Origin of the sequence: Kribbella turkmenica (genome assembly GCF_004348725.1) — a bacterium.
GTDB lineage: Bacteria > Actinomycetota > Actinomycetes > Propionibacteriales > Kribbellaceae > Kribbella > Kribbella turkmenica.
The window spans coordinates 1-51,046 of sequence record NZ_SMKR01000031.1; the positions used below are offsets into that span (position 1 = coordinate 1).

General features: G+C 69.5%; 55 protein-coding genes, 2 tRNA genes and 1 other RNA gene. 34 read left to right on the forward strand and 24 right to left on the reverse strand.

Annotated features, from left to right (window positions below):
• Positions 1-1,916 (reverse strand): Xaa-Pro dipeptidyl-peptidase (locus tag E1218_RS09595; protein ID WP_132318436.1); only part of this gene is annotated, 1,916 nt, incomplete at its 3' end.
• Between the two features lie 178 nt (positions 1,917-2,094).
• On the opposite strand from E1218_RS09595, the gene E1218_RS09600 reads away from it, so the two are divergent.
• The 3 genes from E1218_RS09600 to E1218_RS09610 all read left to right on the forward strand — a co-directional run bounded on the left by E1218_RS09600 (position 2,095) and on the right by E1218_RS09610 (position 5,049).
• Positions 2,095-3,075 (forward strand): LacI family DNA-binding transcriptional regulator, encoded by a 981-nt coding sequence (locus E1218_RS09600; RefSeq protein WP_233712119.1) that lies wholly within the window; start codon positions 2,095-2,097, stop codon positions 3,073-3,075.
• A 3-nt stretch (positions 3,076-3,078) separates the two neighbouring features.
• Positions 3,079-4,005: a 1,4-dihydroxy-2-naphthoyl-CoA synthase gene (locus E1218_RS09605; protein ID WP_132318440.1), complete on the forward strand. Its 927-nt coding sequence runs from the start codon at positions 3,079-3,081 to the stop codon at positions 4,003-4,005.
• Between the two features lie 78 nt (positions 4,006-4,083).
• Positions 4,084-5,049, forward strand: coding sequence for a phage baseplate protein (locus tag E1218_RS09610; protein WP_132318442.1), 966 nt, complete (start codon positions 4,084-4,086; stop codon positions 5,047-5,049).
• A gap of 73 nt (positions 5,050-5,122) precedes the next feature.
• Here the strand turns inward: E1218_RS09610 and upp are convergent, their stop codons facing one another.
• Positions 5,123-5,764, reverse strand: a complete 642-nt coding sequence (gene upp / locus E1218_RS09615; RefSeq protein ID WP_132318444.1) for a uracil phosphoribosyltransferase — start codon at positions 5,762-5,764, stop codon at positions 5,123-5,125.
• Between the two features lie 105 nt (positions 5,765-5,869).
• Here upp and E1218_RS35960 point away from each other — a divergent pair, with 105 nt between their 5' ends.
• The 5 genes from E1218_RS35960 to E1218_RS09635 all read left to right on the forward strand — a co-directional run bounded on the left by E1218_RS35960 (position 5,870) and on the right by E1218_RS09635 (position 8,875).
• Positions 5,870-6,031 carry a hypothetical protein gene (locus E1218_RS35960; RefSeq protein ID WP_165949207.1) on the forward strand — a complete coding sequence of 54 codons (162 nt, stop codon included), beginning with the start codon at positions 5,870-5,872 and terminating at the stop codon, positions 6,029-6,031.
• 74 nt (positions 6,032-6,105) lie between these two features.
• Positions 6,106-6,603: a tRNA adenosine deaminase-associated protein gene (locus E1218_RS09620; protein WP_325052823.1), complete on the forward strand. Its 498-nt coding sequence runs from the start codon at positions 6,106-6,108 to the stop codon at positions 6,601-6,603.
• 31 nt (positions 6,604-6,634) lie between these two features.
• Complete coding sequence (locus E1218_RS09625) at positions 6,635-7,063, forward strand: nucleoside deaminase (RefSeq protein WP_132318446.1); 429 nt, start codon at positions 6,635-6,637, stop codon at positions 7,061-7,063.
• Between the two features lie 13 nt (positions 7,064-7,076).
• A tRNA-Ser gene (locus E1218_RS09630) sits at positions 7,077-7,167 on the forward strand.
• Positions 7,168-7,363: 196 nt separating this feature from the next.
• Positions 7,364-8,875, forward strand: coding sequence for a potassium/proton antiporter (locus E1218_RS09635; RefSeq protein WP_132318448.1), 1,512 nt, complete (start codon positions 7,364-7,366; stop codon positions 8,873-8,875).
• Positions 8,876-9,011: 136 nt separating this feature from the next.
• Here E1218_RS09635 and E1218_RS09640 read toward each other — a convergent pair whose 3' ends face one another.
• A complete protein-coding gene (locus E1218_RS09640; protein ID WP_132318450.1) occupies positions 9,012-9,575 on the reverse strand; it encodes a LytR C-terminal domain-containing protein in 564 nt (187 codons plus the stop codon).
• A gap of 30 nt (positions 9,576-9,605) precedes the next feature.
• Entirely contained in the window at positions 9,606-9,899 is a 294-nt protein-coding gene (locus E1218_RS09645) for a type II toxin-antitoxin system VapB family antitoxin (RefSeq protein WP_132149481.1), read from the reverse strand.
• 158 nt (positions 9,900-10,057) lie between these two features.
• On the opposite strand from E1218_RS09645, the gene E1218_RS09650 reads away from it, so the two are divergent.
• The 3 genes from E1218_RS09650 (at position 10,058) to E1218_RS09660 (ending at position 13,964) form a co-directional block, all read left to right on the forward strand.
• Entirely contained in the window at positions 10,058-10,762 is a 705-nt protein-coding gene (locus E1218_RS09650) for a L,D-transpeptidase family protein (RefSeq protein ID WP_132318452.1), read from the forward strand.
• 101 nt (positions 10,763-10,863) lie between these two features.
• Positions 10,864-12,411 carry a helicase HerA-like domain-containing protein gene (locus E1218_RS09655; protein WP_132318454.1) on the forward strand — a complete coding sequence of 516 codons (1,548 nt, stop codon included), beginning with the start codon at positions 10,864-10,866 and terminating at the stop codon, positions 12,409-12,411.
• Positions 12,412-12,557: 146 nt separating this feature from the next.
• Entirely contained in the window at positions 12,558-13,964 is a 1,407-nt protein-coding gene (locus E1218_RS09660) for a GGDEF domain-containing protein (protein WP_132318456.1), read from the forward strand.
• Between the two features lie 107 nt (positions 13,965-14,071).
• On the opposite strand, the gene E1218_RS09665 is transcribed toward E1218_RS09660, so the two are convergent.
• Positions 14,072-15,271 (reverse strand): hypothetical protein, encoded by a 1,200-nt coding sequence (locus E1218_RS09665; protein ID WP_132318458.1) that lies wholly within the window; start codon positions 15,269-15,271, stop codon positions 14,072-14,074.
• A 175-nt stretch (positions 15,272-15,446) separates the two neighbouring features.
• On the opposite strand from E1218_RS09665, the gene E1218_RS09670 reads away from it, so the two are divergent.
• Together E1218_RS09670 and E1218_RS09675 are read left to right on the forward strand one after the other, a co-directional pair.
• On the forward strand, positions 15,447-15,962 hold the full coding sequence (locus E1218_RS09670) for a SigE family RNA polymerase sigma factor (protein ID WP_132318460.1): 516 nt from the start codon (positions 15,447-15,449) through the stop codon (positions 15,960-15,962).
• Entirely contained in the window at positions 15,962-16,891 is a 930-nt protein-coding gene (locus tag E1218_RS09675) for a hypothetical protein (protein ID WP_132318462.1), read from the forward strand. The genes E1218_RS09670 and E1218_RS09675 overlap by 1 nt, the downstream gene beginning before the upstream one ends.
• 39 nt (positions 16,892-16,930) lie before the next feature.
• Here E1218_RS09675 and E1218_RS09680 read toward each other — a convergent pair whose 3' ends face one another.
• Both E1218_RS09680 and E1218_RS09685 read right to left on the reverse strand, forming a co-directional pair.
• A complete protein-coding gene (locus E1218_RS09680; protein ID WP_132318464.1) occupies positions 16,931-17,437 on the reverse strand; it encodes a DinB family protein in 507 nt (168 codons plus the stop codon).
• The gene (locus E1218_RS09685; RefSeq protein ID WP_132318466.1) at positions 17,434-18,228 is read right to left on the reverse strand and encodes a helix-turn-helix domain-containing protein; all 795 of its coding nucleotides are present in this window, start codon (positions 18,226-18,228) and stop codon (positions 17,434-17,436) included. Before E1218_RS09685 ends, E1218_RS09680 begins: the two co-directional genes overlap by 4 nt.
• 110 nt (positions 18,229-18,338) lie before the next feature.
• Here E1218_RS09685 and E1218_RS09690 point away from each other — a divergent pair, with 110 nt between their 5' ends.
• Positions 18,339-18,698 (forward strand): nuclear transport factor 2 family protein, encoded by a 360-nt coding sequence (locus tag E1218_RS09690; protein ID WP_132318468.1) that lies wholly within the window; start codon positions 18,339-18,341, stop codon positions 18,696-18,698.
• A gap of 9 nt (positions 18,699-18,707) precedes the next feature.
• Here the strand turns inward: E1218_RS09690 and E1218_RS09695 are convergent, their stop codons facing one another.
• Positions 18,708-19,553 carry an aminoglycoside phosphotransferase family protein gene (locus tag E1218_RS09695; RefSeq protein ID WP_132318470.1) on the reverse strand — a complete coding sequence of 282 codons (846 nt, stop codon included), beginning with the start codon at positions 19,551-19,553 and terminating at the stop codon, positions 18,708-18,710.
• Between the two features lie 136 nt (positions 19,554-19,689).
• Between E1218_RS09695 and E1218_RS09700 the strand changes: the two genes are divergently transcribed.
• Both E1218_RS09700 and E1218_RS09705 read left to right on the forward strand, forming a co-directional pair.
• Positions 19,690-20,424 carry a methyltransferase domain-containing protein gene (locus E1218_RS09700; protein ID WP_233712120.1) on the forward strand — a complete coding sequence of 245 codons (735 nt, stop codon included), beginning with the start codon at positions 19,690-19,692 and terminating at the stop codon, positions 20,422-20,424.
• Between the two features lie 428 nt (positions 20,425-20,852).
• Positions 20,853-21,371 (forward strand): hypothetical protein, encoded by a 519-nt coding sequence (locus E1218_RS09705; protein WP_233712121.1) that lies wholly within the window; start codon positions 20,853-20,855, stop codon positions 21,369-21,371.
• 198 nt (positions 21,372-21,569) lie between these two features.
• On the opposite strand, the gene E1218_RS09710 is transcribed toward E1218_RS09705, so the two are convergent.
• From E1218_RS09710 to E1218_RS09720, 3 genes are all read right to left on the reverse strand, one after another.
• Positions 21,570-21,884 carry a hypothetical protein gene (locus E1218_RS09710; protein ID WP_132318474.1) on the reverse strand — a complete coding sequence of 105 codons (315 nt, stop codon included), beginning with the start codon at positions 21,882-21,884 and terminating at the stop codon, positions 21,570-21,572.
• A complete protein-coding gene (locus tag E1218_RS09715; protein WP_132318476.1) occupies positions 21,881-22,087 on the reverse strand; it encodes a hypothetical protein in 207 nt (68 codons plus the stop codon). The genes E1218_RS09710 and E1218_RS09715 overlap by 4 nt, the downstream gene beginning before the upstream one ends.
• Positions 22,088-22,366: 279 nt before the next feature.
• Positions 22,367-23,758 (reverse strand): MFS transporter, encoded by a 1,392-nt coding sequence (locus tag E1218_RS09720; RefSeq protein ID WP_202865886.1) that lies wholly within the window; start codon positions 23,756-23,758, stop codon positions 22,367-22,369.
• A 111-nt stretch (positions 23,759-23,869) separates the two neighbouring features.
• Between E1218_RS09720 and E1218_RS09725 the strand changes: the two genes are divergently transcribed.
• From E1218_RS09725 to E1218_RS09730, 3 genes are all read left to right on the forward strand, one after another.
• Complete coding sequence (locus E1218_RS09725; protein WP_233712122.1) at positions 23,870-24,235, forward strand: winged helix-turn-helix transcriptional regulator; 366 nt, start codon at positions 23,870-23,872, stop codon at positions 24,233-24,235.
• Between the two features lie 69 nt (positions 24,236-24,304).
• Complete coding sequence (locus E1218_RS36600; protein WP_202865887.1) at positions 24,305-24,709, forward strand: sigma factor-like helix-turn-helix DNA-binding protein; 405 nt, start codon at positions 24,305-24,307, stop codon at positions 24,707-24,709.
• Positions 24,664-25,401, forward strand: a complete 738-nt coding sequence (locus E1218_RS09730; protein WP_202865888.1) for a DUF6596 domain-containing protein — start codon at positions 24,664-24,666, stop codon at positions 25,399-25,401. The genes E1218_RS36600 and E1218_RS09730 overlap by 46 nt, the downstream gene beginning before the upstream one ends.
• A gap of 228 nt (positions 25,402-25,629) precedes the next feature.
• On the opposite strand, the gene E1218_RS09735 is transcribed toward E1218_RS09730, so the two are convergent.
• A complete protein-coding gene (locus tag E1218_RS09735) occupies positions 25,630-28,113 on the reverse strand; it encodes a Tex family protein (protein ID WP_202865889.1) in 2,484 nt (827 codons plus the stop codon).
• A gap of 152 nt (positions 28,114-28,265) precedes the next feature.
• Here E1218_RS09735 and E1218_RS09740 point away from each other — a divergent pair, with 152 nt between their 5' ends.
• Positions 28,266-28,835, forward strand: coding sequence for a hypothetical protein (locus E1218_RS09740; RefSeq protein ID WP_132318482.1), 570 nt, complete (start codon positions 28,266-28,268; stop codon positions 28,833-28,835).
• A 45-nt stretch (positions 28,836-28,880) separates the two neighbouring features.
• Here the strand turns inward: E1218_RS09740 and E1218_RS09745 are convergent, their stop codons facing one another.
• Positions 28,881-30,371: a DHA2 family efflux MFS transporter permease subunit gene (locus tag E1218_RS09745; protein ID WP_132318484.1), complete on the reverse strand. Its 1,491-nt coding sequence runs from the start codon at positions 30,369-30,371 to the stop codon at positions 28,881-28,883.
• Between the two features lie 58 nt (positions 30,372-30,429).
• Complete coding sequence (locus E1218_RS09750) at positions 30,430-31,062, reverse strand: YesL family protein (RefSeq protein ID WP_233712123.1); 633 nt, start codon at positions 31,060-31,062, stop codon at positions 30,430-30,432.
• 74 nt (positions 31,063-31,136) lie between these two features.
• Here E1218_RS09750 and E1218_RS09755 point away from each other — a divergent pair, with 74 nt between their 5' ends.
• The 6 genes from E1218_RS09755 (at position 31,137) to E1218_RS09780 (ending at position 37,554) form a co-directional block, all read left to right on the forward strand.
• Positions 31,137-32,225 (forward strand): substrate-binding domain-containing protein, encoded by a 1,089-nt coding sequence (locus E1218_RS09755; protein ID WP_132318486.1) that lies wholly within the window; start codon positions 31,137-31,139, stop codon positions 32,223-32,225.
• Between the two features lie 120 nt (positions 32,226-32,345).
• Positions 32,346-33,620 (forward strand): extracellular solute-binding protein, encoded by a 1,275-nt coding sequence (locus E1218_RS09760; protein ID WP_132318488.1) that lies wholly within the window; start codon positions 32,346-32,348, stop codon positions 33,618-33,620.
• Positions 33,617-34,555 (forward strand): carbohydrate ABC transporter permease, encoded by a 939-nt coding sequence (locus E1218_RS09765; protein WP_132318489.1) that lies wholly within the window; start codon positions 33,617-33,619, stop codon positions 34,553-34,555. Before E1218_RS09760 ends, E1218_RS09765 begins: the two co-directional genes overlap by 4 nt.
• A complete protein-coding gene (locus tag E1218_RS09770; protein WP_132318491.1) occupies positions 34,548-35,456 on the forward strand; it encodes a carbohydrate ABC transporter permease in 909 nt (302 codons plus the stop codon). The genes E1218_RS09765 and E1218_RS09770 overlap by 8 nt, the downstream gene beginning before the upstream one ends.
• Positions 35,457-35,716: 260 nt before the next feature.
• Positions 35,717-36,559 carry an endonuclease/exonuclease/phosphatase family protein gene (locus E1218_RS09775; RefSeq protein ID WP_233712124.1) on the forward strand — a complete coding sequence of 281 codons (843 nt, stop codon included), beginning with the start codon at positions 35,717-35,719 and terminating at the stop codon, positions 36,557-36,559.
• Between the two features lie 182 nt (positions 36,560-36,741).
• Entirely contained in the window at positions 36,742-37,554 is an 813-nt protein-coding gene (locus E1218_RS09780; protein WP_233712127.1) for a nitroreductase/quinone reductase family protein, read from the forward strand.
• Here E1218_RS09780 and E1218_RS09785 read toward each other — a convergent pair.
• Positions 37,527-38,279: a class I SAM-dependent methyltransferase gene (locus E1218_RS09785; protein ID WP_132318495.1), complete on the reverse strand. Its 753-nt coding sequence runs from the start codon at positions 38,277-38,279 to the stop codon at positions 37,527-37,529. The genes E1218_RS09780 and E1218_RS09785 overlap by 28 nt on opposite strands.
• A gap of 32 nt (positions 38,280-38,311) precedes the next feature.
• Positions 38,312-39,565, reverse strand: coding sequence for a nucleotidyltransferase domain-containing protein (locus E1218_RS09790; protein ID WP_165949208.1), 1,254 nt, complete (start codon positions 39,563-39,565; stop codon positions 38,312-38,314).
• Positions 39,566-39,692: 127 nt separating this feature from the next.
• On the opposite strand from E1218_RS09790, the gene E1218_RS09795 reads away from it, so the two are divergent.
• Positions 39,693-40,565: a class I SAM-dependent methyltransferase gene (locus tag E1218_RS09795; RefSeq protein ID WP_165949209.1), complete on the forward strand. Its 873-nt coding sequence runs from the start codon at positions 39,693-39,695 to the stop codon at positions 40,563-40,565.
• 78 nt (positions 40,566-40,643) lie between these two features.
• On the opposite strand, the gene E1218_RS09800 is transcribed toward E1218_RS09795, so the two are convergent.
• The gene (locus tag E1218_RS09800) at positions 40,644-41,003 is read right to left on the reverse strand and encodes a YciI family protein (protein ID WP_132318501.1); all 360 of its coding nucleotides are present in this window, start codon (positions 41,001-41,003) and stop codon (positions 40,644-40,646) included.
• 216 nt (positions 41,004-41,219) lie between these two features.
• Positions 41,220-41,307: transfer RNA gene (locus E1218_RS09805), tRNA-Ser, on the reverse strand.
• Between the two features lie 81 nt (positions 41,308-41,388).
• Here E1218_RS09805 and E1218_RS09810 point away from each other — a divergent pair.
• The 3 genes from E1218_RS09810 (at position 41,389) to E1218_RS37740 (ending at position 42,626) form a co-directional block, all read left to right on the forward strand.
• Positions 41,389-41,820, forward strand: coding sequence for an RNA polymerase sigma factor (locus tag E1218_RS09810; RefSeq protein WP_132318503.1), 432 nt, complete (start codon positions 41,389-41,391; stop codon positions 41,818-41,820).
• Positions 41,817-42,194 (forward strand): hypothetical protein, encoded by a 378-nt coding sequence (locus tag E1218_RS09815; RefSeq protein WP_132318505.1) that lies wholly within the window; start codon positions 41,817-41,819, stop codon positions 42,192-42,194. The genes E1218_RS09810 and E1218_RS09815 overlap by 4 nt, the downstream gene beginning before the upstream one ends.
• A gap of 303 nt (positions 42,195-42,497) precedes the next feature.
• Positions 42,498-42,626 (forward strand): hypothetical protein, encoded by a 129-nt coding sequence (locus tag E1218_RS37740; protein WP_267900285.1) that lies wholly within the window; start codon positions 42,498-42,500, stop codon positions 42,624-42,626.
• On the opposite strand, the gene E1218_RS09825 is transcribed toward E1218_RS37740, so the two are convergent.
• The gene (locus E1218_RS09825; RefSeq protein ID WP_132318507.1) at positions 42,603-43,418 is read right to left on the reverse strand and encodes a TIGR03620 family F420-dependent LLM class oxidoreductase; all 816 of its coding nucleotides are present in this window, start codon (positions 43,416-43,418) and stop codon (positions 42,603-42,605) included. The genes E1218_RS37740 and E1218_RS09825 overlap by 24 nt on opposite strands.
• 47 nt (positions 43,419-43,465) lie before the next feature.
• The gene (locus E1218_RS09830) at positions 43,466-43,807 is read right to left on the reverse strand and encodes a DUF3140 domain-containing protein (RefSeq protein ID WP_132318509.1); all 342 of its coding nucleotides are present in this window, start codon (positions 43,805-43,807) and stop codon (positions 43,466-43,468) included.
• Positions 43,808-43,925: 118 nt separating this feature from the next.
• On the opposite strand from E1218_RS09830, the gene ffs reads away from it, so the two are divergent.
• An RNA gene (ffs, locus tag E1218_RS09835) (signal recognition particle sRNA small type) lies at positions 43,926-44,022 on the forward strand.
• A gap of 52 nt (positions 44,023-44,074) precedes the next feature.
• Positions 44,075-44,890 (forward strand): ammonia-dependent NAD(+) synthetase, encoded by an 816-nt coding sequence (nadE, locus tag E1218_RS09840; RefSeq protein ID WP_132318510.1) that lies wholly within the window; start codon positions 44,075-44,077, stop codon positions 44,888-44,890.
• A 24-nt stretch (positions 44,891-44,914) separates the two neighbouring features.
• Here the strand turns inward: nadE and E1218_RS09845 are convergent, their stop codons facing one another.
• Both E1218_RS09845 and E1218_RS09850 read right to left on the reverse strand, forming a co-directional pair.
• Positions 44,915-45,313 carry an SRPBCC family protein gene (locus E1218_RS09845; RefSeq protein WP_132318512.1) on the reverse strand — a complete coding sequence of 133 codons (399 nt, stop codon included), beginning with the start codon at positions 45,311-45,313 and terminating at the stop codon, positions 44,915-44,917.
• A gap of 2 nt (positions 45,314-45,315) precedes the next feature.
• Positions 45,316-45,801, reverse strand: a complete 486-nt coding sequence (locus E1218_RS09850; RefSeq protein WP_132318514.1) for a MarR family winged helix-turn-helix transcriptional regulator — start codon at positions 45,799-45,801, stop codon at positions 45,316-45,318.
• 164 nt (positions 45,802-45,965) lie between these two features.
• On the opposite strand from E1218_RS09850, the gene E1218_RS09855 reads away from it, so the two are divergent.
• A complete protein-coding gene (locus tag E1218_RS09855; protein ID WP_165949210.1) occupies positions 45,966-47,591 on the forward strand; it encodes a long-chain fatty acid--CoA ligase in 1,626 nt (541 codons plus the stop codon).
• A 61-nt stretch (positions 47,592-47,652) separates the two neighbouring features.
• Here the strand turns inward: E1218_RS09855 and E1218_RS35965 are convergent, their stop codons facing one another.
• Positions 47,653-47,805 carry a hypothetical protein gene (locus E1218_RS35965; protein ID WP_165949211.1) on the reverse strand — a complete coding sequence of 51 codons (153 nt, stop codon included), beginning with the start codon at positions 47,803-47,805 and terminating at the stop codon, positions 47,653-47,655.
• A 242-nt stretch (positions 47,806-48,047) separates the two neighbouring features.
• Entirely contained in the window at positions 48,048-48,863 is an 816-nt protein-coding gene (locus E1218_RS09860; protein WP_233712125.1) for a nucleotidyltransferase domain-containing protein, read from the reverse strand.
• Positions 48,864-48,917: 54 nt separating this feature from the next.
• On the opposite strand from E1218_RS09860, the gene E1218_RS09865 reads away from it, so the two are divergent.
• The coding region (locus E1218_RS09865; RefSeq protein WP_456073420.1) for a DNA polymerase III subunit gamma and tau at positions 48,918-51,046 on the forward strand (2,129 nt) is incomplete at its 3' end.

Sequence of the window (51,046 nt, forward strand, 5' to 3'; positions counted from 1 at the left end):
GTGATGTCTACGTCGATGGGAGTCACCTTGGTGGGGGCGGTGGGGACTGCGCCGGAGGTGACGGGGAGGTTGAGTTTGCTGCCGCCGAGGTCGATGTCGATGGTGGCGCCGGTGTCGTTGGGGCTGGTCCACTCGGTGTCGCTCAAGGTGACGGCGAGACCGAGGACGCGGCCCTTGGGGATGACCTGGTCCTGGGCGCGGAGTGGGACGGTGACGGTGGACCACTTGCCGGGGGTGAGCGGCTTGGGGTTGCTCAGGGAGTTGCTGTGGGCCGCGTCGATCCAGCCGCGGCTGACGACGCCGTGGTCGCTCTGGGCGGTGAGTTTCTCGACCGTGTAGTAGCAGGCGTCGTCGTACCCGGTGCTCTCGCCTTCGCAGGTGGAGTCGTCGGTACGGCGGATGCCGGAGTACCGCTGTGCGTCGCCGTACTCGATCAGCCGGGCGGTGACCGGGGTCGTGGTCGAGTCGGCCTTGATCCTGAGCGTCACCGACGGGGTGCCGCTGATCCGGATCGGCACGGGGAGCGGCGCGGACAGGAACATCTGCCGGCCGGCGATCACCTCGGACGGCGTGGCGACGATGTCGTCCTCGGTGAGCTCCGGGTCGTCCGTGATCGTGACAGTTCCCTTGCCCAAGGCACCTAGTTTGCCGGCGGACAGCGGTACCGGGACGGAGCGGTTCACGGCCGGCCAGGTCTTGTAGTCGCGCCAGACGTCGGGCGCCGTCTCGACGGACGCCATCGGCTTCTTCATCACGCCGTTCTGCAGGTCCTGCAGCCAGTAGTCGAACCACTCGTGCAACTCGTCCACCCAGGCCTGGCGGCGGAACTCGAACGGGTCGACGTGGTCCTCGAGACCGAGCCAGAGCTTGCGCGGCACCTTGTTCTCGGCGAGTGCGCTCCACCACTGCGAGAAGTGGTTGGTCTGGACGTTGTAGTCGCTGAGGCCGTGGGTGATGAAGACCGACGCCTTCACCTTCGACGCGGTCTCCAGGTAGTCCCGCTCGGCCCAGAAGTCGGTGTAGTCACCGGTCTCGTCGTCGTCGTTGTCGCCGAGGCCGGCCCGTACGGCGTCGCACGCCGGGGTGTCGTGGCCGACGTACCCGCCGAGCCAGGGCATGTAGTCGTCGGAGTACGGCACGCCGCCGGAACGGGTGTAGTCGTACCAGGACGAGATCGCGGAGATCGGCACGATCGTCTTCAGGCCTTCGACGCCGGTCGCGGCGACACCGTTGGCCAGCGTGCCGTCGTACGACTTGCCGATCATGCCGACCGCGCCGCTGGACCAGGTCGCGTCGATCTCGTGGCCGTCGGCGGTGTGCGCGGTGTTGCGGCCGTTCAACCAGTCGATCACGGCGACGACGGAGTCGATCTCGTCCTTGCCGCCGACGTCACCGCAGCCGCTGGACCGGCCGGTGCCGACGATGTCGACGCCGACGACGGCGTACCCGCGGGGGACGAAGTAGTTGTCGTAGAACAACGGCATCTTCTGGATGACGCCGTTCTCGTCGTACGTCTTCTTCTCGCTCTCGTTGCCGCGGCCGCAGCAGGAGTAGTACGGCGACGCGTCCATGATCACCGGGATCCGCAGCCCGGTCAGGTCGGTCTCGCGCGGACGGACGATGTCGACGGCGACGACGTCGTTCGTGCCGTCGGAGTCGGTGTCCAGGTCGGTGTCGACGTACACGGACTCGCGGAGCGCGTCGGCGTAGTCGTAGATCGGCTGCGTCTTCTTCGTCGCCGCGTCGACGTACGGCGGGGTCCCGGGGCGATCCGACGACGCGGACACGGCCGGCGCGGAGACCGGCGGGCGGGGGTCGTCCGGCAACCCGACAGCCGACGCGGTACCCGTGACGGTTCCCAGGCTGAGCACGGTGGACGAGACCAGGATCGTCATCCTGGCGCGGACGGGCGTCATGGCTGGGAAGGCTAGTCACTCGGCGGGCCTAATGCCAGGTTCTGCCGAGATTGGCAGCCACTTCCCACGCACGGAGCGTAATGATGGACTGGTTCCGATAGGGTGACCGCCACCGCCCAGGGGGAGCGTACGGAAGGGTAGGCCAGTGAATCTGCGAGCGCCGGTGACATTGCTGGACGTGGCACAGCGCGCGGGTGTGTCGGTCGCGACCGCTTCTCGCGTGCTCAACGGCGGGGACCGGGTTCCCCGTCCTGAGCTGCAGGAACGGGTCAAAGCCGCCGCGGACGAGCTCGGGTACACGCCGAACGCGCAGGCGCAGGCGCTGGCGAAGTCGTCCACGAACGTGGTCGGCATCCTGGTGCACGACATCGAGGACCCGTATTTCGCGGCGATCGCGAACGGCGTGATGCGGGCCGCCGACGAGCGCAACCTCCTGGTGATGATGGCCAGCACGTTCCGTGACTCCGATCGTGAGATTGCCTACCTGTCCTCGCTGCGCGCGCAGCGCGCGCGGGCCGCGGTGATGATCGGCAGCCGCCGGACCGACGCCGAGACCCTGGCCCGGACGGCGACCGAGGTCGAGACCTTCCTGAACTCCGGCGCCGGCCTGGCACTGGTCAGCCAGTCCGGGATGCCGGCGCACACGATCGAGCCGGACAACCGGTCCGGTGCGGCCGAGCTGGCCCGTTCGCTGGTCGGGCTCGGCTGGCGGAAGTTCGCCGTCCTCGGTGGACCGGACACGCTGGCGACCGCGCGGGACCGCCGGGACGGTTTCGTCGCCGGGCTGGCCGAGGCAGGCCTGCAACCGGTCGCGCTCGAGGCCGGCGAGTTCACCCGCGACGGCGGGTACGCCGCTGCCGAGGCGCTGCTGGATCGCAAGTCCGACCTGGACTGTGTGTTCGCGGTGAACGACGTGATGGCGGTCGGCGCGATGTCCGCGCTGCGGTCTCGCGGCGTCGACGTACCTCGGGAGCTGGGGGTCGCCGGGTTCGACGACATCGCCACGCTGCGGGACGTGTGGCCGGGGCTGACCACGGTCCGGCTGCCGTTGGAGCAGATGGGCCGCCGCGCGCTCGAGCTGGCGATCGAGGGCGGCGAGGCCATCACCGAGACCTTCAAGGCCGAGGTCGTCCTGCGGGAGAGCACCTCCCGCCGCTGAAATATGCTCGGCTGCGTGACCGATGCCGCGCACGTCTCCGAGATCTTCGACCCGTCGGCCTGGAAGCAGGTTGACGGGTTCGACCTGACCGACATCACCTACCACCGGGCGGTCGACGCCGGCGTGGTGCGGATCGCGTTCAACCGGCCGGAGGTCCGCAACGCGTTCCGGCCGCACACCGTGGACGAGTTGTACCGGGTGCTCGACCACGCGCGGATGTCGACCGATGTCGGTTGTGTGCTGCTCACCGGCAACGGACCGTCGCCGCGGGACGGCGGGTGGGCGTTCTGCTCGGGTGGAGACCAGCGGGTCCGGGGTAAGGACGGTTACAAGTACGCCGAGGGGACCACGGCCGAGACCATCGACCCGGCGAAGGCGGGCCGGCTGCACATCCTCGAGGTGCAACGGCTGATCCGCTTCATGTCGAAGGTCGTCATCTGCGTCGTCCCGGGCTGGGCCGCGGGTGGTGGGCACAGCCTGCACGTGGTCGCCGATCTGACCCTCGCGTCCGCGGAGCATGCGCGGTTCAAGCAGACGGACGCGGACGTGGCGTCGTTCGACGGTGGTTTCGGGTCGGCGTACCTGGCCCGGCAGGTCGGGCAGAAGTTCGCCCGGGAGATCTTCTTCCTCGGTGACGAGTACTCCGCCGAGGACGCCTACCGGATGGGGATGGTCAACAAGGTCGTCCCGCACGCCGAGCTCGAGGCGACCGCGCTGGAGTGGGGCCGGAGAATCTGCGCGAAGTCGCCGACCGCGCAGCGGATGCTGAAGTACGCGTTCAACCTGATCGACGACGGCCTGGTCGGCCAGCAACTCTTCGCCGGTGAGGCCACCCGGCTCGCCTACGGCACGGACGAGGCCGCCGAGGGCCGCGACTCGTTCCTGGAGAAGCGCCCGGCGGACTGGTCGCCGTTCCCGTACGCGTTCTAACACTCATTGCTGAGTAGTTCACAGAAATGATCGTGCGAAGTACTGACAGTTCGCGGTAAGTCGCTTACCGTCCTGCGTATGGACAACCTCTCCCGCCGCAGCCTGCTCGCCGGGACGGGGGCGATCCTCGCGGCTGGTGCCGCCGGGACGCCGGCCGTCGCCCGCTCCTTCGGCCTACCCGCCACCCGGCGTTTCGCGCTCGCCGGGCCGGGCGGCGAGCTGTTCCGGGGCAAGCCGCTGGCCGATGTCACCGTCATGCAGTCGATCGCCTTCGACAGCCCGAACCGGCGGCTGTTCACCGGTCAGCTGCGGTCAGGTCGCCCGGGTAGCACCGGCGATCTCACGCTGACCAGGCTGAGCCTGGCCGGTGACGTCCTCGGGCACATGTACCTGACCGGGTTCGGCCACGCGGTGTCGATCGGCGCCGAGACTGTCGGGCGTACGACGTACCTGTGGACCGAGACCGACGTGGACACGGCCAACGGGCGTGGCCGGCAGATCGCGCGCTTCCGGTGGCGAGACGGGGCGACGCTGACCAAGGACTCGCCCGGACTGCGGAAGTGGAAGCCGGTCGCGGCGGGGAGCGTGTTCACTCCCTCGGTGGACCAGCAGCACGGCCGGCTCGGTGTGCGGTACTCGATGCCCGACGGAATGCACCTCAACGTCTACTCGCTGAGCGCCGCCCGGGCGGGTGACTTCTCGGCCCCGTTGGTGTCGTTCAAGCAGCCCACGGTGACCGCGGGGATCGACTTCCAGGGATGGGCTCTGCATGGCTCGTACGCGTACTTCTGGGAGGGTGAGGCGCACGCCGGTGTCTTCGATCCGGCGCTGGTGACGTCGAAGCTGTGGTGCTTCGACATGAACAACGGCCAGGTCGTCGAGTCGGCCCGCGTCCTCGACGGGCCTGACCTGACACACCGTGAAGCCGAGGGACTCGCCGTCCACGTCGGACCGCGTGGACAGGCACAGCTGTGCTTCGGTTTCGCCTCCGGCGTCACCGGCGACCGCCGCGCCAACCTCTTCTACCGCAACACCCTCGTCTGACCCTCATCGTGCCCCGCCGTACTCGCCGATCCCGTCGGGGCCAGCTCACTTGGGTTGTCGAGCCCAAGCTGAGCTACTGGGCGACGCCGTACAGGCGGTCGCCGGCGTCGCCCAGGCCTGGGACGATGTAGCCCTTGTCGTTCAGGTGGGAGTCCATGCCGGCGATCACCAGGTTGCAGGGGACGCGCAGGTTCGTCAGCTCGCGCTCGACCCGTTCCACGCCCTCGGGGGCGGCGAGCAGGCAGATCGCGGTGATGTGGTCGGCGCCGCGGTCCACCAGGAACTGGATCGCCGCGGCCAGCGTGCCGCCGGTCGCCAGCATCGGGTCGAGCACATAGCACTGCCGCCCGGACAGGTCCTCCGGCAGCCGTTCGGCGTACGTCGACGCGGTCAGCGTCTCCTCGTTCCGGATCATGCCGAGGAAGCCGACCTCGGCGGTCGGCAGCAGCCGGCTCATGCCTTCGAGCATGCCGAGCCCGGCCCGCAGGATCGGGACGACCAGCGGCTTGGGAGCGGTCAGCTTGACGCCCTCGGCCTCGGCGACCGGGGTCTGCACGGTGACCGGACCGGTCCGGACGTCCCGGGTCGCCTCGTAGGCGAGCAGCGTGACGAGCTCCTCGGTCAGCCGCCGGAAGGTCGGCGAGTCCGTGCGCTCGTCCCGCAGCGCGGTGAGCTTGTGGGCGACGAGCGGGTGGTCCACGACGAGGATCTGCATAAGCCGGAACGGTACCGTCGGCGATTCGCGGCGGGAAAGCGCGCTCGCTGTCAGACTTGAAACTGCGCCAGAGGTCGCCCTGCTCGCCCCACAGGGAGTACGCCGATGACGGAGAAGTCGCCCGAACAACTCGATCGCCTCCGTCGGCGCGCTGCCTTCCTGCGCGAGCTGGAGGAGGCCCGCGCCCTCCGTGACCGGATCGCCCCCCGCCGGGCCCGGGTCCGGCAACTCCGCGAGGCCATGCGCCGGGCGACGTACCATCACTGAGCGTTGGTGTACTGATACCGCGTCGAGACCGCGAACACCTCCCGTGACCGGCGGGAGTCTGCGACGATGAACCGGTGTCTGATGCCACGGCTGGGCCGATGACCACCGACCTCGACTTCGCGGTCGCTGCGTACACCGAGGACGGGGTCTGGACCGTCACCCCGCTCGTGCTGCGCGGCGAGCCGGACCTGTCCGCCCTGGTGTCCGCGCTCCGGCGGTACCCCGGCGAGGCCGGCGTACTGGGGATGATCTCGGTCGACGAGGACTTCTTCATCCTGCTCCGGGTGATCGGCGGCCGGGCCCGGCTGCTGATCTCCGACGTCACCGCCGCGACCGAGTGGCCGCTGGCCCGGCAGGTGGTCGACGAGCTCGACATCCCGCTGGCCGATGACGACGACGAGCAGGTCCCGGCCGGCGACCTGGCGATCATCGCCGATCTCGGGATGAGCGCGATGGACCTGGGCGCGCTGTGCGACGACGTCGACCTCTACCCGGAGGAAATGCTCGAGGAGATCGCCGAGACGCTGGGCTTCGGCAACCAGTTCCACGAGGCGATCGAGGCTCTTGGTTAGCCCGGCGGTCCGGCGCGAGTGGTCCCGGCTGATGACGATCGCGCTGGCGGAAGGTGAGAAGGCGCTGCCCGACGTTCCGATCGGGGCGGTTGTGGTGGACGCGGACGGCGAGGTGATCGGCCGCGGCCACAACGAGCGCGAGACCACCGGTGACCCGACCGCGCACGCCGAGGTGGTCGCGATCCGGGAGGCGGCGCGGCACGTCGGCGAATGGCGGCTCACCGGCTGCACCCTGGTGGTTACGCTGGAGCCGTGCACGATGTGCGCCGGCGCCATCGTGCTGTCCCGGCTGGACCGGCTGATTTTCGCGGCGTACGACGAGAAGGCCGGTGCGGTCGGGTCGCTGTGGGACGTCGTTCGGGACCGCCGGCTGAACCACCGGCCCGAGGTGGTCGGCGGGGTGATGGCCGACGAGGCGGGCGCCCGGCTGCGCGATTTCTTCATCGGGCACAGACCTTGATAGTGTCCTCGGCGGTGGCGTGTCCGAGCGGCCGAAGGAGCGCGCCTCGAAAGCGCGTGACGGGCAACCCCCGTCCGAGGGTTCAAATCCCTCCGCCACCGCCATGTGAAGGGTGGTTCCGCACGAAGTGTGGGACCATCCGACGCAGATCAAGTGCTGTGGGATGTGGGAGGAGCCTGCGACGGTTCCCTCCGCCACCGCCAACCGTCCCCCGGGGCGGAGTAGGACCGGAGACCCTGATGCTGTGTGATGCGTCAGGGTTTTCGTCTCTCGGGACCTGATGCGGGAGAGGGCCCCCACGTGGACGTTGCGGAGCTGGACCGGATTCTGCTGGCCGGGGCGGCGGTGTTGCTGGTCGCGATCGTCGCGATCCGGCTGACCGGGCGGCTCGGGCTCCCCTCGTTGCTCATCTACCTCCTGATGGGCCTCCTGCTCGGCGAGGCGGGTCCGGGCGGGATCCACTTCGACGACGCGCAGCTGGCGCACGCGCTCGGATTCGCCGCGCTGGTGGTGATCCTGACCGAGGGCGGTTTGACCACCCGGTGGAACGAAGTACGCCCGGTGATGCCACTGGGAGTACTTCTGGCGACTGTCGGCGTCGCGGTCAGTATCGGCGTCGTCGCCTGCGTGGCGCACTACGTCCTCGGGCTCGACTGGCAGACCGCCGTACTGATCGGAGCAGTCACCTCACCGACGGACGCGGCGGCGGTCTTCTCCGTCCTGCGCCGGGTTCCGATCAGACCGCGGTTGCGGGGTGCGCTGGAGGCTGAGTCCGGTCTGAACGACGCGCCGACGGTGCTGCTGGTCACCCTGGTCAGCACCGGCGAGGTCGGTGAGAAGGGCCTGCTGCACTTCAGCGGGCTGGTCCTCTACGAACTGGTGGTCGGCGCCCTGTTCGGGTTCCTGATCGGCTGGATCAGCGCCGGTCTGATCCGGCGGGTCGCGCTCGGCTCGGCCGGTCTGTACCCGCTGGCGATCCTGTCGGTGGCCATCATCTCGTACGCCGGTGGCTCCGTACTGCTCCACGTGTCCGGGTTCGCGGCGGTCTACGTGACGTCCCTCGTTCTCGGCCGGGCCGAGTTGCCGCACCGGTTGGCCACCCGGTCGTTCGTCGACGGGATCGCGTGGCTGGCCCAGATCGGGCTGTTCGTGATGCTCGGACTGCTCGCCTCGCCCGGGCGGATCGGGTGGAATGACGTCACGGTCGCCCTGGTGATCGGCATCGCGGTGACGGTGGTCGGCCGGTTCGCGGCAGTCGCCCTGTCGGCGTTGCCGTTCCGATTGCCGTGGAAGGAGCAGGCGTTCATCTCCTGGGCCGGGCTGCGCGGTGCCATCCCGATCGTGCTGGCGACCATCCCGCTGGCCAAGGGGGTGCCGGACGCGGACCGGATCTTCGACGTGGTGTTCGTGCTGGTGCTGCTGTTCACGCTGCTCCAGGGGCCGTCGCTGCCGTGGCTGGCCCGGCGTCTGAAGGTCCTGGACGAGAATTCGGCGTACGAGGTCGACATCGACGTGGCGCCGCTGGAGTCGCTCGGCGCCGACATGCTTCAGGTACACGTGCCCAGCGAGTCGCGGCTGTCCGGCGTCGAGATCGGCGAGCTCCGTCTGCCCGCCGGGGTCTCGGTGTCCCTCGTCATCCGCGGCGATCGGGCGTTCGTGCCAGACGTGCGGACCGTCCTTCGGGCCGGTGACGCGCTGCTCGTCGTTGCCCCCAGCCCGGTTCGGGAGCAGACCGTGCGCCGGCTGCGAGCCGTCTCCCGGGCGGGCCGGCTGGCCGGGTGGTTCGGCGAACGCGGCCGCGACCCGCGCTGACCCGCCGCGACCCGCGCTGGGCCCGCCGGGACCGCGGAGCCCGCCTCGACCCGCGCTGGGCCGGCCGCGACCCGTGCTGGGCCCGCCTCGACCCGCGCCTGGCCGCGGCCGATGAGCCGCGCCTGCCGGGAGGGCGTCAGTTCGGGTTCTGGCCGGAGGGGATCGGCTGCGGGGTGTGGATCACCGGCAGGCAGACGGTGGAGTCCGGGGCGACCGAGACGGAGGCCAGCCCCTTCGGCTTGAGCGCGGTGTAGCCGCGGCCGACGACCAGGTCGACGGTGTGGTCGGTCCGGCCGTCGCCCTCGATCAGGGCCTTCTGCCGGAGCTGACCGGCCACCAGCAGCAGCTCGGGCGAGTTGTCGGCCGTACCGCGGACCGCGACGACGTCGATCTTGTCGCCTCTCGGCTCGTTGGCGATCTTGGCGACGTGGAAACCGCGCTTCTCCAGCAGCTCGGCGACCGCGGCCGCCGTCCCCGCCTTGGCGCCGCCGTTGTAGACGTTCACCACCACCTGCTTGGGCACGAGGCGGTTGTTCGGCAGCTTCTGCTCGACGCAGGTCGGCCCGGCGCTGCTGTTGATCAGCGAGTTCCAGCCCCACCACGCGCTGCCGACGAGGAGACCGAGCAGGATGACCATGGTGATCGGGGTGCGCCAGTGGATCCGCGAGTGCGGCCGCGGCTGTGGATGGATCGCGGTCATCAGCTCAACCCCCCGTGCGAGCAGCCATTGTCAGTCCACGACCAGTACCCGGGCGTGTAGTACGGAACGCTGCTGCAGCGCGGCCCGGAGGGCCCGGTGCAGACCGTCCTCGAGGAACATCTCGCCCTTCCACTCGACCACGTGGGCGAACAGGTCGCCGTAGAAGGTGGAGTCCTCGTCGAGCAGCGCGTTCAGGTCGAGGGTGCCCTTGGTCGTGACGAGCTCGTCCAGACGCACCTGCCGTGGCGGCAGTGACGACCAGTCCTTCGGCTTGAGCCCGTGGTCCGGGTACGGCCGTTCCTCCCCGACGCGCTTGAAGATCACCTCCCGAAGTCTAGCGGGGACCGAGGTCTTGCGAGAGGTCACGGATGTCACCGGTGCAGTCCGGAGTGCGCACTCAACCTTTCGGGCATGATCAGCGTCCCAGGGGACAGGGACAGGTGGGCGCCCACGAGGCGGCCACGACTGAGGGGGTGAACGGCATGCGAATACTTTCCAAACTCGGTCTCGCGGCCGCCACGGTCACGCTCGTCGCCGCCGGTACGGTGCTGCCGGCGGACGCGATCACGGTGACCCAGGCGAAGGCCGCCCAGGCGAGGCTGAACAAGCTCGGCTGCGGCGCCGGCCCGGTCGACGGCAAGGTCGGGACGATGACCAAGGCGGCCACGGTCCGGTTCCAGTCGGCCAACCGGCTCGCGCAGAACGGTTCGCCGACCGGGACGACGTACACCCGGCTGATGGCGCGGACGGCGAAGCGGTGTGACGTCCGCGCGGTGCCGGCCCGCTCCGGGAGCGGCCGCCGGATCGTCATCAGCCAGTCGCAGAACTGGGTCTGGCTGATCGATGCCCGCGGCAAGGTCGTCCGCCAGGGCGGGATGATCGACAACCCGCGGTACCTGCGGCCGGGGACCTACACCAGCGGCGCGAAGTGCGGCCGGGCGGCCCGGATCCGGAAGAACACCGACGGCGGGCGGCTGTACCTGAACAACTTCGTCCGGTTCGCCCCGTGCGGGATCGGGTTCCACCAGATCCCGACGTACAAGTCCAACGGGCGGCAGATCCACGCCGACTACCTGCTGGGCACGAACTACAAGGCCTCGCACGGCTGCATCCGGGTGTCCGCGTCGATGTCGGCGAGCATCTGGTCGTTCGCCGCGACGTCGGTACGCGTGGTCGTGATGCGCTGATCCTCGGCGGTGCCCCGGGTGTGGACAACTCTCGCAACCACATTCCGGGGCACTAGCATGCGCAGCGAGTAGATCTTTCAACCGGGGAAGGGCACGCTGACATGGCCGAGACTGCCGACGTCGTCGAAACCGTCAAGCGGGGGTACGCGTTCGAAGGGGCGGCGATCGAGCTCGGCGCGCTGCTGGCCGGTGACGAGCCGAAGCCGGAGGCGGCGGTCCGGATCCCGTTGTCGATGGTGAACCGGCACGGCCTGGTCGCGGGTGCGACCGGTACCGGGAAGACGAAGACCCTGCAACTGATGGCCGAGCAGCTGTCGGCCGCCGGCGTCTCGGTGTTCGCCGCGGACATCAAGGGCGACCTGTCCGGGATCTCGCAGCCGGGGCAGGAGAGCGAGAAGCTGCTGGCCCGGACCGAGACGATCGGCCAGGAGTGGATCCCGACCGGGTTCCCGACCGAATTCTACGCGCTCGGAGGTCAGGGCACCGGGGTGCCGGTGCGGGCCACGATCACGTCGTTCGGGCCGGTGCTGCTGTCGAAGGTGCTCGGGCTGAACGACGTCCAGGAGTCCTCGCTCGGCCTGATCTTCCACTACGCCGACAAGCAGGGCCTGACGCTGCTCGACCTGAAGGACCTGCGCGCGGTCATCACCCACCTGACCAGCGACGAGGGCAAGGCCGACCTCAAGGAACTCGGTGGGCTGTCGGCCGCGACCGCCGGCGTCATCCTGCGGGCGCTGATCGGGTTCGCCGATCAAGGCGCCGAGGCGTTCTTCGGCGAGCCTGAGTTCGACACCGCCGACCTGATGCAGCAGCGCGACGGCAAGGGCGTCATCTCCCTGCTGGAGCTGCCGAACCTGCAGGACCGGCCGGCGCTGTTCTCCACCTTCCTGATGTGGCTGCTGGCCGACCTGTTCCACGACCTGCCCGAGGTCGGCGACGTGGACAAGCCGAAGCTGGTGTTCTTCTTCGACGAGGCGCACCTGCTGTTCAACGACGCGTCGAAGGCCTTCCTGGAGTCGATCGCGCAGACCGTCCGGCTGATCCGGTCGAAGGGTGTCGGCGTCTTCTTCGTCACCCAGACCCCGAAGGACGTGCCGGACGAGGTGCTCGCGCAGCTCGGTTCCCGGGTGCAGCACCAGTTGCGGGCGCACACGCCGAACGACGCCAAGGCGCTGAGGGCGACGGTGTCGACGTTCCCGAGCTCGTCGTACGACCTGGAGGAAGTGCTCACCCAGCTCGGCATCGGCGAGGCGGTCGTGACGGTGATGAACGAGAAGGGTGCGCCGACCCCGGTCGCCTGGACCCGGTTGCGGGCGCCGCAGTCGCTGATGGCGCCGGCGACCGCCGAGCAGCTGAGCGCGTCGGTGCAGGCGTCGCCGAACAACGCGAAGTACACCGAGGTGATCGACCGCGAGTCGGCGTACGAGAAGCTCGCCGCCAAGGTCCAGGCCGGCGCCGAGCAGGCCGAGGCGGAACGGCAGGCCGAGGAGCAGGGCAGGCCGGCTCCCGAGCCGAAGCCGCGGGCGCGGAAGCAGGAGAAGTCGATGGTCGAGCAGGTGATCGGCTCGTCCGCGTTCAAGCAGTTCGCCCGCTCCGCCGGCCGCGAGATCGTCAGGGGCCTGTTCGGCGCTGCCCGCAGGCGGCGTTAGTTTCTCCTGTGGTGGTTGCGGATTCAGCGTCTATCGGTGATCAAACGACTGAACTCGCAGCGATCGACCATCGTGTCCACATCGTCATCCACAGCGCGCCGTCGCGGATTGGGACGAGGCGCTCACTCGTCGTACCGTGAGACCTGATGGTTGCGCAGAGTAGGCGAGCAGTACGATTTTGGGCGCTGTGGACCCTGACGGTCCCGGCGTTCGCTGTTGTCGTGCTCGTCGACCTGGCCGCCGTCGGGTACGCGGTGCAGGCCTTCACCGACCTGCCGAGCTGGCGCGGTCTCGACGTGGTCGTCGCGCTGACCGTGTCCGCGCTGATCGCGGTCGAAGGCGCCCGCCGGGTGGAGAACCGGCGGCGTCGCGGCGGTGCGTTGCACAAGGACCTCGCACCGGCCTGGATGATCGCGGCCGCGATGGTGCTGCATCCGGCGCTGGCGATCCTGGTCGCCGTCCTGCTCCGGATCTGGTGGCGGATCCGGGCCGGCAGGTGCATCCCGTACCGCTGGGCGTTCTCGACCGCCGTGCACGTGCTCGCGGTCGGCGCCGCGCACACCGTTTTCACGGCGGTCGGCGACTGGACCGGCAACGGCGGCCTCGGCCAGGTCGTCGCGATGATCGCCGCCTCGATGGCGTACGTCGCGACCGACACCGTGCTGTGTGGTCTGGCGATCTCGCTGATCCTGCCCGGCAGCAGCTGGCGCGAGACCTTCGGCGGGACGGACGACCTGTGCACCGACGCGACCGCGGCGACCCTCGGCTGCCTGCTGGCGGCCGCCTGCCTGGTCAGCCCGTGGTTCGCGTTCGTGGCGATCCCGATCACGCTGACCGCGCAGCGGGCACTGCTGCTCACGCAGCTCGAGTCCGAGGTGCAGACCGACCCGAAGACCAGCCTCACCCGGGTCGACTGGTGGCGGCGGCGGACCGAGGAGATGCTGCGAACCGCGCGCAGCCAGAACGAGCCGATGGCCGTGCTGCTGATCGACATCGACCACTTCAAGCAGGTCAACGACCGGCACGGCCACCTGGTCGGCGACGAGGCGCTGCGGGCAGTCGCCACGATCCTGCGCAGCGCGATCCGGGCGAAGGACGTGATCGGCCGGTTCGGCGGCGAGGAGTTCGTGATCGCGCTGCCGGACACCGGCCTCGACGACGCGACCGTGACCGCGGACCGGCTGCGGAACGCGGTCGCCGCCAGCCCGCTGGCGGCCATGTGCGCGGGCGTCCTGGACGACCCGGACCTCGACCCGGACACCTTCCACCTGACCGTCTCGATCGGCGTCGCCGTCTACCCGGCCGACGGCATCACCGTCGACGACCTGCTGCTGAGGGCCGACCGGGCGATGTACGCCGCCAAGGCCGCCGGCCGCAACCGGGTCCGGCTGGCCGCGGACGTCGTCCCGCCGCCGCGCCTCCCCCGCCCAGCCGCGCGGATCGACCGCCCGAACGCCCGTACCAGCGTCCCGGCCGGCCGGCCCGACCATGAAGACACCCCTGTCGACCGGCCGGTCACCAGCGGCGCTGCGCCCCCCACCGACCGGACCTGACCGCGATCGCCGCGGGTTGGCGAACCGCCGGGCCATCACGATCGCCGCCGTGCGCGATCCGTCCGCGGCGGACGGCCGAGCGGGCGGGATTGTGATGGCCTGAGCGTTCAGCAGGCGGCGAACGTCCCGGCCGCGACGTACGCCTTCGCGACGTACATGCCGGGGTGGACGCGCAGCCAGACGTTGCTGGTGCCCTGCGAGCCGGTGACGCTCGAGCCGGTCGTCTGGCACTCGACCGTCGCCTGGGCGGACTTGCCGGCCATCCCGACCACCGCGCCGGCGGAGTTCGGCGAGTTCCGCACGTTCAGGTAGCCGGACGTGATCGACACGGTGCCGCGGCCGCCGTCGCCGGTCCAGAGGTAGGTCACGTCGACCCAGGCGTTGTTCGTCAGCGCGAGCGCGTCCCAGAACGTCCCGTCCGCGAGGTCGATCCCGGCCGGGTTGGCGACGGTCCGGCCGAACTGGTCCTTGCCGCCGTTGTAGCCGTCCTGATACGCGGCCTGCGCCTCGGGGCGGCCCTGCGGCAGGTCCTTCCACATCTCCCGGATGGCGCTCGGGTTCCAGTAGTCGTCCTTGGTGTTCCACGGGCCGACGTCCCACACCGGCTCGAACGCGCACCGGGACGCCGTGCACACCTTGACCGAGTAGGTGCCGGTGCCCTTGGCGGACAGTCCCCGGCGGGACGGCAGAGCGACGAAGTGATCCCGGTTCACGATCACGTGGCCGTTGGCCGTCGTACCTCCGACCAGGCCTTCGCGGGTGGCGAAGACGCGGGACTTCAGCGGCGCGGCCTGGACACTCATCCGGCTCGGGTCGGCCCGGTCGGTCGGCTGGACCTGGACGTCGCCGACCCACGGGCTGCCGCCGGCCGGTGGAGCGCTGACGATGATCCGCAACTGGACCCGGTCGCCGGCGGCGGGCAGGGCGGTCGGCGTACCGGCCTTCGCGGGTGTCCACTCGGTCCACTTGTCCTTGGCCCAGGCCCGTACGTAGATTTCGGCCGACGAGCCGTCGGGCGTACCGGCGGCGTAGCTGACGACGACGGCCGAGGTGGCCGCGGCGAAGCGGACCGGGACGAGTTCGGCCGAACCGGACCGTTGCTCGATCTCGCTCGAACCGATCGCGGCCGGGGCGTTGCCGAGGATGATCCGGCTGCCCTCGACCTTGACGTTGCTCGAGCCGGCGACGGGGTGGGCCGCGACCGGGACTGGGTCGGTCGGTGCGGCGGTGCTCTGCAAGGTCGTGGTGAAGATCGCGAGCGTCGCGGCCAGACAGGCGGTCAGTTGCGCGCGGCGGGTGATACGCATGGGCGGTGACCTCCGGGGCGGTGAAGGTGTGCTGCGTGGTTCACCCAATGTGACAAACCAACCGGACTTCTGTATAGCCCGTGAATAAATTTCTTGGAAGGAGATGGCGTACGGACAGAACCGGATCGGTCACCCAGCGGGTTTGGAACGGTGTGACACAGGCAGAGGAGATTCGATGACCCGGACCGCGGACGCCGACTTCGAGCGCTTCGTGTTGGCCCAGTCGACCCCCTTGCTCCGCTTCGCGGAGATGCTGTGCGGCGATCGGCACACGGCCGAGGACCTGGTGCAGCAGGCGTTGATGCGGTCCTATCCGAAATGGCACCGGCTGGACGGTGACCCGCTGCGCTACGTACGCCGGGTCCTGGTCAACCGGTTCCTCTCCCAGACACGCCGGCGCTGGAACAACGAGGTTCCCAGCGACCCGGTGATCAACGACTGGGACCAGCGAGCGGTGGCGGACTTCGCCGGCGAGGTCCAGACCAGGGAAGCCGTGCTCTCGGCGCTCTCCGGTCTGACCGTGCGGGAGAGAGCCGTGGTCGCGCTGCGCTACTCGCAGGATCTCTCCGAGGCCGAGGCCGCCGAGCTGCTGGCGATGGCGCCCGGGACCGTGAAGAGCACGGCCGCCCGCGCGCTGGCCAAGCTGCGGCTGGCACCCGACCTGATCGATTCCGGAGTTGGAGGACACTGATGAGTGACGAGCAGCGGGTACGCAGCGCTCTCGAGTACGACCTGGAGCCCTGGCAGCCGAACGCCGCCGACCTGATGCGGCGCGGCAAGCGGCTGACCTGGCTCCGCCGTGGACTGGCCGCGGCGGGCGTTACCGCGTTGGCCGGAACCGTTGCGACGGTGTCCGCCGCGGTCGGCGGTCCGTCCGCCGCCAGGAGCCTGCTGGCCGGCGACGGCAAGCCGCCGGTCCCGTCGGTGGTGCCGACGGACACGCCGTCGCCGTCGGTCGACCCGAGCTGCCTTCCCAGCAAGCCGACGTTGCCGAAGGTCACCGCGTCGGTGCACAAGACGATCGATCCGAACCAGCAGCCGTCGCTGCCGACCGTGCCGGCGAAGCCCACGCCGCCGTCCAAGCCGACGCTGCCGACGCCTTCGTTGCCTGGTACGCCGTCCATCCCGACGAGCAAGCCGTCGTTGCCGAGCGATACGCCGTCCCTGCCGTCGAAGCCCGGTGTCCCGACCGGCAAGCCCACGCTGCCGGGCACGCCGTCCGTGCCGAGCGGCAAGCCCGCCCTGCCGTCCAAGCCGTCGCTGCCGACCGCCAAGCCGTCGGTGCCGGTCCCGAGTGAGAAGCCTTCGCTCCCGTCGTCCAAGCCGTCGCTGCCGGTCGCGACTCCGACTCTTGCGGACTGCGTACACGGCGTACCGACCGAGAAGCCGTCCGCGCCGAACCCGACGCTCCCGGGCAAGCCGTCGCTGCCGGTCCCGAGCGGCTCGCCGTCCGCACCGAGGCCGGCGGTGACGGCCACGGCCACGGCCTCGGCCAGTGCCGAGGTCACCGTCGATCCGGGCGAGCAGCCGCCCGTTCCGACGGCCAAGCCGTCCATCCCCACCACGAAGCCGAGCCTCCCGACCAGCTTCCCGACCGGTCACCCCTCCTCAAGCCGGTAGGGACTCTGGGAATCGCCGGCGAGTAGGTGTGCGAGTCACCTACTCGCCGGTGACTCCATCCGTCAGCTCGCGGACGACGTCCAGATGCCCGGCGTGCCGCGCGTACTCCTGCAACACGTGGAACAGGATCCAGTTCACCGTCGGCGGTTCCCGGCTGAACCGGCCCCCGGTCGCAGCGCGGGTCGCGGGATCCACCCCCGTCACCAGACGCCGGGTGGTTTCGCCACCTTCGTGCAACCGGGCGATCAGCTCGGCGAACGTCTCGCCAGGCCCGACCGACCAGCGGCCGTCCGGGTCGCCACCTGAGTCGCCCCAAGGTTCGTCCACCTGCTCCGCGGCGAACCCCCAGCGCAGCCAGCGCCGCTCCATGAACACCAGGTGTTTCAGCAACTCCAGCGGCGTCCAGCCCGACGGCAACCGGCTGGACGTCAGCTCCTCTTCGGAGAGCCCGGTCAGCTTGGCCTCGATCACAGCGCGGTAGTGGTCCAGGAAGCCGAGGTGCAGCGTGATCGTGTCGGCCTGCTCGATCGGCGGAGGCTCGGTCATCGGAGCCCTCGAAGGAACGCCGCGGTCGCCTCGTCGGCCGGGTAGAAGGATTCGATCATCAGCTCGGAGACGGTGACGTCGAGCGGCGTGCCGAACGTCGCGATCGTGGTCAGCAGCGGCAGTTCGCGTCCTTCGTACCGCAGATTCAGCGGTACGACGACCTCGGTCGGGCCGGGATGGACCGGCTTGTCGCCGGCGGCGTACTCGCGGAGCTCGTCGTACAGGTCCTGCAGTTCGGGATCCGCCGTACCGGCGACCTGGCGTTGCAGGCTCGCGAGCGCGGCCGCGCGGACCTCCGCGATATTGGTGATCCGGCTCGCCAGCCCGTCCGGGTGGAGGGTCAGCCGGAGCGCGTTGACCGGTGCCTTGAGCAACTGCTCGTCGACCCCGGTGGTGAACAGCTGGATGCCGGCGTTCGACTCGACGATGTTCCACCAGCGGTCGACCACCAGCGCCGGGTACGGCTCGTGCGCCTCGAGCAGGCGGCGCAGCGTCGTCCGGATCGCCAGCATGGACGGCGAGTGCAGCGACGCCTCGCTGTAGACCGGCGCGTACCCGCCGGCCAGCAGCAACTGGTTCCGGTCCCGCAGGGGTACGTCGAGGTGCTCGGCCAGCCGGAGCACCATCTCCCGGCTCGGCTTCGACCGGCCGGTCTCCACGAAACTCACGTGCCGGGTGGACACCTCGACCCGGTTCGCCAGTTCGAGCTGACTCAGCCGGCGGCGCTCCCGCCAACCGCGCAACAGCTCACCCACCGGGCGCTGGAACGTCTCCTCGATCGTCGCTGCCATGGTCCGACCGTAGCGGCTGGTGTGGTCCCCGCCATTACCCCCGGCGTCATCGACCGGACGCGGCGCCCGGCGGCAGGGTTCTGGTCATCCGAACTTCCGAGGAGGAAACCATGAACGCCAACACGCTCGCCGACCAGTACTTCGCGCTCTGGAACGAGGCCGACCCCGACCGCCGGGCCGCGCTGATCGCGGACACCTGGACGACGGACGCGACGTTCGTCGACCCGAGCTTCGAGGCCACCGGTCACGACGACCTGAACAAGCTCGTCGGCGCCGCCCAGCAGATGTTCCCCGGCCTGTCGTTCCACCGCATCGGCGAGATCGACGAGCACCACACCTACCTTCGCTGGACCTGGCACCTCAAGGCCGAGGGCCAGGACCCGGTCGCCGGCGGCACCGACATCGTCCACCTTGACAACGGCCGCATCCACCGCCTCGTCGGTTTCCACGACTTCGCCCCGGCCCACTGAGGACCGAGGTCAGATCGCCGAGGTCAGGCGGGCGCAGCGGACGGGGTCTTCGGTGAGGCCGGCGGAGAGGCCCCAGAGCCAGTAGTCGACGCTGCGGTAGAGGACCCAGTCGCGGGCGCGGTCCCGGTCGAGGCCGGCCTCGCGGACGGCGATGTCGAAGTGCTGGACGATGTCCGTCATCTCGTCGAGGCGGGTCCACAGCACCCGGGCGAGGTCGTACTCGATGTCACCGCGCAGCAGCACCGGGTCGACCGTCAGCCAGTCCTCGCGCGTCCCCGCGAGCACCTGGTCGGAGTGCAGGTCGCCGTTGACGGCCAGGTCCGCCGTCGGCACGGTCAACACCGGCGCAACCGCCAGTGCCTCGCGGAGAACGCCGACGTCGAACGGCCGATGGAGTCGCTCCCACTCGCGCTCCAGCTCCGCTGCCCGCTTCGTCACGATCGCTGCGGTCGACAGCGCATCCGCCGGCGGCGGCACGGCCAGTCGCCGCATCAGTCGCCCGAGTACGTCGACCGCCTCGTCGACCGGCCTGGACCTCAACTGTGTGGACAACCGCTCCAGCAGCATCGCGCCGGCGTCGACGTCGGCGTCGTACAACAGGACCACGCCTCGCCCGGCCCAGAAGCGCAGCGCCTGTACCTGCTCCTCGACCTCAGCCCCCGGCGGCGACATCCGCAACACCCGCTCCCCGACCGGCACCACGATCGCGTTCGACCCGTAGGCCACCGGCCCACTCACCGTCAGCCCCCACACTCCACATTGCCGCTCCACCGCCCGAGGCAACCCCGCCAACCACTCACCACCTTCCCGCCACCACCGCGGCATCCCCAAGAACCCTTCAGGCACCTCGATCATCTGGCCAAGGTAGCCCGGGGCAGATCGGTCTGCCCCGCGATCAGGGGTGTCCGGGAGGCGGACAGCGGACCATGATGTGGGCATGGGCGGAGATGCTTTGCGGTTTGACACGGGCGTTTCGCGACAGGTGGAGGCGGTGTACACCGCGCCGGACGTGGTGGAGCAGCGGCGGATCGTGCGGGCGGCACTGGCGTTGCGGCCGGGAGACCGGGTGCTGGACGTGGGGGTCGGGCCCGGGTTGCTGGCGGCCGAGATGGCACCCGAGGTGGGGCCGGGCGGGCGGATCTGCGGAATCGACGTGAGCGAGAGCATGCTGGCGATCGCGAGCACCCGGACCGACGTACCGGGCGGGCCGGGGATCGAGCTCGAGTTCGGGTCGGCCACGAGCATCCCGCATCCGGCCGAGAGTTTCGACGTGGTCGTCTCCACTCAGGTCTTCGAGTACGTCGATGACGTCGCCGGCGCGCTGGCGGAGGTACGACGGGTGCTCCGGCCGGCCGGCCGGGTCGTCCTGCTGGACACCGACTGGGACTCGGTGGTCTGGCGGTCGAGTGACGACGAGCGGATGCTCCGCGTACTGTCGGCGTTCGAGGAGCACCTGGCCGATCCACATCTGCCCCGCACGCTGGCCGACGTACTGGACAAGTCCGGTTTCACGCTCACCCACCTGCAGGTGGTGCCGATGCTGAACGCCGGGTACGACGAGCACATGCTCAGCGCCGGCCTGATCGACATCATCAGCGCGTTCGTTCCCGGCCGCCGCGGAGTCACCGAGGAGGACGCGCGGGCGTGGGCCGACGATCTGCGGAGCCTCGGGAGCAGCTACTTCTTCAGCCTCAACCGGTACCTGTTCGTCGCGTCGGCGCTCTGACGGTGCGTAGCCGGGAGGGGTCCGAACTCGGCGGGCGCACCCTGGGATACGCCCGCCGGGCCGGTCGTTCTCCCGCCCCTCAGTGGGAGAACTCGCGGCTCGGTGAACACCACCCATGCCCGAATGGCACTGACCGAACCGCGGGACCACCTACTGGTACCCCACGCGCGGCCGGACCATACCTACCGCCACGCGGAATCGGTGGATTCTTCACGTTCCTCGAACCTGCACGCCCCGCCGGACCGCCGATCGCGACCCCGGGTGGACCTACGCTGGTCGGCGGTTCCGCGCGCCGGGGAGGGCCGCGGACATCAGGGGGAAGGACATCTGATGGTTGTTCGACGACGAGTTGACCGACGACGAGCTGGAGGCGCTCGGTGCCGCGGAGGACGCGGACCGGATCGTCACCGCGGCCCTCGGGGAAGAAGATGCCTGAGGCAAGGATCGTCTGGCGGGGCAAGCAGCTGAACCAGCGGACCGTGGCGATGATCGAGGCCGCGGAGAAGCTGTACCGGTCGAAGTTCGCGATCCTGCAGGGGTCCTACAACACCGGCGGCGTGGCCGCGTCGGCGGGCACCCACGACGGCGGCGGCGCGGTCGACATCGACGTCGCGACGAAGAGTCCGGCGCAGCGCCGCGCGGTGGTGAAGGCGATGCGGCAGGTCGGGTTCGCGGCCTGGCTGCGGACGCCGGCCCAGGGCAACTGGCCGTACCACGTGCACGCGATCGCGGTCGGCGACAAGGACCTGTCCCGGGGCGCGGCGCACCAGGTCGCGGAGTACCGGCGCAAGCGCAACGGGCTCGCCAACCGGGGCAAGGACGACGGCCCGGCCGGCTACTACGGGATGACCTGGGAGCTCTACCTCAAGGCGCATGCGCCGGCTACAAGCTCGTCGCCTGAGGCGGACCGCCAGGCCATCACAATCGCGGCCGCCGTCGGCGCGTGAGCGTCCGGGGCCGCGCATCGTGCTGGTTGTGATGGCCTGGCGGTCCGCGCCCACAACGGCAAGGCCCCACCGGTAGCAGCCGGTGGGGCCTTGGTAGTCCACTACCGCCCGGGCATTCCCGGTGCAGCTGTGGAGGTGGAGAGCGGAACCGACGCCGATGCAGGGGTCAAGACGTCAGCTCCGCTTGCCTGTGTGGAGTTATCTCGTGTCGACCGTCCAGACCTGGGCCTGGTGGAACTCGAGGCGCTGTCGCACCGCCGCCGGGGTGCCGACCGGACCGAGATGGTTCATCGTCGGTACGACGACGGCGCGGACCTCGGTCCGCTTCACCTCCTCGAGCAGTGCGCGGAAGGCCGCGGACTCGGCCGCGTCGCGCTCGGTGTACACGGTGCCGAGGGTGAACCCCTCGGCCGTGGCGAAGGCGACGAGTGAATCCGTCGCCGCGGCCAACTCCTCCGCGCAGCTCAGCGCGTCGGCCCGGACGTACCCGAGAACGGTCGGCCGGGTCGTCATCGTCCCGGCTCCGCCATGCTGTTCCCGCGGCTGTCCACCAGCACCGGCTCGCTCGTCACCCGGAGGGAGGCGAACCGGCGCCGCATGGCTTCCTCATACTGCGCCGCCTGCTCGGCGGTGGCGGTGTGGTCCGCGATCGGGTGAGCGCCGAACCAGACCCGCACGCGGCGGTGCGAGGCGGGGGTTTCGAGCGTCTCGGTCATCAGCGGTCCTTCGGCGGTCTCGATCGGTGCACCGGACGGCTTTGTCCGGCGCTGAGAAAAGAACACAACAACCACAGGTCCCTTCGGAACACTTCCGAAGGGACCTTTACAGAGCCTTGACGCAGAGTAGGGAAACCCTACGAATCCGCTGGTCAGAGCAGGAGCGGCGGACCGGCCAGGACCGGTCGAAATGTCCTGTCAAGAATACTTGCAGGAATTTGCCAATAACGATTCGGTGTCCGGTATTTTTCGACCGGTACCGAAATATATGACGTCCTGCTAACCGTTCGCACTCACCTGCTTACCCACGGGCACCCGCAGGCCGCCGATGGCCACCAGGACCCCGAGGACGGCGGCCGTCAGCGGTACCGCGAGGCCGTTGCGGAAGCCCTCGACCGTCAACTCGTCCGCCGCGCTCAGGACCGCGGCGACGACGGCCAGTCCGAGCGCGGAACCGAACTGGAACGACGTCGTCAGTACGCCGCTCGCCAGCCCCTGCTCGTCCTCGGCGACTCGCTCGGTGGCGGCGATCGTCAACGGCCCGTACGCCAGTGCGAACGCCAGCCCCAGGAGCAGGAACGCCGGCAGCATCGCCGCGAACGTCGTACCCAACGGCAGGAACGCCGCGTAGGCGAGCACGGCGAGGACGAAGCCGCCGAACACCACCCGCCCGTTGCCGAAGCGCTGCACCAGCCAGGGCGTCAGGGTCGGCGCCAGCACCGAGTCGATGCCGATGACCATCATCGCCAGCCCGGTCTTCCACTCCGACCAGTGCCGCAACTCCTGGAGGTACAGCACCGCGACGAACTGGAAGCCGACGAACGACCCGACCAGCAGGATCGCGCCCACGTTGGCCCGGACCAGGGCCACGTTCCGGAGGAGTCCCAGCCGGATCAACGGCGACGCGGCCCGCTGCTCGATCAGCACGAAGGCGGTCAGCAGGACCAGTCCTCCGGCCCCGGTCGCCAGGGTCTGCGTCGAGGACACGTCCGGCGCCCGGACCACGGTGGCCACGAGCAGCAGCATGGCGCCGGTGAGCGTGAGCGCGCCGGTGAGGTCGAACCCCTGACCACGGACGGCGCTCGGGGTGTCCCGGGGGATGAGCGCGATCGCCGCGGCGAGGATGGCCGCCGACACGATCACCGGCGCGAAGAACACCCAGCGCCAGTCGATCGCGGTGAGCAGTCCGCCGGTGACCATGCCCAGCGAGAAGCCGCCGGCCGCCGTACCGGCGTACACGAGCAGGGCCTTGGTGCGCTGCGGGCCCTCGGGGTAGGTGGTGGTGATGATGGACAGGCCGGCCGGGGTCATGAAGGCCGCGGCGATGCCGGTGACGAACCGGGCCAGGATCAGCACCCAGCCCTCGGTCGCGAAGCCGCCGAGACCGCTGAAGAGCAGGAACACGACCAGCCAGGTGACGAACATCCGCCGGCGGCCGAGCAGGTCCGCGGCCCGGCCGCCGAGCAGCACGAACCCGCCGTAGCTGAGGGCGTAGCCGCTGACGATCCACTGCAGTTCACCGGTGGTCAGGCCGAGCTCTGCCCGGATGGAGGGCAGCGCGACGCCCATCATCGAGATGTCGATGCCCTCGAGGAAGATCGCGCCGCAGAGGACGAAGAGAACGGCCCAGGCGCGGCCGGTCAGCCGCTCCTGGGTGACGGTTGACGTCACGGAAGACTCCTTCGATTCATGGTTACCTCTTGTAACTGACCCCATCATCGGGAACTATGAGGAGCTGTGGAAGAAGGCACTTCAAAGGAACCGAGTGACTCCTGCTGCACCGTGGACGCGTTCCAGTGGGACACCCGGGAGGACTGTGACGTCCGGCAGATCCTGGACCGGATCGGCGACAAGTGGTCCCTGCTGGTGATCGCGCTGCTGGACACCCGGTGCATGCGGTTCACCGAGCTGAAGAAGACGATCGACGGGATCAGCCAGCGGATGCTGACTGTCACCTTGCGCCAGCTCGAGCGGGACGGCCTGGTCAGCCGGACGGTCCATCCGGTCGTGCCGCCGCGGGTCGACTACGAGCTCACCCCGCTCGGCGTCACTCTGCACGCCACGATCCAGTCCCTGGTGACCTGGACCGAAACCCACCAGTCCGAGATCGCCGCCGCGCGCGCCAAGTACGACGCGGCGTCTTCGTGAAGCTCGCCGGATGACCCGGTACGGCGACCAGCGTCAGAGCCCCCCGCGACAACGGCGAGCGCGTTGAGGATGAGGGGTTGCGCCATCGACACCTTCCGCCGCAAGTCCGCACTGCGCGAGCGGTACACCGAGCTGTCCCGCGACCTGAAGGAGGGAGACATGAACACCGGAGGCCTCCACGGCGCCCGGCCGGACACCGGGGACCTGTTGTGGGATCCCGACCGGATCGACGACGACGTACTGGCCCGGTTCTTCATGACCTGCCACCCGGTGCTGTCGCGCGAGGCCGGTATCCCGCTCACGCTACGGGCGCTCGGCGGTCTGACCAGTGACGAGATCGCCCGCGCGTTCCTGGTCCCGACCGCGACCGTACAAGCCCGGATCACCCGGGCCAAGAAGACCTGGCGGCGGCCGGCGTCCGGTTCGAGATGCCGTCCCCGCAGGACCGGCATGCCCGGCTGCCCGCCGTCCTGAACTCTGTGTACGTCATCTTCAGTGAGGGCTCGTCCGCGAGCACCGGGCCCGAGCGGATCCGTACCGACCTGGCCGGTGGGGCGATCAGGCTCGCGCGGATCCTCGCCCGGCTGGTGCCCGACGAGCCGGAGGTGCAAAATCTGCTGGCCCTGCTCGAGCTGACCGCCGCGCGGTTCCCGGCGCGGGTCGACGAGAACGGCGACGTCGTCCTGCTCGAGCACCAGAACCGGCGCCGCTGGGACCGGGACGCGATCCGCCGCGGCCGGGCGGCGCTCGCCCGGGCCGAGCGTTTCGGCCGCGGGCTCGGGACCTACGGGCTGCAGGCGGCGATCGCCGAGTGCCATGCGGTCGCGCCGAACGTGGACAGCACCGACTGGCCGCGCATCGTGGCGCTCTACGAGGCGCTCGGCCGGCTCGCGCCGTCCCCGGTCGTCGACCTCAACCGGTCGGTCGCGGTGACGATGACCGGCGCCGCCGCCGCGGGCCTGGCGATCGTCGACGAACTGATCGCCGCCGGCGCGCTGGCAGACTCACACCTGCTGCCCGGCACCCGCGCCGAGATCCTGATCCGGCTCGGCCGCACCGCTGCGGCGGCTGCCGAGCTGCGGCGCGCCCTGGAACTCTGCGCCAACGAACCCGAACGCCGGCTCCTGCAACGCAAACTGGACGATCTGGATCACGATCGGCGGTAGCTCAGGCGGGCTGATGCCCGAGTCGAAGGACCAGGTGTCTGGCCGTCGGCAGGGACCAGCAGGTCGGAACCGCCGCCAGGGTCGAACCACTCGCCGGCCTCGACGACGCCGTCCACGGTGGTGTTCTGGGTGACGATCTAGCCCCGCATCAGCTCTCCTGGACCAGGTTTCAGCTGGTACGTCGCAGCCGACCGCCACCCCATCTCCCGCCGGTGCGCCGGACGCGCCTCAGCGGACGGTGAAGCCCGCCTTCCGGAAGGCATCGGCGAGCGAGGTCTCGTCCATCGGCGTCTCGGTCTGCGTGCCGCCCCGGCCACCACGGCCGCCGTCCCGTCCGCCCTGGCCGCCCGGCCCTCGGCCGCCACGCCCACCTGGACCGCCCTGACCGCCGGCAGGTCCACGCCCCTGGCCGCCGCCGTCCGGGCCCCGGCCCTGACCACCGCCGGGACCGCGCCCCTGGCCACCCGATCCACGACCGCCCTGGTTGCCCGCCGTACGGGCGCCGCGGTCACCCGGACGACCGCCCGCGCTCCCGGGCTCGTCGTCCAGGCGCAGGGTCAGCGAGATCCGGTTCCGCGGGATGTCGACCTCGAGCACCTTCACCTTGACGATGTCGCCGGGCTTGACCACCTCGCGCGGGTCCTTGACGAAGGTCTTCGACAGCGCCGACACGTGGGCGAGCCCGTCCTGGTGGACGCCGATGTCGATGAACGCGCCGAACGCGGCCACGTTGGTGACCTGGCCCTCGAGCCGCATCCCCGGCCTGAGGTCGGCGATCTTGTCCACCCCGTCGGCGAACACCGCGGTCTTGAACGCCGGCCGCGGGTCCCGGCCCGGCTTCTCCAGCTCGGCGAGGATGTCGGTGACCGTCGGCAGGCCGAACATGTCGTCGACGAAGTCCGCAGCCTTCAGCTTCTTCAGGTCGGCCGAGCCGATCAGCGACTTCACGTCCCGGCCGGTCGCGTCGAGGATCCGGCGGACCACCGGGTAGGCCTCCGGGTGCACGCTGGACGCGTCCAGCGGGTCGTCGCCGTCGGGGATCCGGAGGAAGCCGGCCGCCTGCTCGAACGCCTTCGGCCCGAGCCGCGCCACCTCCTTCAGCGCCGACCGGCACTTGAACGGCCCGTTGACGTCGCGGTGCTGCACGATGTTGTCGGCCAGGCCGGGGGTGATGCCGGAGACCCGGGTGAGCAGCGGGGCGGACGCCGTGTTCAGGTCCACACCGACCGCGTTCACACAGTCCTCGACGACCGCGTCGAGGGAGCGGGACAGCGAGTTCTCCGGGAGGTCGTGCTGGTACTGGCCGACGCCGATCGACTTCGGGTCGATCTTCACCAGCTCGGCCAGCGGGTCCTGCAGCCGGCGGGCGATCGAGACCGCGCCGCGCAGCGAGACGTCCATTCCCGGCAGTTCCTGCGAGGCGAACGCGGACGCCGAGTACACCGACGCGCCCGCCTCGGAGACGACCGCCTTGGTCAGCTTGAGCTCGGGGTGCTTCGCGATCAGTTCCGCGGCCAGCTTGTCGGTCTCACGCGACGCCGTACCGTTGCCGATGGCAATCAGCTCGACGTTGTGCGCGGCCGCCAGCGCGGCCAGGGTGGCGATCGACCTGTCCCACTGGTTCTGCGGGACGTGCGGGTAGATCACGCCGGTGGCGACCACCTTGCCGGTCGCGTCCACGACCGCGACCTTGACGCCCGTCCGGAAGCCCGGATCGAGGCCCATCGTCGCCCGGGTGCCGGCCGGGGCGGCCAGCAGCAGGTCGCGCAGATTGGCCGCGAACACCCGGATCGCCTCGTCCTCGGCGATCTGCCGCAGCCGCATCCGCAGGTCGATGCCGAGGTGGACCAGGATCTTCGTCCGCCAGGCCCAGCGGACGGTCTCGACCAGCCACTTGTCCGCCGGGCGGCCCTGGTTCTCGATGCCGTTGCGGCGGGCGATGCTGGTCTCGTACTCCGTGGGGCCGTCCGCCTCGACGCCGGCCGGGAGCGGCTCGACGGTGAGCGTCAGCACGTCCTCCTTCTCCCCGCGGAACATCGCCAGGATCCGGTGCGACGGCATCTTGGTGAACGGCTCGTCGAAGTCGAAGTAGTCCGAGAACTTCGCGCCTTCGGTCTCCTTGCCCTCGCGGACGGCCGATGCCAGCCGGCCCTGCGTCCACAGCCGCTCGCGCAGCTCGCCGATCAGGTCGGCGTCCTCGGCGAACCGCTCGACCAGGATCGCGCGCGCACCGTCCAGCGCGGCCTGCGGGTCGGCCACGCCGAGCTCGGGGTTGACGAAGACCGCGGCGGCCGCGAACGGCTCCACCTCGGGGTCGGCGAGCAGTCCGTCGGCGAGCGGCTCCAGCCCGGCCTCGCGCGCGATCATCGCCTTGGTCCGCCGCTTGGGTTTGAACGGCAGGTAGATGTCCTCGAGCCGCGACTTGGTGTCGGCGGCAAGGATTGCGGCCTTCAGCGCGTCGTCCAGCTTGCCCTGGCTCTCGATCGACTCGAGCACCGTCTGCCGGCGTTCCTCCAGCTCACGCAGGTACCGCAGGCGTTCCTCGATCGTGCGCAGCTGCGCGTCGTCGAGCATCCCGGTGACCTCTTTGCGGTACCGCGCGATGAACGGGACCGTCGATCCCTCGTCGAGCAGCGCCACCGCTGCCCGCACCTGGTTCTCGCCGACCTCCAGTTCACTCGCGATCCGCTGCTCGACCGACTGCACCACCACGTCCGATTCCCCTCTACCGACAACGATCCCCGGGCGACCCGCACCCGCGTGGCCCATATCCTCGCGCATCCCACCCCCCACGCCGAAACCCGATACCCCTCCCTGTGGACAAGTTCCGTGCAATGATCACGCCACGGCCTGGGGAGGAACACATGCGGCAGTTCGGCGAGCCCACGCCGCGCACCGCGCGGCCGACCTGGATCGGCGTGCCCGCCCTGGTGCTGGTGCTGCTCGGCGTCCTGGTGCTGGCCGACGCCCAGTCCCGGCAGGACCTGAGTCGCGAGCTGCTCGACACCGGGATCGAGACGGTGGCCGACGCGGTGCAGGTCGAGGTGACCGGTGGCGCCGGGCGTCCGGCGATCAACGAGGTCCGGGTCGACCTCACCGCGGCCGGCGCGGACCGGATCCGGACCACGCTGCACGACATCGTGGACGACCGGCAGGGGATGCCCGAAGGGATTCAGCAGCCGGCGCCGGGCACACGGTACGCGATGCCGCTGCACCTCGTGTACCGCCAGTCCGATCCGTCGACCGTGCTGGCGCTGAAGGACGCGCAGGAGTGGCTCGACGACAAGGACGCACCGCGGTTGGGTCAGGGACTGATCGGCGCCGGGTTGGCACTCGTCGTGCTGGCGGCGCTGCTGCTGACGATCGGGGCGAGGCGTCGCGGCCTGGCCTGGTGGCAGTGGTACGCCGAGCCGCTCGCACGGCACCGTAAATAGACGAGCTCCCCGCAACCCGTGCGGGGAGCTCGCCGTACCTGGGCGTCAGGCGGCCTCGAGCGCCAGGTCCTCCGAGTCGTCCGCAACCTCCACCGGCTGCTTGGCCGGGCGCATCAGGGTGCAGGCGATGACCACTGCGGCGGCCACGATGACCGCGGCGACGGCGAAGGAGAGGTGGTAGCCGGAGGTCAGGGCTTCCAGCGGAGCCTTGCCGGCGGCGTCCAGGCCGGCGGTGCGGGTGGCCGACAGGGTGGCCAGCACGGCCAGGCCCAGCGCGGCGCCGACCTGGGCGGTGGTGCCGACGAGGCCGGAAGCCAAGCCGGCGTCCTCGGGCTTCACGTCGGCCATCGACAGGCCCATCAGCGCCGGGAAGCAGACGCCGGCACCCAGGCCCAGCAGGACCAGGACGGGCAGCACGTGGACGACGTAGGTGCCGCCGACCGGCGCCTGGGTGAAGAGGGCCAGGCCGGCCACGATCAGTACCAGTCCGGCGATCAGCGGGCGGCGCGGACCGAACCGCATCACCAGCTTCTCGGAGTACCGCACCGACAGCAGACCCATGATCACAGTGGTCGGCAGGAACGCCAGTCCGATCTCCAGAGCGTCGTACCCGAGCACCCGCTGCAGGTACAGCGAGCCGAGGAAGAAGATGCCGAACATCCCCGAGGCGGACAGCGCCTGGATCAGGTTGGCGCCGGTCAGGTTGCGGGAGCGGAAGATCCGCAGTGGCACCAGCGGGTTGGCCGCTGTCGCCTCACGAACGATGAAGCCGGCCAGCAGGATCAGCGTCATCAGGGCCAGGACGAGCGTCCGCGGCGCGGTCCAGCCCTCTTCCGCGGCCGGCTTGACGATGGTGAACACGCCGACCATCAGCGCCGCGGTGATCAGCACGGCCCCCGGCACGTCGGTGCCGCGGCCCAGTCCGAGGCCCTTGTCCTTCTCGATCAGCCGGATCGCCAGTACGGCGGTCAGCGCGCCGATCGGCAGGTTGACGAAAAAGATCCAGTGCCAGTTGATCGCCTGGGTCAGCACCCCGCCGGCGAGCAGCCCGATCGACCCACCCGCGGACGCCACGAAGGCGTACACGCCGATTGCCTTCGCCTGCTCACGCGGCTCGGGGAACAGCGTCACGATCATGCCCAGGATCACCGCGGCGGTCAGCGCCCCGCCGGCACCCTGGACGAACCGGGCGATGACGAGCACCTCCTGCGTCTGCGCCAGACCGCAGAACACCGAGGCGATGGTGAAGACGGTCAGCCCGCCGACAAAGACGTTCCGCCGTCCGAGCAGGTCGCCGAGCCGGCCGGCCAGCAGGAGCAGACCCCCGAACGCGATCATGTAGCCGTTGACGACCCAGGCCAGCGACGAGCTGGTGAAGCCGAGGTCGTCCTGGATGGCCGGCAGGGCCACGTTCACCACGGTGACGTCGAGCACGATCATCAACATGCCCGCGCACAGTGTGTAGAGGGCCAGCCAGCGCGAGCGGCCGCCCTGCGTGGCCGGCGTCGTCGCCAGGGTGTCGGTCGTCGCGTACATTCCGGTTCTCTCCTTGGTCCGATGGGGGCCTTACACCCCTACGTCGGACCAGGCCGGCTCAGATTGACACGTTTCCCGGAGTTTTTCCGGCGGGCTTCGACAGCCAGTACGCGATCAGCGCCGGGACCAGCCCGGATCCGACCACGAAGAGGGTCGGCAGCCGGGAGAGCAGCGCGAACCAGGTGAACAGGCCGATCACGCCGCCGGCGACCGGGAGCGAGCGCCGCAGCAGGAACAGGTTCGCCGCCCGGAACAGACTCTTCGTGGTCGTCTCGTCACCGGCGTCCGGGAGGACGGCCAGCGCACTCAGGTACAGACCGACGATCATCCCGGTCAGCGGGATCAGCACGGCCAGCGCGAGGATCCGCGCCACCCCGCCGCTGCTCGCCCAGAACGCCAGCCCGAAGGCGAGGGCGACGCCGCCGAAGTACAGCCCCAGGCCGGTCAGCCAGAACCGCCGGAAGGCCCAGGTGAACTGCTGGAAGAACCGCCGCAGCAGCGACGGCCGGTCCTGGCTGATGGCGTCGGCCAGCACCCGCTGCATCGCGAACGCGGCCGGGAACAGCGTGACGATGCCGACGCTGAGGACGAGGAAGACCAACTGCAGCATGAGCAGGTCGCCGACGACCGACAGCTTCGACAGGACGGCGTTGGTCCGGCCGGCACCTCCATCACGATGGGGTACAGCCACTGCTTTGCCTCCTCGTTCCGTGCGGGCTGGGTTGATCGTATGATCACGATCAATCACAAACCACAGGGGATTGCATGCTTGCACCGGAGCGCCACGAGCTGATCCTGCGGAGCCTGCGGCGGCACGGCCGGCTCCGGGTGACCGAACTGGTCACCGAGCTCGGCGTCTCCGCGATCACAGTACGCCGCGACCTCGCCGAGCTGGACGCGGCCGGTCTGCTCCGCCGGGTGCACGGCGGCGCGATCGGCACCATCGCCGAGGACCGCAACGGTGCGCACGACAGCCAGCTGACCATCGGCATCGTCGTACCGAGCGCGGCGACGTACTACTCCGACGTGATCCGCGGCGCCGAGGCGATGGCCGACCGGTACGGCGCCCGCCTCGTGCTCGGCGTCTCCGGGTACGACGCGGCCAAGGAGCAGGAGCGGATCGAGCGGGTGCTCGGCATCGGCGTGGCCGGGCTGCTGATCAGCACCGCGCTCGGCGACGGCGACGCCGACCGGCTCGGGTCGCGGTTGGACGACATCGACGTACCGGTGGTGCTGATGGAGCGGGCTTTCGGGTTCCCGCAGGTCGCCCGCGAGTACGACCACGTGCGCACCGACCACGCGTACGGCGCGATGCTCGCGCTCCGGCACTTCGTCCGGCTCGGTCACCGGCGGATCGCGATCAACCTGCAGGCGACGGTGACGGCGCACTGGCTGCGCCGCGGGATCGAGGCGGCCGCGTCCACGCTCGAGGTCGACCTCTTCCTGTCGCCGGTCGACCTGCCGGAGCACGGGGAGGACCCGGCCGCGCTGGCCCAGCTGGACGCGTTCCTGGCGGAGGTCGAGTCGTTCGGCAGCCGGGCCGTGCTGGTGCACTCCGACGAGCACGGCGCGCGGCTCGTCGAGCGGGCGATGGAGCGCGGTCTCCGGGTCCCCGAGGACCTCGCGGTGATCGCGTACAACGACGTGACGGCCGCACTGGCCGTCGTACCGTTGACTGCTGTCTGTCCGCCGAAGTTCGCGCTCGGTCAGACCGCCTGCGAGCTGCTGCTGCGCAAGCTGCAGTCCGGTCCGGGGCCGGTGCAGCACCTCAGCCTGCTGCCGGACCTGAACATCCGGACCTCCTGCGGGGCGGCCATCGCGGTGGCACCAGGCGTCGGATTGTTCCGGAACTGATCGATAGTGATCATTCGAGCGCCGAGGTATTGACGAGGAAAGCCCTTTCCCATACTTTCGCTGCACTTGGGTGGTCCGATCGCGGATCCCGGCCGAACCAGGCAGCGAAGGAGTTCCCCTGTGAGACGTGGTGTGGGACTGACCTTGCTGGCCGCCGCGCTCAGCTTGGTGGTCAGCAGTTGTGGCAGTGGGGTGATCGACAAGAGCACGGACGGCGTTCCGCCCGCGGAGGCGACCGGGACGCTGCGCGTGCTCCTGCCCTCGTTCCCGCCCAGTACGACGGGACGGGAGGAGTTCGCCAAGGTCGTGGCGGACTTCAACAAGGTCTATCCGAAGATGAAGGTCGAACCGGATTTCGCGACGTACAAGAACCTGAACGAGAAGCTCTCGACCTCGATCGCGGCCGGTATCCCGTACGACGTGATGGTCACCGGTGTCGGCTGGGTCCAGCCGTTCGCGTCGAAGCGGATCTTCGCCGACCTGGGTGACTACGGCGTGACGCCGGACGTGATCAAGGAGAAGAGCCTGGGCGCGCTGATCCCGGCGGCGACGTACGACGGCAAGTTGTACGCCTACCCGCTGGTCGCCGACGCCCGTGCGGTCGCGCTCCGCAAGAGCGCCTTCCGCGAGGCCGGGCTCGACCCGGACAAGCCGCCGACCTCGCTCGCCGAGATCAAGACGGCGGCAGAGAAGCTGACCAAGCGCGACGCCGACGGCAACATCACCCGCAGCGGGTTCGACCTGGCGTCCGCGACCGGCTTCCGGCAGTCGTTCACCACCTTCCTGGCCTCCACCGGGACGCCGCTGTACGTCGGCGGCGAGCCGAACTTCAACAACCAGCAGGGCCTGGACACGCTGCTGTGGATCAAGTCGATGATCAACAACGTCCAGCCGTACGGCCAGCAGAACGCGGCCCAGCAGCCGCTGGTGTTCAGCGGTGAGGCCGCGATGGGCATCGTCAACGGCGGCATCGACTGCTCGGAGAAGGGTGTCGGCCAGAAGGTCTGCGACGACCTCGAGTTCTTCCGCTTCGACAGCGGCAAGGAGATCGAGTACGTCGGCGGCGACCTGGCGTCGATCGGGTCCCGCAGCCGGCACAAGGACGCGGCCTGGGCGTTCATCCAGGAGCTCACCAAGCCGACCACCCTGGACGCGATCGCCAAGCTGAACAAGAAGATCCCGGCCTACAAGGACGCGAGCAACTCGCCGCAGGCGAAGTCGAACCCGCTGAGCCAGTTCGTCGCCGACGGCCTGGTCTACGCGGTGAATGAGAACGAGGTGCCGTCCAACTGGCTGGAGATGCGCGGCAATTTCGACATCCAGCTCACCCAGGCGGTCCTCGGTCAGAAGGATCCCGCCAAGGTGCTGGCCAACCTGGCAGGGCAGTCACGATGAGTACAACTCTGGAACGTCCCGCACTCGAGAGTCCGCGCACGGTGGCCCCGGGCAAGGACAGCCGGACGCTGGTCAAGAGTCAGGTGCGGGCCGGCTGGGCCCTGCTCGCGCCCGCGCTGCTGCACTCGGGCATCTTCATCGTGATCCCGGTGATCGCGGTGCTGGTGCTCAGCCTGACCGACTACAGCTTCGGTGACACCTGGGCCTGGGTCGGGTTCAGCAACTACACCGACCTGTTCCGCGACGTCGACTTCCACGCGTCGCTGTGGCACACCGTGCTGTACGCGATCGTGGTGATCCCGATCTCGATGGCGATCGCGCTCGCGATCGCGATCGGGCTGAACCAGAAGATCCGGGGGCTCGGCTTCTTCCGGACCGCGTTCTACATCCCGACGGTGACCGCGACGGTGGCGGTGGCGACCATCTGGCTGTGGATCTACAACCCGGGTTCCGGGCTGGCGAACGGGTTCCTGAGCCTGTTCGGCTTCGCGCCGAACCGCTGGCTGGCCGACCCGGCGACCGCGCTGCCGTCGCTGATGGTGGTCGGGATCTGGCAGGGCCTCGGGACCAAGGTGATCATCTACCTGGCCGCGCTGCAGGGCGTCTCCCGCGACCTGCTGGAGTCGGCCCAGCTGGACGGCGCCAACCGCTGGCAGCGGTTCGTGAACGTCACCTGGCCGGCGATCGGCCCGGTGCAGTTCTTCGTGCTGATCACCTCGATCGTCGGCACCTTCCAGGTGTTCGACCTGGTCTACGTGATGACCCAGGGCGGCCCGGGATCGGAGACCCGGGTGCTCGTGATGGACATCTACCAGAACGCGTTCCAGGACCTGAAACTCGGCTACGCGTCCGCCGAGACGGTGATCATGATGGTCGTGATCGCGGTCTTCATCCTGGTCGGACGCCTGCTCCAGAAGGCGGATGTCAATGACTAGCGCAACCCTGCCGGCGGTCGCCGGCCCGTCGTCGAAGGATCCGGCGTTCCGGCCTGGCCGGCTGCTGCTGTACCTCGTCCTGTCCGTCGGCGCGGTCCTGATGATCACGCCGTTCGTGTGGATGGTGCTGACCGCGTTCAAGAGCAACGCGGAGATCGCCCAGTTCGGCTGGCTGCCCGGTGAACTGCGCTGGCGGAACTTCGTCGAGGCGATGCAGACCGCGCCGTTCCTGCGGTACTTCCGCAACAGCCTGATCATTGCGGTCGGTGAGACGGTCTTCACGCTGGCGGTCTGCACGACCGCCGGTTACGCGCTGGCGAAGCTGCCGCTGCGCGGGTCGAAGATGCTGCTGAACTACTTCATCGTGCTGCTGCTGGTGCCGTTCCAGATCATCCTGGTGCCGCTGTTCCTGATCGTGAAGTCGATCCCGCTGTTCGGCGGCAACAACATCCTCGGCCAGGGCGGGATCGGCTGGCTGAACTCGTGGTGGGGCCTGATCATCCCGCTCGGCGCGGCCCCACTGTTCACCTTCCTCGCCCGGCAGTTCTACGTCTCGGTGCCGAACGAGCTGGCGCAGGCGGCCCGGGTGGACGGCCTCGGCGAGTTCGGCATCTTCTGGCGGATCATGACCCCGCTGATCAAGCCGGCGCTGATCACCATCGCGGTGTTCCAGATCGAGGCGGCGTGGAACGGGTTCCTCTGGCCGCTGATGATCACCACGTCGGACTCGATGCGCCCGCTGCAGCTCGGGCTGGCGATCTTCTCGCAGAACCCGGCCGAGATCGAATGGCCCTACCTGATGGCGGGTACGGCGCTCGCGACCCTGCCGATGATCGTGTTGTTCGTATTCGCCCAGAAGCGGTTCGTCGAAGGAATGGCGAACGTGGGCATCAAGGGCTGAACCGCCCCGAACCCTCGTACAGGTGCTCACCCCGCCCCGGGTGAGCACCTGCGAGGCCCCCACAACATGCGGTGGTCCCGAAGAAACACCGGAGCTTCCCACTTGGTCCCCCCGCCGGGTCGCTCACCCTTTTATCGTCACAGTGTGGCCGCCGTTACATCATTCGTCCGGAAATCTCTGGTTCTTTCCGGACGATTTCTTCGAGATCCTCCGGAATGCCGCGGTTCGTACTACGTTTCGCACCCGCCACGCGACCGTGGGTGAACGAGGTCCAGCCGGGGAACTGGAACGGCATGCGAATCCGGGTGCTCACGATGAACGTCCAGCACGACGCCGGCGACCCACGCCGTACCGCGTTGATCAACGGCGAGCTGCGGCGGCTGTCGCCGGACGTCGTCGCGTTGCAGGAGGTCCGGCCTGACCAGTTGGCCGAGCTGGTCGAGGGCACGGGGTTGACCCACACCACGCACCAGGCCGACGTACTGGAGTCCGAGTGGCAGGACGGAATCGTGCTCGCGTCCCGCCGTCCGCAGCGCGTGGTCGACGTCCGCGAGCATCGTGCCTCGGCGGACGCCGACGTCCACTGGTGGACGCTGGCCGCGGCGGTCGACGTAGCGGAGTTGGGGGAGTTGCTGTTCGTCCAGCCGGCGACGCCGTGGCGGCTCGATCAGTCGGCCGCGCGGGAGGAGCAGTTGCTGGCGGCGGCCGAGGTGGACGAGAAGTACCGGTTCCGGCTGCCGTCGATCATCGCCGGCGACCTGAACGCGACCCCGGACTCGGCCGGGATCCGCTTCCTCAGCGGCTTGCAGTCCCTTGCCGGTCGCAGTGTGCACTACCACGACGCCTGGGCCGTCGCCGGCGACGGCGCCGGCTACACCTGGACCGCCGCCAACCCCGTCGCCGCCCCCGAGATCGACCACCTCGTCGGGCAACCCCATCACCACCGCCGGATCGACTACATCTTCGTCGGCTCCGCCCACTCCCACCCGGCCGCCCGCGCCCGGGTCGTGCACGCCGGACTCGTCGGCGACACCCCCATCGACAACATCTGGCTCAGCGACCACTACGGCGTACTCGCCGACCTGGACTACTCCCTCAGCTGAGGGTCCCCACCTGACCCCGGTGCCCGGTTAGGCTTCCGGCTGTGACTGCCGGGTCGGCCATTGGCCATTCACGAGTCGGGTTCCCGGCTGCGTTCTGAGCGCCGGTAGGGCCATCCGCGGCCCACCTCCATCTCTCTGCTGTCGACGTTCCGCGTCCGAAACACTCCAGAGAGAAGCGAATCCTGAACGATCTCGTCCAGCAGTTCCGGGCGACCGCCGGCCAGGTCGACGACGGCAGGTACTTGCTGCTGACAACGACCGGCGCCCGCTCCGGCCGCCCGCACACCGCGATCCTCGGCTACTACCCGGACGGCGATCGCGTCCTCGTCGTCGGTTCGGCCGGCGGCGGCCCCAAGCACCCGGACTGGTACCACAACCTAATGGCCAACCCCGAGGTCACCGTGGAGACCGGACTGTTCACCTACCCGGCCACGGCGGTCGCCCGCGCGCGGGAACGGGCCGGCGAGCTCGCGGTCGAGTGGGTCGAGGGCGACGCCGAGGAGCTGCCCTTCGAGGATCAGCGTTTCGACGTGGTGCTGTCGACGTTCGGTTGCATGTTCGCACCTCGCCACGAGGTGGTCGCCGACGAACTGGCGCGGGTCCTGCGGCCAGGCGGGCGACTCGGGTTGTGCACCTGGACGCAGAACGGTGTCGGTGACTTCTTCCGGGCGCTCGACGGGTACTTCCCGCCGGCCCCGCCGTTCGTCGATCCACCGCTGGCCTGGGGCGACGAGGACCACGTGCGCGAGTCGTTCGAAGGCACGCGGATCGAGCTGTCGATCAAGCGCGAGGTGTTCGTCATCCGCCACCCGTCCGCCGAGGCCGCGGTCGACTGCTACGCGACCGCGTTCGGGCCGGTCGTGCTGGCCCGCGAGGCGTTGGGCGATCGGTGGCCGGAGCTTCGCCGCGACCTGTTCGAGCTGTTCGCGTCGCGTGACGCCACGCTCCCGGCGGAGTATCTGGTGATTCAGGGGCGGCGGGCCAGCAGAGCGTAGGAGTTGGGCAGCCGGCCGGACCACGCGGCCGCGTCGGTGCCGTCGGCGGGACGCCAGAACGGCTCGGCGTACTCCTCGAGGACTTCGATGCGCAGACCGGCGGCGACGACGGCCGTCACGATCTGGCCGAGGTTCCACTGCCACTCCTGCGCGCCGTTGGCCGGGAACGTGTCGTTGACGTGCGACTCGGCGAAGTAGCTGCGGTCGGGCCGGATCCGCGGCTCGTCCTCGTCCCAGCTCCACAACGGCACCGCCGGGTGCGCCTCGTACACGAACAGGTGGCCGCCCGGCCGCAGTACCCGGGCCGCGTCCGCTGCCCACGCGCCGATGTCGCGCATCCAGATCAGCGCGCCTTTACCGGTGTAGACGAGATCGGCCGCCCCGTCCTTCACCGGTACGCCGGGGACCTCTGCGACGACGTACTGACACGAGAGGTCCAGCTCTGCCGCTCTCCGGTGAGCTGCGCCCGCGGCCACCGAGCTGTAGTCGACTCCCACGACCTGACGGGCACCGGCCTTCACCAGCGCGACGTCGTCCAGTCCGTGCCCGCTCTGGAAGTGCACGACGACCGGCCGGTCGTCGAGCAACGGCTGGAGGAGCTCCGCCTCCCGCGGGAATAGCCTGGCCGCACTACGTGCCTCCTCGAGCAGTTCGTCGTACTCGTGCACGTGCTTGGTCGAGGCCTTCTCCCACGCCGCCCGGTTGCTCTGCACCACCTTGTCCATCGGCCCAGTCTTTCGTACGGCCTGGGTCCGGGTCAGCCGGTTATCCAGCCGGCCCGGTGCGCGGTGATCGACACCAGCGCGGCGAGCGCCAGCTTGAGTCCGTGCTGACTCGCGAGCGCGATCAGGCTGCCGCCGTACGTCGTCCTGAGGTCCCGTGGGCCGACCGATACGTCACCGCTGAGCTTCTGCATCGCCTTCGCGGCCCGCCCAGCTCTGAACCGCCCGCTCCACAGCCCTCTGAGTGTGTAGCTGCCCGTGTGGGTGACCATCAGGTCCGGTTCGTAGGCGATCGTGTGGCCGGCCAGTACGGCGCGCCGCGCGAGATCCCGATCCTGGGACTTCCGGAACGCCGGATCGAATCCGCCCAGCTCGCGGAAGAGCTCCGCCCGGAACCCGCAGTTCCCGCCGTTCACGTAGTCGACCTGACGGGCGTTCTGCCGGTGTCTGTGCTCGAAAGCCAGCCCACGCAGGCGATTCAGCACGCCGTCTCCCGCCTCTACAACTCGGCCGGCCACCGCCGCATCCACCCCGGACAGGCCGACGACCAATCGCCGTACCCAATCCGGTCCCGGCACCGTGTCGTCATCCAGAAACCCGACGAACTCCCCTTGCGCCGCCTCCACCGCCCGGTTGCGCGCCACACTCACCCCTTGCGGCACCCCCAACCGCACCACCTTCACCCCGTCGACCGTGGGCTCCCAATCCCCATCCACTCCGACGACCACCTCGAACCCCGGCGCCCGCACCTGCCGGGCCAGTCCGTCGAGCACCGGGCCGAGGTCCCGCCCGACCGTCGGAATCACCACCGACGCCCGGACCACGTCGCTCAGCTCGTGCAGCAGGTCGAGATCGTGCAGATCCTGCGGCCTGAGCACGTAACCCTTGTGGGTCCGGAGCTGCGTGCTCAGCCGCATGCACCGGACCTCCCGTCCGCCGATGTGCCCGATCTCCGGCGGCGGAAGGTAGTGCGGATTCCCGTCGAAGTCGAGCTGCTCCGAGCCCCCGTCGGCCAACGCCGTACTCGGATGCAGGTCCACCCGTTGCCCGTCCACAGTGTGGGTCAACTGCACTGTCACCGAGACGAACCGCTCGTCGGTGACGACGTACCCCGCCGTCCCCAGCACCCCGATCACCGCACCCAGCTGGGCCCGGGCGACCCCGAGATCGAGATCCCCGTGGGTACGCGTCTGCCTGCCCACCAACGCATCCACACCCCACCCACCGTCAACCCAGACGTCGAAGTCCTCCAGGAGCTCGAGCAGCACCAGGACACGCTCCGCCGTCATCACGCTCACCTCGCCGAGCATAGGCAGCCGCCGTCCCGACAGGTGATCGCGCCCCTGGCGGTTGTCCATTGCCACTGACAACGATGGGGAACTAGAGTCCACATCCTTGCCGGAGGGACGGATAGCCGTGGCTGATGGATCGTGCATCCTGTGTGCGCAGAGTGGACCGTTCCGCCCGCGCGGGGCGAAGGACGGCTACGGGATCGAGGAGTGCCCGGCGTGCGGGCTCGTCCAGCTCGTGCCGACGCCGACGGCCGAGACCCTGCGCGCGCTCTACGAAGGCGAGTCGTACTTCGGGGGCGACGGCGACACCGGGTACTCGCAGTACGAGAGCCAGGAGGTCGAGTATCTGGCGACCTTCCGCGAGGACGTCCGGCGGATCGCCGAGTTCGTGCCCTCCGGCCGGGTGCTCGAGGTCGGCTGCGGCTACGGATACTTCCTGCAGTGTGCGCTGGACGCCGGGTACGACGCCTACGGGATCGACCTCTCGCCCGCGGCCGTCAAGTGGGCCGCCGAGCGCCATCCGGGCCGCGTGTTCTGCGGCCTGCTCGAGGAGGTCCCGCAGATCCAGGACCAGCAGTACGACGTCATCTTCGGCTCACACCTGATCGAGCACCTCACGGAGCCCGGCGCCTTCCTCGAGACGGCATCACGGCTGCTCCGTCCGGGCGGCCTGATCGTGCTGGTCACGCCCAACATCAAGAGCCTGCTGGCCCGCGTCTCCGGCTCCCGCTGGGTCTCCTTCAAGATCCCCGAGCACGTCAGTTACTACGATCCGGCCACCATCACGGAGTTGCTGAGCCGCGGAGGCTTCGCCGTTCGCGCGACCGACCCCGCCTACCAGTACTACGCGCTCCCGTTCGTCGCCTCGCGGGTCCGGGAGCTCCTGCATCCCGTGTCACGCCTGGTCCCCGCGGTGGAGAACACCAAACTCCTGCGCGACCGGCGCATCCGGGTCACCAGTGGCTCGATGCGGGTGATCGCGGCTCTGACCCCGTAGGCAAAGCGAGCGTCGCCGGCATGCGGATCAGCCGGTGTGCCCTCGGGACTCTCGCCGGCGGCGTCGTACTGGCGTGCGTCAGCGCATGTGCTCCAGGTCGGGCCGCCGGAACGGGAAGAACTCACGGACGTCCTGCGCGCAGCGGCACGCGACCGCCACCTTCTCGGCCCACTTCAGGGCGTCGTCCCAGGTGGGCACGTCGACCACGAAGATGCCGCCGATGAGCTCCTTGCTCTCCGGGTACGGGCCGTCGGTGATCATCCCGTCGGTGCCCACGAGCGCGTGCTGCTTGCTGTAGTCCAGCCCGCCGCTGAAGACGAACACACCCGCGTCCTTGGCCTCCTGGATGACCGCGTGCCCGGCGTCGGCCACCGCTGGCAGGTCATCCACCGGAAAATCCATCGCACCGTCCTCGAACGAGATCAGGTACAGCGTCATCTCAGGCTCCTTCTCCCGGCGACCACCCTCAAGCCGCCTCTCACCCCTGCCACGAACGCCCCGCCCACGATCCGACACCCACCACCACAATTCCACCCACCACGGCGGCACAACGAATCCGGGGCGGCTCCCAGACTGGGAACCGCCCCGGCTGTGTCTCATCCTCCCGAACCTGGAAAACCGCCCTCTGACCTGCGGCTTCTTGACTCCGGGGAGTGGCGGAGGATACGAGATTCGAACTCGTGAGGGGTTGCCCCCAACACGCTTTCCAAGCGTGCGCCCTAGGCCTCTAGGCGAATCCTCCAAGCGGAGAGGATACGCGAGTGCCCCGGCGAACCTGAAATCGGGGGCGTGAACCTGATGGACAGCTCCGGCGACTGTACGGATGGAGGTGATCGTGGAGCCGAAATGGGCGGCTGTGGTGGTGCGGGCTCAACTGGGTGAGCGGGAGGCGGTTGCCGAGCTGGTGGCCGTCGTACGCGGGCTGCCGCGCCTGAAGGAACCGGAGCGGTTCGCCGCGTGGCTGTTCACCATCGCGCGCCGCAGCGTCGTCAATCAGCTCAGGGACAAGTACGCCGGCCAACCGCAGCAACCGCCGTACGGCGAACCCCGACCTGGCCGACCAGGTGGTCGACCGGGTGGACGTACGGCGCCTGGTCGACAAGGTGCCCGTGGTCGAGGGGAGGTGCTCGTGCTGTTCCACCTGGAGGACCTGAGTCTGGAGAAGTGCGCCGAGGTGCTCGGCGTACCGGTGGGGACGGTGAAGTCGCGCCTGCATCGGGCGCGCCGGCTGATCAGGGAAGGAGCGGAGTGGTGATCTCGGCCGAGGAGACGATCGCGGGACTCCAGGACGCGCTGTCGTCGCGTCGCCGGGTGGGGTCTTCGGTCGAACTGTGCGGCGCGGCAGCTGTGGTCGTGCTCACGGTCATGCTGTGGCTGACCGAGGACGACCTTCCGACGACGACACAGCTCGGCTTCGGTGCGATCGTCGCTGTCGGCCTCCTGACCATCGCACGAGCGCTCCGCGCGCTGCGCCGCCGCGGAAGCCTCTTCGCCAGGGACCGCGTCATCGCCGGCTGGATCGCCACGGCGGTCGCTGTCCTACTCGCCTCAGCCCTCGCCCTGGCCGGCCACGGGCTCCTCGGACTGCCGCTGACGCTCGCCGCGGCCGGATTCCTGCTGGTCACCTGACAAGCACGCAAGCGATTGGAGCGACGATGAAACCGATCGGACCCCTGGCCATCGCGTTGCGGCGGCTCGCCGGCAACCGGACGGCTGTCCTGCTCGCGGCCGTTCTCACTGTGCTCCTGGTGGTCGGTCTGCTCATCTAGGGTCGAAAGCCGTAATGACGTCATCGCTGATCGAGGTCCGCGACTACTCCTACTACGACGACCCCAAGGACCCGACCGCCTTCCGACCAGCAACGTGCTCCACCGCTACGGCCCGGCAACACCGATCCGCGGCGGAAGATTGCCTTCGGCAACCATAGCTTCGATGCGAACCTGCGGCTCCGCGCTCTGCTGTGGCGTCGTCACCGGCGAGGACTGGAAGCGTCCGGAGCTGCAGGCCAGGTACGGCGGCCACTGGATCCCGGCGCTGCTACGCAAGCAGCGTGCGGGCTAGTGTCCGCCACTGCTCCATCGGCTGTGGGCCGGTGACCCCGGTGATCACGTTGATCCCGACGTGGTCGGCGCCGGCATCGAGGTGCTCCCTCAGCTTGGCCTTGATGTCTGCCGGCGTACCCCACGCCGCCAGTGCGTCGACCATGTGATCTGGCAGCTCAGCCTGGTCCTTGGCACTGAATCCCTGCCGCCCGAGTGAGGCGGCGTACGACGGGAGTTGTGGGAAGAACCCGATCGTGTCCCGTGCGATCGCCCGGGCCCGGTCCGCATCGGTCTCCACCACGACCAGGTGGCTGACCGCGAGCAGCTTGTCCGGACCGAGCACCTTCCGCGCTTCGGCGGAGTGTGCGGCGGTCGTCAGGAACGGGTAGGCGCCGGCAGCCCGATCCCGGGCGAGCTCCATCATCCGCGGACCGAGCGCCGCGAGCACCCGGCGCCCGACCGGTACGTCGACCTCGTCGAGGTAGGCGTTGAGCGTGGCGATCGGCTTCGGCCCGCGCGCCCCTCCCAGCCCGACGGTGAACCGCCCGGGTGCGGCCGACTCCAGTTCGGCGTACGTCGTACTGACGTCCGTCGCGCTGTACTGGTCGACGGAGAGGATGCCGCTGACGAAGGTGATCGACCCGGTCGCGGTGACCAGGTCGACGATGGTCCGGAGGCCGGGCAGCGGGCCACCGGACAACCAGATCGCGGAGTAGCCGAGCTCCTCGGCCGCGCGGGCGGCGGCCAGTGACTCGGGGCTGCTGTCGAGGCCGGTGGTGATCCCGAACGGACCGAATTGGTGATTCGTCACCTAATGAGGATAGGTGGAGCAGGTCGGCATCCGCCCAGTGGTTTCGCTCAGGGCGTCAGCGGTTTCAGCGGATCGTGGCCGATCGACATCAGGTTGTGCCGCCAGTGCGTCTCGCCCGCGGTCGGCTCCGGTTCCTCACCGCGCTCGCTCCGGACCCGTCGTACCACCTGCTCCATCGCCGAGAGATCCTCGTCGGTCAGGTCGGACCGGCGCTTTCCGAGGATGTGAACCACCTTCTCGCCGAGCGAGTGACCGGTGTCCTCGGATGCGGACTCGGTGCGTTCACCGGCGGAGTCGGTCCGCAACCAGTCCGCCAACTCGCGCGACGTCATGTTCACCAACTCGTGAAACTCGGTCCACAACTCGTCACTGACCCGGTTCTCAGCCATCAGCTCCTCCTCGTGTCCCCACCGCGGTACCCGCCGCGTGGACCCGAAAACGGGGTGCGATCCACCGGGTGCCGCGGTACGGATTTCGGGCCCGGGGATCCGATCACGTACACTTCTGGCTGGTTCCCCGCGTGGCGGTATCTCGCCCAACTCCCCCAGGGCCGGAAGGCAGCAAGGGTAAGTGAGCTCTTCCGGGTGCGCGGGGAATCCTCATGTCCGGGCCCTGTCTAGGCTGGTGCCGCACAACCCTGATCGTGAGGGAGCCCGATGAGCGACGAACGCCGCTATCTGCAGGAACTGATCATCGCCGAGCTCGGCGTGCCCGCCTCGTTCGACGCTGACACCGAGATCGAGCGGCGGATCGAGTTCCTGGCCGACCAGCTCCGGCGCAGCCGTGCGACGGCGTACGTGCTCGGCATCAGCGGCGGCGTCGACTCCGGTACGGCGGGGCGTCTCTGCCAGCTCGCGGTCGAGCGGGTCCGGGCCGAGGGCGGTCAGGCGACGTTCGTCGCGATGCGGCTCCCGTACGGCGTCCAGGTGGACGAGGCGGACGCGCAGCGCTCGCTCGACTTCATCAAGCCCGACGAGACCCTCGTGGTCGACGTGAAGCCGGCCACGGACGCCATGGTCGAGTCGGTGCGGCACGCCGGGCTCGGCGACCGCGAGGACTTCCACGTCGGCAACATCAAGGCCCGGCAGCGGATGATCTCGCAGTACGTCGTCGCCGGGGCGCGCGGCGGACTCGTCGTCGGCACGGACCACGCGGCCGAGGCGGTGATGGGCTTCTACACCAAGTACGGCGACGGCGCGTGCGACCTGACGCCCTTGTCGGGGCTGACCAAGCGCCGTGTCCGGGCGATCGGCTCGCGGCTCGGCGCGTCGGACGAGCTCACCGGCAAGGTGCCGACCGCGGACCTGGAGACGAACACGCCGGGCCTGCCGGACGAGGTCGCTCTCGGCGTCACCTACGAGGAGATCGACGACTTCCTCGAGGGCCGCGAGGTCAGCGAGCAGGCCGCGGCCACGATCATCGCCGCCCACCGTCGTACCGCGCACAAGCGCGCGATGCCGCTGGCGGTCTGACGTCCTCCTGCCGGATGGTCCGCGTCAGGCGGTGTGGGCCAGTTGGCGGACGCGGTTGGCGAGGCGGGCCAGGCGGATGGTGGCGATGTTGCGGTAGGCCGGACGGAGCACGGTGGCGAGTGGCCCGGTCTGCTCGAACGTGTGGGTGACCTGCCCACCGGCGGTCAGCGTCCATTGACCGACTTCACGGAACCCGGGGACCTGCCAGGTGATCTCGATGCGATCCGCCTCGATCACCGTGTAGCGCAGTTCCCCGGTGAGCCCCGACCGTACCCGCAGCTGGTAGGGCGTACCGGCGGTGACCTCGCTGGGGCCGTCGATCGCAAGGAACGCCTCGTTCCACTCCGGGAGCGCGAGCGCGTCCAGGAGAACGTGCCGGATCGCCGCCCGGCTGGCGGGGATGGTGTCGGTGGCTTGTTCCATGACTATCTCTCCTGGGCGAGGGTGTGGTCGTACTCGGGATCGCGCCGGCGAGCCAGTGCGGCTCCGGCAGGGAAGGCGTCGGCGACGGCTCTCAGCGTCGCGATGGTCTCGTCGAGGGGGTAACCGGCGACCAGGTCGTTCATCGTCCGGTGCAAGCGGTTCTCGGCCGTGACGATGCGCCGGTGCAGAGCGCGGCCTTGCGGGGTCAGGCTCAGCGCGAGGTACCGACGGTCGACCTTGTCGATCCCGCGCTTCACCGATCCCTGAGCGACCAGCCGGTCGACGAGGCGGCTCGGGCTGTTCCCGGTCTCGCAGACGAGGAGACCGCCGAGCGCGTTCAGCGTCAGCGGACCGTGGTCGCGCAGCACCCTGAGCACCTCCGCCTGGGACGGCGTGATGCCCAGCGGTCGCAGCTCGGCGGCGAGCAACCGGTTGCCCTCACGCTGGATCGCCAGCACGAGGTACCGCAGTTCCTCGACCACCTTCATGGCGAACAGATTACACGACATGTGTGTCATGTCATTTATTTGGGACGGCAACATCTCGCTTGCGGAGCTACCGGTTCGGCGCGTCCCGGAGTACCTGAAGGATGCGCGAGAAAGTCCGGATGAGGTCATGGTCAAGGCGATATCGCGGCTGGCAGAGTGTGCTCATGAAAGGTCTGATGCAGAACTACCAGCTGTCCCTGGACACCATCTTCCTCCGGGCTGAGCAGTTCTACCCGGACAAGACCGTGCACACCGGCGGTCCGGCGCCGTCGACGCTGACGTACGCCGAGTGGGCCGGGCGAACCAGACGACTAGGCGGCGTGCTGCACGCGCTCGGGATCAGCACGGACGGCCGGGTGGCCACGTTCGCGTGGAACTCGGGACGTCACCTCGAGCTGTACTTCGCTGCACCCTGCACCGGCCGGGTGCTGCACACGCTGAACATCAGACTCTTTCCCGACCAGGTCGTCTACATCGCGAACCACGCCGAGGACGAGGTGATCTTCGTCGACCGGTCGTTGCTCGGGCTCTTCCTGCCGTTGCTCGACCGATTGCCACTGATCAGGCACGTCGTGGTGATGGACGACCTGCCGGCCGGGGCGCCCGGGGCGGAGGTGCCGGACGATCCGCGGTTCCACGACTACGAGGCGCTGCTCGCCGCGGCCGAGCCGGTCGAGTTCCGCGTCGCGGACGAGAACCAGGCGGCCGCCATGTGCTACACGAGCGGGACGACGGGCAATCCGAAGGGCGTCGTGTACTCACACCGGTCCACCTGGCTGCACTCGATCGGCGTACTGACCAACGCCGGGATCGGGCTGGCCGAGACGGACACGGTCATGCCGGTCGTGCCGATGTTCCACGCGAACGCCTGGGGTCTCGCGCACGCGGCTCCGATGGCCGGCGCCTCGCTGGTGTTCCCGGGCCCGGACATGTCTCCGCAGGGCATCCTCAAGCTGCTGCAGGAGCAGGAGGTGACGCTGGCCGCGGGCGTTCCGACCATCTGGCAGGGGTTGTTGCCGTTGCTGGACGACGTCGAGTTGCCCAAGCTGCGGCGCGTCCCTTGTGGCGGGTCCGCCGTACCGATGGCGTTGTCGGAGGCGTTCCGGGAGAAGCTCGGCCGGCCGATCCTGCAGGCCTGGGGCATGACGGAGACCAGCCCGGTGGCGACCGCGGCGCACGTGCCGGCGCGGTACGAGAAGCTTTCCGAGGACGAGAAGGCACGTCTCCGGGCTCGGCAAGGACAGCCGCTGCCCGGCGTCGAGGTGCGGATCGTCGAGCCCGGGTCGATCACGCCCTTGCCGTGGGACGACGAGGCGACCGGGGAGCTGCAGGTCCGCGGGCCGTGGATCGCGTCCGAGTACTACCGGCCCGACGAAGGCGTGCAGCTGAGCACGGAAGACGGCTGGATGAAGACCGGTGACGTGGCGGCGATCGACCAGTTCGGCTCGGTGCGGCTGGTGGACCGGACGAAGGACCTGGTGAAGTCCGGCGGTGAGTGGATCAGCTCGGTCGAACTGGAGAACCTGTTGATGGCTCACCCGGCGATCAAGGAGGCCGCGGTGATCGGCGTACCGCACCCGAAGTGGGACGAGCGCCCGCTGGCGTGCGTCGTGTTGCAGGAGGGCGAAACCGTCACAGGTGAAGAGATCCTGGAGTACCTGAAACCCCGGGTCGCGAAGTGGTGGCTCCCGGACGCGGTCGAATTCATTGAGGAGGTGCCCAAGACCTCGGTCGGCAAGTTCTCGAAGAAGGACCTCCGCACCCGGTTCGCCGACTACCGCCTCGGGTAAGCCGGGACAGGGACTGACCACAGTCCTCGCCGAGAAGCTCCTGACGCGGCGCAGAGCGGTGTTACCGCGCCGACGTACGCAACTCCTTCAGACCGGCAGCGAAGGTCACAGTCGGCTGGTAGTCCAGGTCAGTCCGCGCGTTGGTGATGTCGTAGATGCGTTCGCGTCCCACAATCGCGATCAGCCAGGTGTATCGCGCGGCTGACCTCCGCATCCGTGGGCTCTCGGCGCTTCGGTCGATAGGCGACCACCAGGGCGCACACAAGATCGTCGCCCATCCAGAGGTCGGAGACATCGCCGTCGACTCCACTGTGCTCATCGCAGGGCACGGACCTCCGTCTCGTGGTGGACACCCCACACGACCCGGATGCCAGGAGCAAACTCGATCTCCTGTCCGCCATCGGCCTCCAGGAATGACCTCGAAAGCCTTACGTGCCGGTCGCGGTCGACGCGTGATCAGCCGAAGTCCTCGCCGAAGTGCCGGCGCAGATGGGCCAGGGTGGCGTCGACGAGCTCGGCCGGCCACTGTTCGCCCGTCTGCGTGGCCAAGGCGGTTCCCCGGCGGATGAACTCTCGGCACATGTACCGGTTGGCCGCGATGATGTCAGCCGGTTCGGAGCCGGCGGGCGGGATCGCCTCGAGCGCGGCCCGCTGCTCGTCCGACAGGAAGGCGTTCAACCGCTTGGCTCCACCGGTACGTCGTACGCCGCGCTCGGCGAGCATCAGCGCGATGAGTTGGTCGCGGACCGCGCCGACGCCCTGGCTGCCGACGATCCGCTCGTCCCGGCCGAGCACGGTGACGAGATTCCCCAGGAAGTAGAAGAAGAGGTTGACCGGTCCTTGCGGCCAGTACGGCTCTCCGGACCGACCGCCCTTGCGCTCGATGTCGCCGTCCGGGAACAAGGTCCCGTCCCGGTCGAACAGCACGCGGACACCGTCGTACTGGAAGCGATCGAAGGATCCGCGCGCGTGACAGAACAGGTCGACGTGCAACCAGTCGGACGTGATCCCCAGCCCGCCGACCAACCCCGGCACCCGATCGGTCAGTACGGTCGGCCCGGTGAGCGACCGCAGTACGCCGGCCCAGTTCACCTCGAACCACGGCAGGCTTTCGTCGGTCACGACACAATGCACGTCGACATCGCTGAACCTGTCCGCCTCACCGGTCCCATAGCTGCCGACCAGGTAGACGCCGAGGACTCGATCGTCCTCCGGCAGTACGACGCGGGCTCGCTCGATGACCTGCTGCTGCCGCTCGTCTCCGGTCGTCACCCGCGCCAGCGTACCTATCCACCGACCAAGGACGCGCCCGGTCACGCCGAGGAGTTGTGGATAACAGGGCGTGGGGAGGATTTGTCGGCAGTCGGCGCTAGGGTTGCGGGCGTGGAAGCACCCCTTGCGTTGTACCGCCGGTATCGCCCGGAGACGTTCTCCGAGGTGATCGGGCAGGATCATGTCACGGCGCCGCTGCGGAACGCGTTGAGCAACAACCGGGTCAACCACGCCTACCTGTTCTCCGGTCCGCGCGGGTGCGGCAAGACCACCAGCGCCCGGATCCTGGCCCGCGCGATCAACTGCGAGAAGGGCCCGATCGCCGAGCCGTGCGGGGTCTGCAAGTCCTGCACCGACCTGGCCCGCGGCGGTCCCGGCAGCATCGACGTCATCGAGATCGACGCCGCCTCGCACGGCGGCGTCGACGACGCGCGCGACCTGCGCGAGCGGGCGTTCTTCGCGCCGGTCGAGAGCCGCTACAAGGTCTACATCATCGACGAGGCGCACATGGTCACGACGCAGGGCTTCAACGCCCTGCTGAAGCTGGTCGAGGAGCCGCCGCCGCACCTCAAGTTCATCTTCGCCACCACCGAGCCGGACAAGGTGATCGGGACGATCCGGTCCCGGACGCACCACTACCCGTTCCGCCTGGTCCCGCCGAAGGCCCTCGGCGACTACATGGCCTCCCTGTGCGAGTCCGAGGGCGTCGCGATCGAGCCGGCCGCGGTGCCGCTGGTCGTGCGCGCCGGTGCCGGTTCGGTCCGTGACTCGCTGAGCGTGCTCGACCAGCTGATCGGTGGCGCCGGGCCCGACGGGGTCACGTACGAGCTGGCCGTCGCGCTCCTTGGCTTCACGCCGGACTCGCTGCTCGACGCCTGTGTCGACGGGTTCGCCGCGCATGACAGCAAGGCCGTGTTCGAGACGATCGAGAAAGTGATCGAGACCGGTCAGGACCCGAAGCGGTTCGCCGAGGACCTGCTCCGGCGGCTCCGCGACCTGGTCGTGCTGTCCGCCGTACCGAACGCGATCCACTCCGGGCTGATCGAGGCCGCCGAGGACCAGGGCGAGCGTTTGCAGACCCAGGCCGCCGGCATCGGAGCCGCCGAGCTCACCAGGGCAGCCGACATCGTCGCCGCGGGTCTCCTGGAGATGCGCGGAGCCACCGCGCCGCGGCTCCAGCTGGAGCTCATCTGCGCCAAGGTGCTGCTGCCTGGTGCCGACGACTCCACCAACGGCATCCAAGCCCGCCTCGACCGGATGGAACGCCGTCTCACCATCGGAGTCCCCGCCGGTACGCCGGAAGCCGTCTCGCCGCCGGCGGCCGTCGGCGGTCCGGAGCCGGACGCAGCAACAAGCCGCGCCGCGGCCCGAGCGGCAGCAGGCGGCTCAGCCACGGGTACCGCGGCAGCAGGTGGTTCAGCCGCCGGTGCGGCGCCTGCCGGTGCCGTCGACGGCCCGTCAGTCAGCGGGCCAGCGGTCGGAGGCTCCTCAGGCACTTCACCGAGCTCCGGTGACTCCGCCGGGCCCGGTGGCCGTGCGAGCGCGGGACGAGCCGGACGCTCTGCTGGTGACGGAGTGGCGAGCGGTTCCTCATCCGGAGGCGCTCACCCCGTATCCAGTCGCTCCGGTGCCTGGGGCGACGAGTCGGCGTCGGCCACCCCCGCCCCGTCCTCGCAGCCCGCGTCGTCGCAGCCCGCTGGATCAGCGCCGGCCGAGTCTGCCGCGCCGGGGGCCGCGTCTGCCGCGCCGGGGTCCGCGTCTGCCGCGCCGGGGTCTGCGTCTGGCCGGTCCGCAACGCCCGGATCTGCGCCTGCTTCGTCCGCAGGACCTGGAACGGCGTCTGGAACCTCACCTGCTGCCGCCTCGTCCAGTGGCGGTCCTGGCTCGACCGTTACCGGCGCATCGGGTGCACCGTCGGCCGGCGCGGTCGGTTTGGCCGACATCCGCCGGCTGTGGCCCGAGGTGCTCGAGGCGGTGAAGGCCAAGCGCCGGTTCGCCTGGATCATGCTGAGTCAGAACGCCCAGGTCATCGCCGTCGACGACCAAACCCTCACCCTCGGCCTGGTCAACGCCGGCGCCCGTGAAAGCTTCGCCCGCTCCGGCAGCGATGAGATCCTCCGCCAGGCCATGATCGACACCATCGGCCTGAACCGCCGCATCGAAGCAGTAGTAGACCCCTCGAC

Coding starts and splice junctions, on each gene's coding strand:
- E1218_RS09605 (WP_132318440.1), top strand. CDS start 3,079: ATGCTCGGCTGCGTGACCGATGCCGCGCACGTCTCCGAGATCTTCGAC.
- E1218_RS09610 (WP_132318442.1), top strand. CDS start 4,084: ATGGACAACCTCTCCCGCCGCAGCCTGCTCGCCGGGACGGGGGCGATC.
- upp (WP_132318444.1), bottom strand. CDS start 5,764: ATGCAGATCCTCGTCGTGGACCACCCGCTCGTCGCCCACAAGCTCACC.
- E1218_RS35960 (WP_165949207.1), top strand. CDS start 5,870: ATGACGGAGAAGTCGCCCGAACAACTCGATCGCCTCCGTCGGCGCGCT.
- E1218_RS09625 (WP_132318446.1), top strand. CDS start 6,635: ATGACGATCGCGCTGGCGGAAGGTGAGAAGGCGCTGCCCGACGTTCCG.
- E1218_RS09640 (WP_132318450.1), bottom strand. CDS start 9,575: ATGACCGCGATCCATCCACAGCCGCGGCCGCACTCGCGGATCCACTGG.
- E1218_RS09650 (WP_132318452.1), top strand. CDS start 10,058: ATGCGAATACTTTCCAAACTCGGTCTCGCGGCCGCCACGGTCACGCTC.
- E1218_RS09655 (WP_132318454.1), top strand. CDS start 10,864: ATGGCCGAGACTGCCGACGTCGTCGAAACCGTCAAGCGGGGGTACGCG.
- E1218_RS09660 (WP_132318456.1), top strand. CDS start 12,558: ATGGTTGCGCAGAGTAGGCGAGCAGTACGATTTTGGGCGCTGTGGACC.
- E1218_RS09665 (WP_132318458.1), bottom strand. CDS start 15,271: ATGCGTATCACCCGCCGCGCGCAACTGACCGCCTGTCTGGCCGCGACG.
- E1218_RS09670 (WP_132318460.1), top strand. CDS start 15,447: ATGACCCGGACCGCGGACGCCGACTTCGAGCGCTTCGTGTTGGCCCAG.
- E1218_RS09675 (WP_132318462.1), top strand. CDS start 15,962: ATGAGTGACGAGCAGCGGGTACGCAGCGCTCTCGAGTACGACCTGGAG.
- E1218_RS09680 (WP_132318464.1), bottom strand. CDS start 17,437: ATGACCGAGCCTCCGCCGATCGAGCAGGCCGACACGATCACGCTGCAC.
- E1218_RS09685 (WP_132318466.1), bottom strand. CDS start 18,228: ATGGCAGCGACGATCGAGGAGACGTTCCAGCGCCCGGTGGGTGAGCTG.
- E1218_RS09690 (WP_132318468.1), top strand. CDS start 18,339: ATGAACGCCAACACGCTCGCCGACCAGTACTTCGCGCTCTGGAACGAG.
- E1218_RS09695 (WP_132318470.1), bottom strand. CDS start 19,553: ATGATCGAGGTGCCTGAAGGGTTCTTGGGGATGCCGCGGTGGTGGCGG.
- E1218_RS09705 (WP_233712121.1), top strand. CDS start 20,853: ATGCCTGAGGCAAGGATCGTCTGGCGGGGCAAGCAGCTGAACCAGCGG.
- E1218_RS09710 (WP_132318474.1), bottom strand. CDS start 21,884: ATGACGACCCGGCCGACCGTTCTCGGGTACGTCCGGGCCGACGCGCTG.
- E1218_RS09715 (WP_132318476.1), bottom strand. CDS start 22,087: ATGACCGAGACGCTCGAAACCCCCGCCTCGCACCGCCGCGTGCGGGTC.
- E1218_RS36600 (WP_202865887.1), top strand. CDS start 24,305: ATGAGGGGTTGCGCCATCGACACCTTCCGCCGCAAGTCCGCACTGCGC.
- E1218_RS09730 (WP_202865888.1), top strand. CDS start 24,664: ATGCCGTCCCCGCAGGACCGGCATGCCCGGCTGCCCGCCGTCCTGAAC.
- E1218_RS09740 (WP_132318482.1), top strand. CDS start 28,266: ATGCGGCAGTTCGGCGAGCCCACGCCGCGCACCGCGCGGCCGACCTGG.
- E1218_RS09745 (WP_132318484.1), bottom strand. CDS start 30,371: ATGTACGCGACGACCGACACCCTGGCGACGACGCCGGCCACGCAGGGC.
- E1218_RS09755 (WP_132318486.1), top strand. CDS start 31,137: ATGCTTGCACCGGAGCGCCACGAGCTGATCCTGCGGAGCCTGCGGCGG.
- E1218_RS09765 (WP_132318489.1), top strand. CDS start 33,617: ATGAGTACAACTCTGGAACGTCCCGCACTCGAGAGTCCGCGCACGGTG.
- E1218_RS09770 (WP_132318491.1), top strand. CDS start 34,548: ATGACTAGCGCAACCCTGCCGGCGGTCGCCGGCCCGTCGTCGAAGGAT.
- E1218_RS09785 (WP_132318495.1), bottom strand. CDS start 38,279: ATGGACAAGGTGGTGCAGAGCAACCGGGCGGCGTGGGAGAAGGCCTCG.
- E1218_RS09790 (WP_165949208.1), bottom strand. CDS start 39,565: ATGACGGCGGAGCGTGTCCTGGTGCTGCTCGAGCTCCTGGAGGACTTC.
- E1218_RS09800 (WP_132318501.1), bottom strand. CDS start 41,003: ATGACGCTGTACCTGATCTCGTTCGAGGACGGTGCGATGGATTTTCCG.
- E1218_RS09810 (WP_132318503.1), top strand. CDS start 41,389: ATGGAGGTGATCGTGGAGCCGAAATGGGCGGCTGTGGTGGTGCGGGCT.
- E1218_RS37740 (WP_267900285.1), top strand. CDS start 42,498: ATGCGAACCTGCGGCTCCGCGCTCTGCTGTGGCGTCGTCACCGGCGAG.
- E1218_RS09830 (WP_132318509.1), bottom strand. CDS start 43,807: ATGGCTGAGAACCGGGTCAGTGACGAGTTGTGGACCGAGTTTCACGAG.
- nadE (WP_132318510.1), top strand. CDS start 44,075: ATGAGCGACGAACGCCGCTATCTGCAGGAACTGATCATCGCCGAGCTC.
- E1218_RS09845 (WP_132318512.1), bottom strand. CDS start 45,313: ATGGAACAAGCCACCGACACCATCCCCGCCAGCCGGGCGGCGATCCGG.
- E1218_RS09850 (WP_132318514.1), bottom strand. CDS start 45,801: ATGAAGGTGGTCGAGGAACTGCGGTACCTCGTGCTGGCGATCCAGCGT.
- E1218_RS09855 (WP_165949210.1), top strand. CDS start 45,966: ATGAAAGGTCTGATGCAGAACTACCAGCTGTCCCTGGACACCATCTTC.
- E1218_RS35965 (WP_165949211.1), bottom strand. CDS start 47,805: ATGCGGAGGTCAGCCGCGCGATACACCTGGCTGATCGCGATTGTGGGA.